Below are 55,892 nucleotides of genomic sequence, written 5' to 3' on the forward strand. Positions count from 1 at the left end.
ACCCGTCGCGGACGTTCGGGTACATCGTTCGTCCGCGAGTCCACCCACTGGTCGGAACGTTGGCGACGTGCCAACCTAGGGTTGGTCACAAGTGTGGGGACGAGCCATGGAAGAGTACGCGCACCGCCGGAACATTGAGCGGTTTGAACGTGAGTTGGCGTCCGAGGGTGACCCTGCGCGTCGCAAGTTGATCGAGGACCTCCTGGCGACCGAGCGCGAACAGTTGGCAAGGGTCATGGGCGAGAAGGCCGACACCCGCGGGAAGACCGGCTAGCCTATGGCTCTTGGGTCCGCGAGAGGTCGCTTCGGCTCGTTGAGGTAACGTCTGCTTCCCCATGGCGGCGCCTGCCGAGGTCAGCTTCGGCTTCCAGGGAGCGCGATCCCGTATCCCTCAGCTCTTCCACCTCAGCGTCGCCGGCTTGACCGGATTCGCAAACGCCCGCCCCTCCGCCCGGCTCCTCGCCCACTCGCGCTTGAGTTGCTGGTACCACTTCGCCTGCTTGTCGGCGTCGTCGATCCAGATCAGCGCCGGGTCGTAGCGCAGGCCCTCGTTCTGCAGGTTCACCATGCCGCCGTCCTGTTTCAGGAAGGCGACCACGCCCATCCGCAGGAACGGCTTGGCCAGGCCGAACACCCAGTGGTCAGACCAGAAGATCTGGGTGATCGTCGTCCGGTTCTCCGATCTCGGCGTCAGGCAGGTCAGGGCCAACACCTGTTTTTCGCCGACCAGAATGTGCTCCCAGCGGTAGCCGGGCAGCCGGAAGGTGATCTCCGTCGCGGGGGCGCCGCCGAGAATCCTGTAGGCCCGGCTGTTCGACGACGGCGCGTGCCGAACCATGGCGAAGCCGAAATCCCGCGGTTCGAAGGCCTTGGCCTTTTCGTGCATCGAATGCTCGGACCGCCACCACCACTGCTGATGCACATAGGGTCCGTGGGCGGGGTCCATCAGCCCGACCACGGCGTGGTCGATGTGGGCGTCGAAGTCCATCGACTCTACCAGCCTGGCTCCGCCGCCGACCACGCCGGGAAAGACCGGCGGCTCGTGGTCGGGTTCAGCCGGATTGCGCGGGTCGGACGAGACCCAGACGAAGACCATGCCCTGGCTCTCGCGCACCGGATAGGACCGCACCCGGATACGCTCCGGCTCATAGGCCTGGTCCTCAACCAGGGACGGGATGGCGGCGCAGACGCCGTCGGGCCGAAAGCGCCAGCCGTGGTAGCAGCACTCAATGGTCTCGCCCTCGCCCGGCTTCTCCACCAGCCGTCCAGCCGACAGCGGCGCCGCCCGGTGCGGGCAGATGTCGCGCATCGCATAGACCTGCCCGGCCCGGGTGCGGCCGATCAGAACCGGCTCGCCCGGCAGCTCGTGCCGCTTCAGCGAGGCGGGCTTCACCTCGCGCGACAGGGCCACGAAGTACCAGGTGTCGAGCACGAACCCTGTGCCGAAGGCAGGGGGCGGAACCGCCGCGGTCTTCGCGGGCGCTGCAACGGGGGCCGTATCGGGAGGCGTCATGTCTGCTATTCTAGTCGCGGGCCTGGGCTCACCGCCAGCCGCCGAATACCTGACTTTGAAAAAGCACTTTACATCGTAAAGTCTATATCATATTCAGGCTCCGAAGCTTGAGAGGAACCGCTGATGAAGTCCGCCCTTGTGACCCTTATGGCCGCCGCCGCCCTGACCACCCCCGCCTTCGCCCAGGACGCCCACGGGGCGCACGCCGCCGCCGCGGACCAGGCGCAGTCCGCCGGCCACGGTCACCATCACGCCGACTTCGAATCGGGCCGCTTCCACGTGCGCGTCGACGGCCCCGAGCATCCGGTCGGCGACGTCATCCTGATCCCCGGCCTGTCCTCCTCGCCCGAGGTGTTCGACGCCCTGACCGAGCAGCTGAAGGGCCACTACCGCGTCCATCGCATCCATATCCAGGGCTTCGCCGGGGCGCCGGCCGAGGACAACGCCACGGGCCCGGTTTCGGCGCCCGTCGCCGAGGAGCTGGCCCGCTACATCGCCGAGCAGGGGCTCGGCCAGCCCGCGGTGATCGGCCATTCGATGGGTGGAACCATCGGCATGATGCTGGCCGCCCGGCATCCCGACGTCGTCGGCAAGCTGATGGTCGTCGACATGGTGCCTTTCATGGGGGCCATGTTCGGCGGCCCTGGCGCGACCGCCGAGAGCGTGGCTCCGATGGCCGACCAGATTTACGCCGGCATGTCGCAGGGCCCGGAGGAGGCCTACCGCGCCCAGTCCGCAGCCGCCGTCACCGGCATGATCGCCACGGAATCGGCCCGCGCCGGCCCGCTGGAGGACGCCGCCAACAGCGACCGCCAGGCCTCGGCCTCGGCCTTCCGCGAACTGATCGTCACCGACCTGCGGCCCGAGCTTGCCAAGATCACGGCCCCGACGACGGTGCTCTACGTCAAGTTCAACGATCCCCGCATGACCCCCGAAATCACGGACGGAATCTACCGGGCGTCGTTCGCTACCCTGCCCTCCGCAACCCTGAAGCGGATCGACGACAGCGCCCACTTCATCATGCTGGATCAGCCCGCGATCTTCGCCGCAGAGGTGAACGCGTTTTTAGAATAGGGCGTTCAAGGGCCATGCTTTCGGCGGAAACGCCCCTCACGGTCTCGTGACGACGTGAGGGGCGTTTGCGTGCGTCCGGCGAACGGCTAAGACCGCTAGCGGACAGGATGAGGTTTCGATGGCGGGTTCCGGCTTCAGCTTTGGACGGGGCGGCGGCGGCGACGGCCAGCCGAAGCCGAAACGCACCCCGTTGCAGCGGCTGATCTACTGGGGATCGGTGTTGGCCGTCTGGGGCCTGATCTTCCTGGTCGTCTTCTTCGCCGTGTTCGCCCGCGACCTGCCCGACACCTCAACCCTGTACAATGTCGACCGCCAGCCCTCGATCACCTACCTGGACCGCAACGGCGCCCTGATTGCGGTGCGCGGCACCCAGCAGGCCCCGCCGGCGGATCTCGACGCCCTTCCGGACTACGTCCCGGCGGCCTTCATCGCCATCGAGGACCGGCGCTTCTATCACCACCCTGGTTTCGACCCCATCGGCATGACCCGCGCCATCGCGGCCAACATGCGCGCCGGACGCGTGGTCCAGGGCGGTTCGACCCTGACCCAGCAGCTGGCCAAGAACCTGTTCCTCAGCCCCGACCAGAACCTGAAGCGCAAGGTCCAGGAACTGATGCTGGCGGTGTGGCTGGAGATGAAATTCTCCAAGGAGGAGATCCTCGCCCTTTATCTGAACCGGGTCTATTTCGGCGCCGGCGCCTACGGCATCGAGGCCGCCTCGCAGCGCTATTTCGACAAGAGCGCCAAACAGCTGACCGTCGGCGAGGCGGCGCTGCTGGCCGGCCTGCTCAAGGCGCCGTCGCGCTATTCGCCGGTGTCCGAGAGCGAGCGCGCGGCCACTCGCGCCACCGTGGTCCTCAACGAGATGGTCGACGCCGGAGTGATCACGCCCGAACAGCGCGCCCAGGCCGTCACCGAACCCGTCCGGGTGTCGCGTACCCTGGCCAGCCAGCACGCCCAGTATTTCGTCGACTGGCTGGACAAGCAGATCCGCGAACTGGTCGGCGAGCCCACCGAGGACATGATCGTCGAGACCACCCTGGACCTGACCCTGCAGACCTCGGCCGAGCGCGCGGTGCGCCGCATCCTCGACCGCGACCGGTCCAAAGGCGTGCAGCAGGCGGCGCTGGTGGCGCTGGACGGCGAGGGTCGCGTCCGCGCCATGATCGGTGGCGCCTCCTACGCCGACAGCCAGTTCAACCGCGCTACTGACGCACGGCGCCAGGCGGGCTCGGCGTGGAAGCCGTTCGTCTATCTGACCGCTCTGGAGAGCGGCTACACGCCCGAGACCCTGGTCAACGACGCCCCGATCCGCATCGGCAACTGGTCGCCGCGCAACTACACGGGCGATTTCCGCGGCCAGATGACCATGGCCAACGCCGTGGCCCAATCGACCAATACCGTGGCGGCGGGGATGGCCGATCAGGTCGGACGCGACAATGTCGCGCGCACGGCGCGGCGCCTCGGCATCAGCTCGCGCATCGGTCTTGAGCCGGCCATGGCTCTGGGCGCCGTCGAGGTCTCGCCGATCGAGATGGCCCAAGCCTATGACGCCTTCGCCAACGGCGGCAAGCGCGTCCGGGCCTATGGCATCAGCCGCATCCGCACCCCGCAGGGCCGGATCATCTACCAGCGCGCCAGCCGCGAGGCGGGGCCGGTGCAGGCGATCTCGAACCCCTTCCTCTACTATATGAACCAGATGCTGCGCGGGGTCATGACCTCGGGCACCGGGCGATCGGCGGCCATCGCCGGTCGGGACGTGGCGGGCAAGACCGGCACGACCTCGGACTACAAGGACGCCTGGTTCGTCGGCTACACCGGCGGCTTCGTCACCGCCGTCTGGGTCGGCAAGGACGACAACAGCGCCATGCGCGGCGTCACCGGCGGCTCGTCGCCGGCGGCTATCTGGCGCGGCTTCATGGAGGCGGCCCTGCCGCGCCTCAACGCCCCGGCCATCCCCAACGGCCCGGCCATGCCGGAAGGCTGGCAGCCGCCCAGCCCGGTGGAAAGCCTGATCGGGCGTATCGGCGACCTGTTCGGCGACAACCCGCCGGGCGACGACCCCGTCGATCCGCTGGACGAGTCCCTGCTGGAGCCGCCGCCGCCGCAGCGCGAGCCCGCCGCCCCCCGCCGGGACCAGCCGGCGGTGATCCGGCCGACCCAGCCCCAGCCCCAGCGCGACCCGCCCGCGCCGCAGCCGCAGCCGACTTCGCCGCCCGAGAAGAAGTCAGAGCCGCTGTTCTTCTAGAAATCCCTTCTCCCGCACGGGTCGAAGGAGAGGGGCTCAGCGCCCCACCGCGTGCAGCGCCGGCCCGTTGTCTCTCAGCCATTTCCGGTGGGGGCGGTGGTCGCCGATGAGGCGCTGCACCACTGACCAGTAGGCCGGGCTGTGGTCGGCGTGGACCAGATGGGCCACCTCATGGGCGGCCAGGTAATCAATCACCTCGGGCGGCGCCATGATCACCCGCCAGCTGTAGCGGATGGTCCGGTTGTGCGGGCTGCACGAGCCCCAGCGCGATCTCGGGTCAGCGATCGACATCTTCACGGGGCGCTGGCCCAGGGCGCGAAGATGCGAGTCGGTGCGAGCCTGCAGGGTCTCGCGCGCCACCCGCTTGAACAGGTTCTCGACGCGGCGGGCGAAGGCCTCCCCCTCGCCGCCCGAGACGATCAGCGGGCCGTCTGCGTCCTCGGTCAGGCGCGCCGCCCCGGTCCCCCCGGTGGCCGCCAGCCGGGTCGGGCGGCCGAACAGGGCCACCGTTGCGCCGGGAGAGAGCGGCGATCCCTCGGGCCTCTCCGCCAGCCGCTGGCGCATCCAGTTCGCCTTCGTGCGGGCGAAGGCCACGGCCTGGGCCAGACCACGCTCCGACGGGGCCACCAGCACCGCCTCGCCGGCGCGCCCATCGATGCGGATCGACAGCCGTCGCGCCCGCGGATTGACCGACAGCCGGACCGGGACGCCGACGGCGTCAGGCGGCAGCCGCTGGCCGTTCCGGTACTGCACAGATCGCCTCGTTCTTCGCGATGAAGTCGCGCACCCGCGGATAGATGTCGTCGCGGAAGCGGCGGCCGTTGAAGACGCCATAGTGGCCGACCTCGGGGTGGACATAGAGCATCCGCCGGTCGTCGGGCAGGCTGCTGCACAGGCCATGCGCCGCCTGGGTCTGGCCGACGCCGGAGATATCGTCCTTCGCCCCCTCGACGGTCATCAGCCCGATGTCCGTGATCTTCGCCAGATCGACCCTGCGCCCGCGATGCTCCAGCAGGCCGCGCGGCAGCAGGTGCTGCTGGAACACGATGTCGATCGTCTGGAGATAGAACTCCTCGGTCAGGTCGAGCACCGACAGGTATTCGTTGTAGAATTCCTCGTGCTTCTCGACGCCGTCGCCGTCCCCGTTGACGAGGTGCTGGAAATACTCGTGGTGGGCGTCGCGGTGCCGCTCCTCGTTCATCGACATGAAGCTGTAGAGCTGGACGAAGCCCGGATAGACCCGCCGCCCGAAGCCCGGATAGGGCCACGGCACGGTGTGGATCATGTTCGATTTGAACCAGGCGAAAGGCTTCTGCTCGGCCAGTTCGTTGGTCACCGTCGGCGACAGGCGGGCGTCGATCGGCGAGCCCATGAAGGTCATGGAGGCGGGCCGGTTCGGATCCTTGTCCTCGGCCATCAGGGCGCAAGCCGCCAGCACCGGCGGCCCCGGCTGGCACACCCCGACGACATGGGCCCGCGGCCCCACGACGCCGAGCATGGTCCGGATGTGATCCACATAGTCGAAGAAGTCGAACCGCCCCTCCAGCATCGGAACCTGCCGGGCGTTGGTCCAGTCGGTGACATAGACGTCGTGGTCCTGCAGGAAGGCCTCGACCGTGCCGCGCAGCAGGGTGGCGTAGTGGCCGGACAGCGGGGCGACGATCATCACCGCCGGGGCCGCGACCGGCTTCGCGGCCCGCTTGAGGTCGCCGACGTGGCGGGCGAACCGCACCAGCCGGCACCACGGCGAGGACCAGACCACCTGCTCGGTCGTGCGGACCGGCCGATTATCGACCGTGACGACCTCGAGGCCCCAGTCCGGCTTGCCGTAGCGGCGCGTGACGCTCTCGAACAGTTCGGCCGAGGCGTAGGCCGTCCGCGCCAGGGCTGTATCGGCGGCGGGATTGAGCGGATGGGTCCAGAAGTCGCGGGCCAGCTGGGTCCCGATCCGGAAAGGAGCCGCCGAGTGATAGGCGAGCTCGTGAAGCGAATACAGCATGCGTGTCCTGAGACGGCCCCCGCCGGTATATGGCAGGGCACCATAGAACGCGCCGCACTGCAAAAGGATTATCGGCGATCAGTTTGTCGTGAACGGCTCAGGTTGGGCCGCGCGGCTCAGCCCCGCGCCATCGCCCGCTCGATCACCGCGGCCGACCGCTCCGGGCCGAGCTCCTCGGCCACGGCGGTACGGAACTTCCCGTCCGGCCCCATCAGATAGACGGTCAGCGAGTGGTTCATGGTGTAGTCCTCGCCCTCGCCGACCTTCTGGTAATAGGCCCGGTAGACGTCGGCGGCGGCCCTGACCTGGTCCGGCGTGCCGGTCAGGCCGATCACGCCTTCGGGAAAGCCGTCGGAGGACAGATAGTCCTTCAGCGCCTGCGGTGTGTCCCGCTCCGGATCGACGCTGATGAAGACGATCTGAAGGTTCTCCGCCTTGTCGCCGAGCCGCTGCCTCGTCGCCTCCAGCGCCGCCAGGGTGGTGGGGCAGAAGTCGGGGCAGTAGGTGAAGCCGAAGAAGACCAGCGACCACTTGCCCTCCAGCATCGTCTGGTCGACGGGCCGGCCGTTGTGATCGACCAGCTGGAACGGTCCGCCCACGTCGGCCTGGCCCGTGGAGACGACCTCGCCGGGCTGGGGTCCGGCCGCCGGGCGGTTGATCAGCACCACGGTCACGGCGAGCATCGCCACGGCGATCACCGCACAGGCGGCGGCGAACAGCAGGATGGAACGGCGTGGCATCGCGGACCCCGGCAAGACGCGCCATGCCGGCGCGGCTGGTCTATAGAAGACGCGTGAGCCCGACCCAAGACCCCCTGTCGTCGCAGTCTCCGCCCGAGGCTGGCGGCCACCGCTTCGCCGGCTGGCGCAACCTGCCGCGCCGCAGCCGCGGCCTGTCGCTGCGGACGCTGGTGATCCTGCGCTGGATGGCCATCGTCGGCCAGAGCGCGACCGTGGCCGTCGCCACGGCCTGGTTCCATTTCCGCCTGCCGTTGTGGGGCTGCCTCGCCGTCATCGCCGCGAGCGTGGCCATGAACCTGAACGCCACCGCCCGGCTCCGTCGCAGCGACGGCTCCGCCCCCGACGGGACGTTGACGGCGGCGCACCTCGGTTTCGACATCCTGCAGCTGTCGGCTCTGCTGGCCCTGACCGGCGGGCTGCAGAACCCTTTCTGCCTGCTGCTGGTCGCCCCGGTGACGGTGGCGGCGGCGTCCCTGCCGGGGCGGCAGGCGGCGCTGATGGGGCTGCTGGTGCTCGCGGCGACCGTGGGTCTGTTCTTCTTCTCCATGCCCCTGCCGTGGCAGGCCGGGACCGAGCTGGATCTGCCCGCACTGTACCGCTTCGGGGTCGGCCTGGCCCTGATCACCGGCGTCATCTTCACCGCCGCCTACGCATGGCGGGTGGCGGCGGACGCCGAAAAGCTGGAACTGGCTCTGGCCACGACCCAGGACGTTCTGCAGCGCGAGCAGCGGCTGGCGGCGCTGGGCGGCCTGGCGGCGGCGGCGGCGCACGAGTTGGGCACCCCGCTGGCGACCATCCAGGTGGTGGCGCGCGAGCTGCTGCGCGAATCCTCCGGCAATGCCGCCGCCGCCGAGGACGCAGCCCTGATCCTGCAGCAGGCGGAGCGCTGCCGGGACATCCTGAAGCAGCTGTCGCAACAGCCGGAGGAGGGCGAGGCCGCCTTCGCCGAGGTCGGGCTGAAGGCGCTTCTGGAAGAGGTGGTCGAGCCGCACCGTGGCTTCGACCTGGCCTTCGACGTCAAGGTGCGCACCGCGTCGGGCGAGGCCGCGCCGCGCGTGCGCCGTCTGCCCGAGGTGGTGCACGGCCTGTCGACCCTTGTCGAGAACGCCGCCGACTTCGCCAACAGCCGGGTCCGGGTCCAGGCGCTGGTCGACGCCGGTTTCATCGAGATCGAAGTTGTCGACGACGGACCGGGCATCCCGCCCGACATCCTGCCGCGGCTGGGCGAACCCTATGTGACCAGTCGGCCGCAGGGTAAGGCGCGCCGTGCGCTCGCCGCCCAGATCGCGGCCTCTGTCGCCGCCGCCGCGCCCGGCCGCAAGGGAAGGAAGGGCGCGAAGGCGGCGCCGGTGGCCGAGAAGATCGCTCCCAGTCAGGGCGGCATGGGCTTGGGCTTCTTCATCGCGCGCACCTTGCTGGAGCGCACGGGCGGGCGGGTGTCCGTCGGCGCCGGCGACGGCGGCCCGGCGCCGCAGAAGGGCCAGCCCAAAGGCGCACGGGTCGCGGTGCGCTGGCCCCGCCCGGCGCTCGAGGCGCCGCCGTCGTGATGTCGCACCTTCCTTCTGAACCTTGACCGCAGACCCGCCGTTACCGACTTGAGCCAGCAGGAGAACGCCGATGCCCGAAACTGAAGCCCGGATCGCCGCCCTGGCGGACAAGACCCTCCTGCTGCTCGACGACGACAACGCCCTGCGCACGCGGCTCGGACGGGCGCTGGAAAGCCGCGGCTTCGAGGTCACCACGGCCGCCTCGGTGGCCGAGGCCCGCGAGGCGCTGCGCACCTCCGTTCCCGCCTTCGCCGTCCTCGACATGCGGCTTGAGGATGGCAATGGGCTCAAGGTCGTCGAGGCCATCCGCGACCAGCGCGAGGACAGCCGCATCGTCATGCTCACCGGCTACGGCGCCATCGCCACCGCCGTGGCGGCGGTGAAGGCCGGCGCGGTCGACTATCTGCAGAAGCCAGCCGACGCCGACGACGTGGTCAAGGCCCTGCTGGCCACGGGGGAAGCCCCCGAGCCGCCCGACAATCCCATGAGCGCCGACCGGGTCCGCTGGGAGCATATCCAGCGCGTCTACGAACTGTGCGACCACAATGTCTCCGAGACCGCCCGGCGGCTGGGCATGCACCGGCGGACCCTGCAGCGGATCCTGGCCAAGCGGGCGCCGCGCTAGGGGCGTCCGCCGATGCCGGATTAAGCCTCCGTCAACCGTGTCGTCACATCGGACCTTAAGCATCTTCGGGTCATCTGGTCCTCTACTGGCGGAGGATGCATGGGGCCCCGGTCCGAGCGATACTGGAGCCTGATCCGCACCGCCGACTGGTTCGGCGCCGAGCGGGCCCGGGCCTATGCGCTGATCCTGGGGGCCGCCTCGGCCCTGATCGCCATGACCTATTTGGGCCTGTCGTCGGGCCTGCTCGATCCCTTGGGCAAGGCGCTCGGCACCGATTTCGCCAGCTTCTGGACGGCGTCGCAGCTGGCCCTCGCGGGCCCGGCCTCCGCGCCTTGGGACGTGGAGGCGCATCGCGCCGCCCAGGCCGCCCTGTTCGGAGAGCGGGCCGGATACGCCGCCTTCTTCTATCCCCCGCCGTATCTGTTGCTCTGCCTGCCGCTGGCCCTGGCGCCCTATCTGGTTTCGCTGGCGCTGTGGCTCGTGGCCACCGGGGCGGCCTGGGTCGCCGTGGTCCGGCGCTGGCTGGGGCCGGACGGCGGCTGGCTTCCGATCCTCGCCTTCCCGGCCGTGCTGGTGAATGCCGGTCATGGCCAGAACGGCTTCCTGACGGCCGCCCTGTTCGGCGCCGCCGCCCTGACGGCGCAGCGCCGGCCCTGGCTGGCGGGAGCGCTCTTCGGGGCCCTCGTCATCAAGCCGCATCTGGCGCTGCTGGTCCCCCTGTTCCTGATCCTGACCGCCAACTGGCGGGCCTTCTTCGCGGCCGGGCTCACCGCGGTCGGCCTGTGCCTCGTCTCCCTGCTCGCCTTCGGCCCTGACGCCTGGCGCGGCTTTCTCGACACCACCGGCCTCGCCCGGGCGGCCCTGGAGCAGGATCTGGTTGGCTACGCCCGGATGCAGAGCGCCTACGCCGGGGCCCGCCTGCTCGGGGCCGACGGCGGTCTGGCCTGGGCTGTGCAGGCGGCCGCCATGGCCGCGGCGGTCGCCGCCCTCTGGATCACGCGCCGGGCGGCGGACGCAGCCCGCGGCGCGGTGCTGGCCGGCGCGACACTGCTCGCCACACCCTTCCTGCTCGACTACGACCTCACCCTTCTGGCCATTCCGCTGGCCTGGCTGTTCCGCGAGGCGATGCGGGACGGCTTCCGTCCGTGGGAGAAGCTGGCGCTGGTCGGGGCCTTCATCCTGCCGCTCGTGGCGCGGCCGCTCGCCCTCGGCGCGGGTCTGCCCGTCGCGCCGCTGGTGATCCTCGCCCTGCTGATCCTCGTCGTGCGGCGCGCCACCGCCACCGACCCGGCGCGGGCCAATGCGTCCAACCTCTCAACCCTTTCCATGGCGAGGCCCTGATGGCTCCCGAACTGTCCCTGGTGATCTGCACGCTCGATGAGTCCGGGTCGATCGGCCCGGTGCTGCGCGAGGCGCTCGGTCACCTGGCGGGCGTCCGGGCCGAGATCATCGTGGTCGACGATTCCACGGATGAGCGCACCGCCGACGCCGTCCGCGCCTGTGCGCGCGAGGATGGCCGGATCCTCCTGCTGCGCCGGCGGGGGGAGCGCGGACTCGCCACCGCCGCGGCGGCCGGCTGGGCCATGGCGCGCGGCCGGGTGATGGGCCTGATGGACGGCGACGGTCAGCACGATCCCGCCGTCCTGCCGCGGCTGCTGGCGGGGCTGGAAGCCTCCGGCGCCGACATCGCCGTGGCCAGCCGCTACGCGCCGGGGGCGCGCACCGGGCTGACGGGCTTCCGCCACGGGCTCAGCCGCTGCGGCACCATGCTGGCGCAGGTGGTGACCGGAACGCCGACCACGGACCCGCTGGCTGGCCTGTTCCTGTTCCGCCGGGAGTGGCTGGACGAGGCCCGGCCGCGCATGTCGCCGGTCGGCTACAAGGTCCTGCTCGACCTCGCCCTGTCGGGGCGGCGGGCCCCGAAGGTGTTCGAGACTCCGACCATGCTCCGCTCGCGCCTGGCCGGGGAGTCCAAGCTCGACGCCCGGGTGATCGCGGAACTGGGCGCGCAACTCGTCGAGAAGCGCTCGCGCGGCCTGCTGTCGGCGCGCTTCGTGCTTTTCGGCGCCGTCGGCTCGACCGGGGTCGCGGTCAATGTCGCCCTGCTGGCGGGCCTCGTCGCGGCCGGCACGGACTACTGGGCCGCCCAGGCGGTTTCTGTCGGCGCTGCGATGACCAGCAATTTCGCCCTCAACAACCTGCTGACCTTCCGCGACCGGCGGCTGACGGGTCCGGCGTTCTGGCGCGGGCTGCTGGCCTTCTACGCGGCCTGCACCGGCGGGGCCCTGATCAACCAGTCCGTGGGCATGGGCCTTCACGCCCTGCACACCCCCGCCGTCCTCGCCGGCCTGTCCGGCGCCCTGCTGGCGGCCGTGTGGAACTATTCCGCCGCCTCGACCATGGCCTGGGGCGGCACGGCGACCGCCGCACCCGGGCGCAAGGGCGCTCGCCTGGCGACGGCGAGGCTGGCGATCAAGCCGGACTGAGGCGACGACGAAAAAGGCCCCGGCGTTTGCACCGGGGCCTTCTTTCATTCAGCGACGACGCGGCCTAGCGACGGCTGCGGCCGCGATCGCGGTCGCCGCCGCCTTCGCGCTTCGGACGGCCGCCGGTGTCTTCCGACATCGGGGGCTCGCCGCGCTCGGCGCGCTCGGCGTTGATCTTGTCGGTCAGGTCCTCGCCGGTCTCCTGATCGACGACCTTCATCGACAGCTTGGTCTTGCCGCGGTCGTCCATGCCGAGGAACTTCACCTTCACTTCCTGGCCTTCGGTCAGGACGTCGGCGGGGTTGGCGACGCGTTCCATCGAGATCTGCGACACGTGGACGAGGCCGTCCTTGGCGCCGAAGAAGTTCACGAAGGCGCCGAAGTCGACGACCTTCACCACCTTGCCGGTGTAGATCATGCCGGGCTCGGGCTCGGACACGATCGACGAGATCCAATTCTTGGCCGCGTCGATCTTCTCCTGCTCCGAGGCGGCGATCTTCACCGTGCCGTCGTCCTCGATGTTGATCTTGGCGCCGGTCTTTTCGACGATCTCGCGGATGATCTTGCCGCCGGTGCCGATGATGTCCCGGATCTTGTCGACCGGGACCTTGATCTGCTCGATCTTCGGAGCGAACTCGCCCAGTTCGGCGCGCGGCGCCTCCATGGCCTTGTCCATCTCGTCGAGGATGTGCAGGCGGCCGGCCGAAGCCTGGGCGATCGCCTTGCGCATGATTTCTTCGGTGATGCCCGCGACCTTGATGTCCATCTGCAGGCTGGTGATGCCTTCGCGCGTGCCGGCCACCTTGAAGTCCATGTCGCCGAGGTGATCTTCGTCACCCAGGATATCGGACAGGATGGCGAACTCGCCCGAGGGCTCGAGGATCAGGCCCATGGCGATGCCGGAGACCGGACGCTTCAGCGGCACACCGGCGTCCATCAGGGCCAGCGACGAACCGCAGACCGTGGCCATCGACGAGGAGCCGTTGGACTCGGTGATCTCCGACACCAGACGGATGGTGTAGGGGAATTCCTCCGACGACGGCAGCATCGGACGGATCGCCCGCCAGGCCAGCTTGCCGTGACCGATTTCCCGACGGCCAGCGCCGCCCATCCGCCCGGTCTCGCCGACCGAATAGGGAGGGAAGTTGTAGTGAAGCAGGAACTTCTCCTTGTACGTCCCGCTCAGGGCGTCGACGTACTGCTCGTCCTCGCCGGTGCCGAGCGTGGCGACGACGATGGCCTGGGTTTCACCGCGGGTGAACAGGGCCGAGCCGTGGGTGCGCGGGAAGACGCCCACTTCCGAGACGATCGGGCGGACCTTGTCGAGGGCGCGGCCATCGACCCGGTGACCGTTCTCGATGATGTCGCGACGCAGGACGTGGGCCTCGCATTCCTTGAACGCCGTGGCGAACTTGGAGGCGTCGACGCCGTCCGGCTTCTCGTCCGTCTTCACCAGGGCTTCGGCGGCCTTCTTCTTGGCCACGTCGACGCCCGAGCGGCGGTCGTACTTGCCCACGTGAGTGTAGGCGGCCTTGATGTCCTCGCCGACCAGCTTCTGGATCGAGGCGACCACGTCCGAGACGTCGTCAGGCTGGAAGTCGAACGGCTCCTTGGCGGCGTGCTCGGCCAGGTCGATGATCGCGTCGATCACCGGCTGCATGCCGCGATGCGCAAACATCAGGGCGTTGAGCATGATCTCTTCCGACAGCTCCTTGGCCTCGGATTCGACCATCATCAGTGCGTCCTGGGTGCCGGCGACGACGAGGTCGAGCTGGCTGTCGGGCATCTGGTCGAGGGTGGGGTTGAGCACCAGCTCGCCGTCGATGTAGCCGACGCGGGCCGAGCCGATCGGGCCCATGAAGGGCACGCCCGATATGGTCAGGGCGGCCGAGGCGGCGATCATGCCCAGCACATCGGGGTCGTTCTCCATGTCATGCTGGAGGACGGTGACGATGACCTGGGTCTCGTTCTTGAAGCCCTTGACGAACAGCGGGCGGATCGGGCGGTCGATCAGACGGGAGACCAAGGTCTCCTTCTCGGTCGGACGGCCTTCACGCTTGAAATAGCCGCCCGGAATCTTGCCGGCGGCGAAGGTCTTTTCCTGGTAGTTGACGGTCAGCGGGAAGAAATCCAGGCCCGGCTTGGGCGCGCGGCCGTAGACGACGGTGGCCAGGACCACGGTCTCGCCGTAGGTCGCCAGCACGGCGCCGTCGGCCTGACGGGCGATGCGGCCCGTCTCCAGCGTCAGCGGGCGTCCGGCCCACTCGATCGTCTTGCGTTTGATATCGAACATGTTTCGTCTTTCGTATCCCGCGGGCGGATTCCGCGCGGGGTCCCATCAGTGGGTGGAGCGTCGGGCGTTCAGTCCTTCGGTCCATGGACGTCCGCGCCATCGCGAAACGCCCGGGAGTGGTTGAGGACCGGTGTTCAGCCCTCGCGTCTGCGCCGGATAATCCCGCGGCGCACGGGTGGTTCTGGATGCGGAACGAGGCGCGGACATGGCCCGCGCCTCGAAAAACTCTTCCGCCCGTTCCCGGCGCCCCTTAGCGGCGCAGGTTCAGCTTGGTGATCAGCGCCGTGTAGCGCTCGCGATCGACCTTCGACAGGTGGTCAAGAAGGCGACGGCGCTGCGAGACCATCTTGAGCAGGCCGCGGCGCGAGTGGTTGTCCTTCTTGTGCGTCTTGAAGTGTTCGGTGAGGTTGGCGATGCGTTCCGAAAGGATCGCGACCTGGACCTCGGCCGAACCGGTGTCCGCTTCGCTGCGGGCGTTGTCGGCGATGACTTCGTGCTTGCGTTCAGCAGTAATCGACATCGGGTAGCTCCATGCTGGAGTCCCCTGCATTCAGGGGAGATTGAAAACGCGGTCGGGTTCTAGCCGGCCGGCCCGCAACTGACCGAGAGCGACGAGGGTCTGGCCCTGAAAGGCTGAAACGGTTCTCGAGCCCTCCCGAAGGCGGCTCTTGAGCGTTTCGACCTGTCTGGGGAGCAGAACGATCGGCCGTCCCTGCCGAAGCGAGAAGGCGTCCTGATCCGTCACGGCCAGCTCCGGGATGTCGTCCAGGGCGGTCGCGACGGGAAGCAAGCCTTCCGAGGCGGCGTCCCTATGCACCAGATCGGTCAGGAAATCCAGCGTGACGGCGTTTTCCGTCGAGAACGGCCCGACCCGCTCGCGGCGCAGCGCCGAAACATGCCCCTCGGCGCCCAGGGCCGCGGCCAGATCGCGGGCCAGCGAGCGCACATAGACGCCCTTGCCGGTGCGGATAGTCAGCTCGACATGATCGGCGTCCGGAGCGTCGGTGACCGCAGCCTCGTGGATGGTCACCGGGCGCGACGCCAGTTCGAACTCGGCCCCGTCTCGCGCCAGGTCGTAGGCGCGTTGGCCATCGACCTTGATCGCCGAATACTGCGGCGGGACCTGATCGATCTCGCCGACGAACGCCTCCAGCGCGGCGCGCACCGCCTCGACGGAGGGCCGCACGTCCGATCGGGCGACGATCTCGCCCTCCCGGTCGAGGCTGTCGGTCGAGATCCCCCAGTTGATGGTGAAGCGATAGACCTTCTCGGCGTCCATCATGAACGGCACGGTCTTGGTCGCCTCGCCCAGGGCGATGGGCAGTATGCCCGACGCCAGCGGATCGAGTGTCCCGGCATGGCCCGCTTTCTGGGCGTTGAACAGCCGGCGCACCTTCGACACGGCCTCGGTCGAGCCCATCTCAAGCGGCTTGTCGAGGCAGACCCAGCCGTTGATGGCGTCGCCCTTCTTGCGGCGGCCCATCAGAGGTCGTCGGCGTCGGGCTTGGCGATGTCCGCCTGCACCCGCGGATCGTCGAGCAGGCGGTTCAGTCGTTCAGCCGCAGCGAAGCTCTCGTCGTGGCGGAAGCGCAGGTCGGGCGTGAAACGCATGTCGATCCGCCGTCCCAGCACGCCACGCAGAAATTTGGCGTGGGCATTCAGCGCCTTGATGATCTCGTCGACATGACCGGCGACGGGGGCGCTGTCGACGCCGGCGCCGAGCGGCTCTACGAAGCAGGTGGCGTGTTTCAGGTCCGGCGACAGCCGCACCTCGGTGACCGTCACCGACACGTCTTTCAGGGCCGGGTCGTGGATGTCCTCCTCACGCAGGACGTCGACGAGGGCGTGGCGGATCAACTCGGCCGCGCGCAGCTGGCGCTGACTGACGGTCCCTGCCTTCTGATTGGGTTTGCGGCTGCTCATGGCTTGCTCCTGATCGCCCGCCGGGGCTCGGACCCGGCTGAGAAAAGCGAAGCCCGGCGGTCTAGGCCCGCGGGGCGGCAGTGTCCAGTTCCGCCCGGTCGATGGCGGCCATCAGCTCGGACGAGACGATCGAGCGGAACGGCCGGACCGGCAAGCCGGCTGCGTTGAGGACCCCGGCCGTCCAATGGTTGCACAGATGGGCGATCGAGAAGGTTTCGCGGCTGGCGAAGAAGCGGGCGTCGTCCCCCGCGCGGGCGGCGGCGATCCGTGGGCCGCCCGACGAGACGTCGAGCGAGGCCTCGATGTGGGCGGCCATGGCCGCGAAACCAGCCGGTGTCAGGCGGAACGTGCGGCGGCCCTCCCCGGCGAACAGCACGCGCGGATCACGCTGGGCCGGGTCGAGCATGATCACCGACGGATTGCCCGGCCGGAAGAAAGCCCGCGCCCCGTCCGGCAGCCGCCCCTCGATGGGGCTCTGGTCGACATAGAATTTCGCGTCGCCCCAGCCTATCAGGATCCAATCGCCGGCAGGCAGACTGCGCACGGCCTCGGCCAGCGGGCCGGGCCGGGCCTCCAGCGCCGCGCGCGGAACGGCCAGGTCGGTGTGGAAACCGTTGTCGAGCAGGTGCAGTTCGACTCCCGGTTCGCGGCGGGCGGCCCGCCACCGGGCCGGATCACCCGGGATGGCCCAGGTCCACAGCGCGGCGACCAGGCCGACGAGGGCCGCGCCGACGAGCAGCCCCAGCCCGGTGCGCGTCCTATGTCTCTTCGGGCGCTTCATCGGGCGGCGAAGCTCCACACCCCGCACAGGGCGGACGGCGGGGTCTCGCCGTCGATCACAAACCCGGGACGGAACAGCATCAGATCGACCCGCGAACCGCGATGCAGCAGGGCGGCCACGCCGGCCGGCCCTCCCCCGCACAGGTTGAGCGGGACGTGGCCCTGCCCCCGCCCGGATGGAACGACGGCGCGCAGTTCGATCTGGGCGTCGGCGGGGGCGTCGAGACGGGCGGCGAAGGTCTGGCGAGGCGCGAAGGACTCCCGACCAAAGGCGATGCGAAGCGGGCGGGTGCGCAGGCTGTCGCCATTTTCAAAGCGGAGTTCGGCCCCGATGACGGTCAGCGACCCGGCAGCCTCCCGCGTTGACTCATCGGCGGGACCGTATTCCCCACGCAGGATGGCGGCGGAACCGGCGACGGCGGCGAGCGGCCGGTCCTCGCCCCGGATCGCAGTCTTCAGGCCCTCGAATCCGTCACCGGCCCCGGAGGGAAGACCGGCGACCCAGGCCGCCAACCGCCTCGCGGCGGGCGCGGCCTCGTCACGAAGTGCTTCCCAGGCGGCCACCGTGTGCCTCTGCTCAATGGCTATCAGGAACAGCACCAGGCAGACGAACGACAGAGCGCCGGCGAGGCGTTTCATCGCGGTCTGGGAGCGGCGGGCCGTTGCGGCGGTCATGGCCGCGACCCTAGCGAGGGTCGGAGGCGAGGTGAACGCCTATCGCCCGACAGGGGCGCCGGAGTCGTCGACGGCCTGCGCGGGCGGCATCGACCACTCGCCGCGCCACGCATAGGAGAGCTGGACGCAGTGGCGATAGGCCCCGTCCGGCCAGCGGCCAACGGCATGCAGGGTCAGCGGCCGGCCGAGCCGGACCCGGCCGAGCACCAGCCAGGCGTCGTCCGATCCCGGGCACAGGGCGCGCGACAGTCCGCGGCCGTCGCCCTCCGGCGCGATGTGATAGATCGCGCTTTCGGTCGATCCAGCCGGCAGCGCGCGGCGCACCGCATCCGGACCACCCCGCCGGATGTCCGCCGCGCCGCGCTGCGACGTGGAGATGATCCGCCGCACGCTGATGCCGCCGAACAGGCCCCGATCCGCCTCCAGCGTCACGCCGCGCGTCAGAGCCTGCGTCACCCGGTCGGCGGCGTCATAGGCCAGGTAGCGGGTCTCTGCCACGGCCGGTCCGGCGACGGAGAGCAGGGCGAGGATGGGGATCAGGAGACGGCGCATGAAACGTTGATCCGTGACGGATGCGGCGAAACGGCGGCGGGTTCCCGCCGCCGTTCTCCTAGTCCAGCGTGCGCTTGATCTCTTCGACCGTGAAGCACTCGATGTAGTCGCCGGCCTTGATATCCTGGAAGCCCTGGAAATGCATGCCGCACTCCTGGCCCGACGGGACTTCGTTGACCTCGTCCTTGAAGCGCTTGAGCGTGGTGAGCGTGCCGAGCTCCAGCACCACCACGTCGTCGCGGATGATGCGGACCTTGGCGCCCTTGCGGACCACGCCTTCCGACACCCGGCAGCCGGCGATCTTGCCGGTCTTGGAGATGTCGAACACCTGCAGCACCTGGGCGTTGCCCAGGAAGGTTTCGCGCTGCAGCGGCGCCAGCATGCCCGAGAGCACGCCCTTCATGTCGTCGAGCAGGTCGTAGATGATCGAGTAGTAGCGGATCTCCACGCCCTCGCGCTCGGCCAGATCTCGGGCCTGTTTCGAGGCGCGGACGTTGAAGCCGAGGATCGGCGCACCGGCCGACTTGGCCAGCTGAACGTCGCTCTCGGTGATGCCGCCGGCGCCCGACATGACGGTGCGCGCGCGGACCTCCTCATTGCCCATCTTCTCGAGCGAGCCGACGATGGCTTCCGCCGAACCCTGCACGTCGGCCTTGATGACCACGGGCAGTTCCGAGACCTTCTTGGACTGCAGTTTCGACATCATGTCGACCAGCGAGACCTGGTTGACCCCGCCGGTGGCCTTCTCGCGCTTCACGCGGGCGCGATATTCGGTCAGCTCGCGGGCGCGGGCCTCGCTCTCGACCACGGCGAAAGGTTCGCCCGGAGACGGCGCCTCGTCGAGGCCGAGAATCTCGACCGGAACCGAAGGACCGGCCTCGGTGAGCTGGGCGTTGCGTTCGTCCAGAAGGGCGCGAACCTTGCCCCAGGCCGAGCCGGCCACGACGATGTCGCCGCGCTTCAGGGTGCCGCGCTTGACCAAGACGGTCGCGACCGGACCGCGGCCCTTGTCCAGCTTGGCCTCGATGACCACGCCTTCCGAGGTGCGCTCCGGATCGGCCTTCAGGTCCATGACCTCGGCCTGCAGCAGGATGGCGTCGATCAGGCCATTGAGGTTGGTCCGCTCCTTGGCCGACACCTCGATGATCTGGACGTCACCGCCCAGGCTTTCCGAGATGACCTCGTACTGCAGCAGTTCGTTGACGACCTTCTGCGGATTGGCGTCCGGCTTGTCGATCTTGTTGACCGCCACGATGATCGGGGCGTTGGCCGCCTTGGCGTGCTGGATGGCCTCGATGGTCTGGGGCATGACGCCGTCGTCGGCGGCCACGACCAGGACCACGATGTCCGTCACATTGGCGCCGCGCGCCCGCATGGCGCTGAACGCCGCGTGGCCGGGCGTATCGAGGAAGGTGACCCGCTGGCCGTCTTCCAGGCGCACCTGATAGGCGCCGATGTGCTGGGTGATGCCTCCGGCCTCGCCCGCCGCCACATCCGTGGTGCGCAGCGCGTCGAGCAGCGAGGTCTTGCCGTGGTCGACGTGGCCCATGATGGCCACCACCGGCGCGCGCGGCGTGGTCGCCTCGTCGTCGATGGCGTCGGACAGGAAGCCCGTCTCGATGTCGGATTCCGAAACGCGCTTGACGGCCATGCCGAACTCGTCGGCCACCAGTTCGGCGGTGTCGGTGTCGATAACGTCGTTGATCTTCATCATCAGGCCCTGACGCATCAGGAATTTGATGATGTCGACGCCGCGCACGGCCATCCGGTTGGACAGTTCCTGCACGGTGATGACGTCGGGAATAACCACCTCGCGCGGACGGTTCGGCGCGTCGGTCGAGCCGCCCTTGCGCTTTTCCTTCTCCCGTTCACGGGCCCGGCGGACCGAGGCGAGCGAGCGCATCCGTTCGGCGGCGTCCTCGTCGCCACCGGCCACGGCCTGGATGGTCAGGCGGCCTTCGCGGCGCTTGGGCTCGCCGCGCGTGCGGCTGACGGCCTTGCCGGGACCGGCGTCCGAGAAGCGCTTGTCGCGGTCCTCCTCGGCCTTGCTGCCCGCGGGGCGGCCGAAACCGGCGCGCACGGGACGGGCGACGTCGGGTGTCGCCGGCGGGGCGTTCGGGGCCGGACGGCCGGCAGGGCCGGTGCGCGGACCGGGACGGGCGGCGCCGGGGGCCGGGCGCGGGTTCAGGGCCGAGTAGCGAACGGGTTCGGCCGGGCGGGACGCGCCGCCCTGCGGACGGCCCGCGGCCTGCGGACGCTCGGCGTAGTTGCGTTCGCCGCCGCCCATGGCGGCTTCGCGCGCCGAGCGGCCGCCGAAGGCGGGACGTTCCGCGGCAGCGCGGCCGGGGGCCTGCGGCTTGGGCGCGCGCTGACCGAAATTGACCACCGGGCGCGCCGGCGGGGCGGGACGCGCGGGCGCGGCGGGCGGCGCGGCGGCCTCCGTCGGAGCCGGAGCGGCGGTCGGGGCCGGTTCGGACGCCTTCGTCGGGGCGGCGGGGGCCGCAGTCTTGACGGGCGCCTTGACCGGAGCCGCGGCAGCCAGCTTGGCGGCCTCGGCGCGGGCGGCCTCGGCGGCGGCGCGGGCGGCGGCGGCCTCCGCCTGGGCGGCGCTGGCGGCCTTGTCGGCGGCGGCGGCCTGCTCGCGGGCGGCGGCGTCGCGGCGGGCGCGTTCCTCGGCGGCGGCGCGCTCGCGTTCGGCCTGCTGGCGGGTGGCCAGTTCGATGGCGCGGCGGCGGGCCTCCTGCTCGGACGCGGAAAGACCGCCGGCCTCGCGGGTCGGGGCGGCCGGACGAGGGGCGGCGGGCGCCTCCGTCTTCGGACGCGCGACATCGAAGCCCTGCGGGCGCTGGTGCCCGGGGACCGCGCCGACGCGGCGCTTGGTTTCGACCACCACGGTCTTGGTGCGGCCGTGGCTGAAGCTCTGGCGCACGGTGCCGGTCGAGACCGATCCCGCCTGTCGGGGCTTCAGGCTCAGGGGCGCGCGCGGTCCCGTCTGGGACGGAGTCCCGGTCGGGGTCTGCGGGCCGTCGTTGGTCTTGTCGTTCTCGTCAGTCATCCGGTCGCTTTACTCGGGAGGGCGGGATATCCGCCCCCGTCTCGTTCAAACACAAAAAGTCGCGCGGCGCCCCGCCCCCTCATCAGGGAGCAGAACCCCGCCCGCTCAAATCCTTGTCCGGGTCCTCAGCCGGCCTCTCGCCCCACTCCGGGGGCAGAAGCGGTCGAAATCCCGCCAGTCGTTCGACCTCGAAGGTCCAGCGATCGGCCCGCCCGCCCTCAAGCAGGACGGCGTGTATCGCATTTTCCAGCCCGAGGGCCAAACTCAAATCGTCCGCCGTGAAGGCGCCGCAGACTTTCGGGGGCGGAGTCTGGTGTTTCGCGAGGGAAAGCAGCTTGCCCCGTCCGTCGGCGGACCCGTCAGCGGCCTCGACGATCCACGCGGCCTTGCCCGATCGGATCGCGGCGGCCGCCTTTTCGAAGCCAGAGATAAGCACGCCCTCGCGCCGGGCAAGCCCCAGCTGGTCCAGGCAGCGCCGGAACAGCAGGCTTTCCACCAGATCGGGCAGGTCGGCAGACGGCCTCAGCGGGGCCTTGGCCGCGCGCGAGAACAGGTTCTTCTTCACCGCCGCCTCGATCGAGGCGCGGTCGGCGGCGACCCACAGGCCACGGCCCGGCAGCTTGCGCGCCAGGTCGGGAGCGACCGAGCCGTCGGGAGCGGCGACGAAGCGGATCAGGCGAGATTCATCCATGACCTGGTGGGTGACCAGGTCCCGGCGTTCCCTATCGATCGTCGCGTCGCGCAACCCCATGAACGGCCCGGTCTCCCATCACGCGTTTTCGGGCTGTTCGGAGTCCCCGGCGGGGACCTCGTCTTCGCCGTCTTCCGGCGCCGCCTCATCCTCGCCCTCGCCGTCAGGCGCGGCGAAGACGGCCTCGGCGTCGTATTCGCCTTCGTCCTCATATTCCGGTTCAGGCTCCGGCTGCGGCAGTTCCGAGGCATCGATCCAGCCGGCCGCCACGCGCGCTTGCAGGATCAGCATCTCGGCCTCTTCCTGGGCGAGGTTGAAGCTTTCCAGAACGCCCGGAACCTTGACCCGCTCGCCATTCTTGACCTCGTAGCCGCCGCGGATTTCGTCGGTGGCCAGGTCGGCCAGGTCCTCGACGGTCTTCACGCCGCCCTCGCCCAGGGCGACGGCGATCTGAAGCGTCACGCCCGGCACGTCCAGCACGGCGTCCTCGACACCCAGTTCCTTGCGCTTCGCATCGAGAATGGCGGCCTGACGATCCAGGTAGTCACGGGCGCGGGCCTGCAGTTCTTCCGCCGTATCCTCGTCGAAGCCTTCGATGTCCGAAATTTCGTAAGGCTCGACAAAGGCGAGGTCCTCGACCGTGGCGAAACCTTCGGTGACCAGCAGCTGGGCGATGACCTCGTCCACATCCAGGGCTTCCTGGAACAGGGCGGTGCGCTCGGCGAACTCCCGCTGGCGACGCTCGGAGTCCTGCGACTCGGTGATGATGTCGATCTGCCATCCGGTCAGCTGTGAAGCGAGGCGGACGTTCTGGCCGCGGCGGCCGATGGCCAGCGACAGCTGTTCGTCGGGCACCACCACCTCGACGCGGTCGGCTTCCTCGTCCAGCACCACCTTCGACACTTCGGCCGGGGCGAGGGCGTTGACGATGAAGGTCGGCTCGTCGGCGTTCCACTGGATGATGTCGATCTTCTCGCCCTGCAGCTCGGCGACCACCGCCTGGACGCGCGAGCCGCGCATGCCGACGCAGGCCCCAACCGGGTCGATCGAGGAATCATTGGACAGTACGGCCATCTTGGCGCGCGAGCCCGGGTCGCGGGCGGCAGCGCGGATCTCGATCACGCCGTCGTAGACCTCGGGCACTTCCTGGGCGAACAGCTTGGCCATGAAGCCGGGGTGCGCGCGGCTGAGCATGACCTGCGGCCCCTTGGCCTCCGGGCGCACGTCGTAGATGTAGGTGCGGATCCGGTCGCCGATGTTGAACACCTCGCGCGGGATCGAATCGTTGCGGCGCATGATGCCTTCGCCGCGACCCAGGTCGACGACGGTGTTGCCGTATTCGACCCGCTTGACCGTGCCGTTGACGATTTCGCCGACGCGGTCCTTGAACTCCTCGTACTGGTTGGCGCGCTCGGCGTCGCGAACCTTGCCCATGACCACCTGGCGGGCCATCTGGGTCTGGACCCGGCCGAACTCGAAAGGCGGCAGGTTTTCGATGTATTCCTTGCCTACGAAGGCCTCAGGGTCGCGCTTCAGGGCGTCCTTCAGGCGCACCATGGCGCTGTCGTTGAACTCCTCCAGCTCGTCTTCCGGCTGCCAGTCGTCCTCGACCACGGTGACGTGACGGGTCAGGGCCAGCTCGCCCGACTTGATGTCGATCTTGGCGCGGATGTCATGATGGGCGCCGTAACGCGACTTGGCGCCCTTCTGGATCGCCTCCTCGATCGCCTCGACCACGATCTCCTTGTCGATGTTCTTCTCGCGCGCGACCGCGTCGGCGATCTGCAGCAGTTCGAGTCGGTTCGCGGAAACGCCGGCGACAGCCATGCTCTTAGTCCTCGGTCTCAGTGTTGTTGTCGTTGCGGGCGGCGCGCTTCTCGGCGCCCGCCTTCATCAGTTCGTCGGTCAGCACCAGCTTGGCGTCGACCAGCCAGTCGAAGGGGATCAGGGCGGTGTCTTCTTCACCCTCCAGATCGATCGCGATGTTCTCGCCCTCGGTCCCGGCGAGCGTTCCCTTGAAGCGTTTCCGCCCCTCGATCATGCGATCGGTCTCCAGCCGCGCCTCGTGACCCTCGAACAGGTCGAAGTCGCTCTGGCGGGTTAGAGGACGATCGATCCCCGGCGAAGACACTTCCAGCAGGTATTCGCCGCTGATCGGATCGGCGGCGTCCAGCACCTCGGACACGGCGCGGCTCAGGCGGGCGCATTCTTCGACCGCGATGTCGTGGTCGCTGGGCCGCTCGGCCATGATCTGCAGCCGCCGGCGCAGAGTGCCGCCCATCAGCCGCACGCGCACGACGTCGAGGCCCAGGCTTTCCGCCACGGGTTCGATCAGCTCCAGCAGAGCGCGGTCTTCGACGGTCTTGGCCTTCAAGATTGGGTCCCGGACAAAACAAAAGCGGCTGGCCTCCGGGGCCGCCGCTTCAAACGGCGCCGTTGGACGCCGGTCTAACGATGTGAGGGGGCATATAGACCCGTGAACGGGGTTTGTCAGCCCCCCGATACCCCCAGGGCGTCGCGAACATCTCCGACACATCGCCAACGCCGTCACAGCCCGCCAGAACAGTCCGCGATGAAAGTCTACTGGATTGGTCTCGACACGCCCGGCCGCCTCGGGGTGTCGCGCAAGCCCGACGGCGGCGAAGCCCTCAACGGACAGATCGAAAAGTAGGGCCACGGCATGGTCGACCATGTCGTCAGCCTGCTCGAACCCGACGAGGCGGCGAGGCTGGGCCTGGCCGAGAAAGCCGCGGTCTGCGAGCGGCGCGGCGTCGGCTTCTACAACTTCCCGGTCGTGGACCACGGTTTGCCCGTAAACATCGCACACTACCGCCGCGTCGCCCACGCCATGGATCGCCGGCTGAGGGCGGGACAGGCGCTGGTCGTGCACTGCCACGCGGGGCTCGGCCGCGCCCCGTCGCTTGCCATCAGCGCCCTGATCGCGGGAGGGATGAACGTCGACGAGGCCGTGCTGCGCGTCGGCCGCGCCCGCGGCCGCCCGGTGCCCGAGACCGACGAACAGCTCGCCTTCCTGCGCGCGTTTGCGGCCGGCGAGGTCTAGCGGCGAACGAAATCGAGGAAGACTGGCGCGGTGTCCCCCAGCTTCTTCTCTTCGTAGCGGGTGACCACATGGTCGGCCGGCGCCTCACGCCAGTCGTCGGCACGGTCCGCCGTCCATTCCAGCCCCGGCGTGCGCTCGAACCGCTCCAGCGCCCAGTCCGCATAGTCCTTCCAGTCGGTGACGAAGCGCAGCCGGCCGCCGGCCTTGAGCAGACGCACGATCTCCACGGCCAGTTCGTCCTGCACCAGCCGCCTCTTGTTGTGCCGCGCCTTGTGCCAGGGGTCGGGGAACAGGATCATGATCCGGTCCAGAGAGGCGTCCGGGAGGGCGGCCATCACCGCGCGCGCGTCGTCGGCGTGCAGGCGGACGTTCTTCAGGCCGCGCTCGTCGATGTGACGCAGGGCCGAGCCGACCCCGTTCAGGAAGGGCTCGCAGCCGATCATCAGCGCCTCGGGATGGCGCGCCGCCTGCTCGGCCAGATGCTCGCCGCCGCCGAAGCCGATCTCCAGCCACACCGCCTTCGCACCGGGCATCAGCGCCGCCGGATCGATCGGCCCCGCCGCCGGATCGGGCACTGCGATCTCGGGCAGAAGGGTGTCGAACAGCGCCGCCTGCCGCGGCTTCAGCGCGCGTGACTTGATGCGGCCGAACGAACGGAGCGGGCCCCGGGTCGGGGTGGTGGAGGCGGACATGCGCGGGCCTATAGCCGTCCGCGCGGCCGATGTCGCCAGCGACAGGCGGATCAGTTCGGGGCGGCAGCGGGAGCCGGGGCGGCGGACGCGGCGGCGGCTTCCGTCTCGCAGGCCCGGTTGATCCCCGCCAGCAGCCGCTGGTCGTTGGCGCGCCTCGCCAGCGCGCGGGCGCCGTCGCAGTCGCCGTTGTTGATCAGCGCCGCCGCCTCCTCGGCGCGGCGCACGACGCGCGGATTGCGGCTCTCCCGCCAGGCGTCCTGCTGCTGCTCCAGGCCCTGCAGCCGGATGTTGTCGCCCAGGCGCTCGAAGGTGTTGTGGTTCTGCATCCGGTCGGCGGGGCTCTGCGCCCAGGCGCCAGACGGCAGGGCGACAGCCGTCAGGGCCAGAATCAGTAGCGGGGTCTTCACGTCCGATCTCCCTGAGACGAGCCCCGATCAGGCCGCCAAACGAAGTTCGACGTCAAGGTCAAATCAGCGGGCAGGTCAGACGAGCGCCTTCAGCCGGTCGACCAGATCGGTCCGCTCCCACGAGAAGCCGCCGTCGGCGTCCGGCGCGCGGCCGAAATGGCCGTAGGCGGCGGTGCGCGCGTAGATCGGCCGGTTCAGCCCCAGATGCTCGCGGATCGCTCGCGGCGTGGCCCCGCCGATCATCTTCGGCAGCTCGGTCTCGAGGATCGCCGGGTCGATCTTGCCGGTGCCGTGCAGGTCGACGTGCACCGACAGCGGGTGCGACACGCCGATGGCGTAGCTCAGCTGGATGGTGCAGCGGTCGGCGAGGCCGGCGGCCACCACGTTCTTGGCCAGATAGCGGGCGGCGTAGGCGGCCGAGCGGTCGACCTTGGTCGGATCCTTGCCCGAGAAGGCGCCGCCGCCGTGCGGGGCCGCGCCGCCGTAGGTATCGACAATGATCTTGCGCCCCGTCACCCCGGCGTCGCCGTCGGGCCCGCCGATCTCGAACGATCCGGTCGGGTTGATGTGCCACTCGGTCTCGTTGGTGATGAAGCCCTCGGGCAGCACCTCGCGGATGTAGGGCTTCACGATCGCCGCCACATCGTCGGACGACAGGCCCGGCGCGTGCTGGGTCGACAGCACGATCGAGGTCGCCCGCACCGGCTTGCCGTTCTCGTAATAGAGGGTGACCTGGCTCTTGGCGTCAGGCTCCAGTTTCGGCTCCTTGCCGGAGTGCCGGGCCTCGGCCAGCTTCCTGAGGATGTTGTGGCTGTACTGCAGCGTGGCCGGCATCAGCTCGGGGGTCTCGTTCGAGGCGTAGCCGAACATGATGCCCTGGTCGCCGGCGCCCTCGTCCTTGTCTCCGGACGCGTCGACGCCCTGGGCGATGTGGACGGACTGGGGATGCAGGTGGTTCTCGAACGTCAGCCTCTCCCAGTGGAAGCCGTCCTGCTCGTAGCCGATGTCGCGCACCACCTTGCGCACCGTGGCCTCGATCTCGTCCTTGACGCCCGGGGCCCAGTTGCCCTCGACGTCCATGATGCCCTTGCCCCGGATCTCTCCGGCGAGGACGACCAGGTTGGTCGTGGTCAGGGTCTCGCACGCCACCCGCGCCTCGGGATCCTTGGACAGGAACAGGTCGACGATGGCGTCGGAAATCTGGTCGGCGACCTTGTCGGGATGTCCTTCGGACACGCTTTCGGAGGTGAACAGGAAGGACGAACGGGCCAAGGCGGACTCCTGGAGCGCGGGAACGGCCGCCAGACATATAAAGATATGTTTATATGTTCAAGACGCACTGCGCCGGCGCCGCCACGCGGCCGCGCGGCTGACCGCCTGCTCCCCTGCCATCCAGCGCTCCGCGACCCCGGCGAGGAGGCTCAGATAGATGAAGAACCACAGGCCGAGCCGCGCGGAGATGCCGGCGTCCCTGGGCAGCTCCAGGGTCGTCCATTCCAGGACGAACACCAGAACGCACAGCATCAGGGCCGCCGAGGCGGCGAGCGTCCACCACCGTTCGGACCTGAACGCCAGCCAGGCGAATATCAGGGCGACGACGATTTCCGAAACCGCCACCATGTCGTGCGCTCCCGCCATTCCGGCGGTGGAGCGGGTGACGGCGTGATCCCAGAACAGCACCGCCACCGCCCGGCGTTCGGTGTGGCCGCCGCGCAGCCAGCCGACGGCGAACGCCAGCCAGGTCATCAACTGCAGGGCCATAAGGAAGGGCGTGATGACGCAGACCCGCTATTGCCCGTTACGGGGTGTGAGCCCGCCGGACGGCAGGCGGCGACTCCACGCCCGACCACGGCTGACCGCCGGCTCCCCGGCCAGCCAGCGCTCGGCTGTCCCGGCCAGCAAGGCCGTGTTGACGACCATCCACAAGCCCACCCGGGCCGAGACAGCGGCCGGGTGCGTTATCGAAGCCACCATCGTCAGGGCGTGGACCAGAACGATCAGGACCAGCGCCGCCGCCGCGACGATCGGCCACCACCGGTCGGACCTCAGGGCCAGGCGGACGAAGATCGCCATCACCACGACGGCCTGCGTGGCCAGCCCCCAGGAAACACCGTCGGCATACCAGCGGAAGGTGACGCTCGATAAGGCCCAGTCCGACAGCAGCACCGCGGCCGCGAAGCGCTCGATATGGCCGCCGCGCAGCCAGCCGGCGCCGTAGGCCGCCCAGCCCAGCACATGACCGGCCAGCATGAAGGGCGGGATTTCTATGCGCGTCTCTCCGATGCTCACCAGCCGTCGCCGCGCGGACCGCCGGACCGTCAGCGCTGGCGGCCGCTCGCCACGATCTGGGGGCTGGTCACGTGCCCGATCTCCTGGGCCTGCCCCGCATAGGCGAGGATCAGGTCTGCCACAGCCTTGAGCATCACCGCCGTCACCACGACGATGACGAGCAGGATCAGGAGGCGGACGACCCAGCTGCGTGGCGGGGGGCGATAGCCGAGGCGCCGCCCATCGAGCCGCTCTGGGCTCCCACCTGGGCCATCACCCAACCCGCGCTCAGCACCTGCTGCAACAGCTCCCTCGGCTCCGCCCTTTGGGCGTCGTCCGCGAGTCCCCTCAGCAGATGGCTGCGCACGGGATCGTTCCGTCCCATCGGGCTGAACCTGTCCAGCGCGGCCTCCAGATCGTCCCACGTCCAGTGGGGAAGCGGCGGGCTGTTCGATGCCATGGTCTGACTCCCTGTCGAAGGAGGCATCAACAGGCGAACGGGGGTCGTCGCCAATGGGGTCTTTCGGCCCTGGTACGTTTCGTTCCAGCAGGGCCAGCGCCGCCTTGCGCCGGTTGACTCCCATCCGGCGGCAGGCCTCGTGCACATGCTTCTTGACGGTGGCTTCCGACAGGCCGATCCGGGCGGCGATCTCCTTGTCGGTCAGAAAGGCCGTAAGCCTCAGACATTCTTCCTGGCGGGCGCTGAGGCGCTGCGACATTCTACGCTCCCGGTACGAGCGAAATAGCTACGGCGTGCGAACGGCGTCGTCCAGTGTCGTTACGTCAAGTTTGGCGCGGGTCCCCGGCGGACCGCCCCGGCCGATTCGAATGTCTGGAAAGGTGGTGCCGCTTAGGTGACTCGAACACCTGACCCCCGCATTACGAATGCGATGCTCTACCAGCTGAGCTAAAGCGGCCTTGGACGCTGCGGGGGATGTCCGCCCGCGCGAGAGGCGCTCTTTATACGCGGGGCGCGGGCTTGCCAAGCGCCTCGAGCAGCGCCGCTTCATCCGGACGCGCGGCGATGCGGATATCCAGGCCGGAGTCTCCGCCCAGCGGCGCGGCGGCCGCTGCCGAAATCGCCACCGCGGCCTGCCCGGCGAACGGCCCCAGCGCCGCCAGGGCGCGGCCGCCGCGGGGGGAGTGGACCAGCACGGCGTCGAAGTCGTCGGGCGCGCCGGCCCCCGTTCCGACCGCCTCGTAGACCGGCAGGGCGCGCACCTCGAGCCGTCCGGCCAGCAGCGCCGCCAGGTCGCCGGCCGGCTCGAGCGCTCCCGGGGCCAGCACCGGACCGGGAGCCTCAGCCGCCAGCAGACGCGCGAGGTCGTCCAGCGCACCCGCCGCAGATCGCACCGCGGCGAACCCCGCGGCACGCGCGGCCTCCGCCGTGGCGTCCCCGACCGTGAACACCGGAAGGTCGCGCGCCGCGGACAGCGCCGTGAAGGCCGCGACCCCGTTGCGGCTGGTGAAGGCCAGCGCCCCGATCCCGGTCAGGTCGGGCGCCGCCTGCGAAATCGGCCGGATGGCCAGCAGGGGCGCGACGACGGACTCGAAACCGAACCCCTCCAGCCGGGCGGCGGTGCGGGCGGCGCCCGGCTCGGCGCGGGTGATCCATACGCGGCGGATCGGGCTCAGGGGTGGACTCGCTGGTCGCCCGCCGCCGCCTGCACCTCGACGCCCAGACGCAGGCCAAGGGCGCTGGCCTGCGCCATCGCGTCCGGCGCATCGATGTCGATCTCGCCCGCCCGCCGCCAGCGCGCAGAGCCGTCGGGGGCCAGCATCTCCGTTGTCAGCCGCAGCCGCCCGGCGGCGATCCCGGCATGGGCGCCGATGGCCGTGCGGCACGACCCCTCCAGCGCCGTCATGGCCCCCCGCTCGGCCGCCACGGCCAGCGCCGTCGCCGGATCGTCCAGGGCCGCGGCCCAGGCCGCCTCGCGGTCGCCAACCCGGGTCTGCAACGCCAGCGCGCCCTGCCCGGGCGCCGGCAGGAACTCGTCGAGCGCCAGCCGCTCGCGGATCACCGCCTCGAATCCCAGCCGGTTGAGGCCAGAAACGGCCAGCAGGATGGCGTCGAACTCGCCCTCGGCCAGCTTGCGAAGCCGGGTGTCGACATTGCCGCGCAGCATCTCGATCTGCAGATCCGGCCGCAGGGCCAGCGCCTGGGCCTGCCGCCGCAGCGACGCCGTGCCCAGCCGGGCGCCCGCCGGCAGTTCGCCGAACGTCCCGAAGGCCTCGCTGACGAAGGCGTCGCGCGGATCCTCGCGCGGCGGAACGGCGGCGATGCACAGCCCGTCCGGCTGCTCGGCCGGCACGTCCTTCATCGAATGCACGGCGACGTCGACGCGGCCCGCCAGCAGCGCCTCCTCGATCTCCTTCGTGAACAGCGCCTTGCCGCCGATCTCCATCAGGCGGCGGTCCTGCACCCGGTCGCCGGTGGTGACGATCTCCACCAGCGGCACCGCCTCAGCCAGATCGGCGTCGGCGACGCCCAGCGCCCTGCCGATGGCGCGCTGCATCATGCCCGACTGGGTCAGGGCCAGTTTGGAGCGGCGCGTGCCGATGCGGACGAGAGGAGCCATGAGACAGCCGTTGCGCCGGGGGGTCGGGGTCGTTACCTCGACCCGATGGACAGGTCCGCCGACTATAGCAGCGAGACGAGCCGGGCAACCGCGACTCCTGACCGCGTGGTGACGGTGCTGGGCCTCGAAACCAGCTGCGACGAGACCGCCGCCTCGGTAGTGCGCCTGACACCCGAGGGCGCGGCGACCGTCCTCTCCTCCGTGGTGCACAGCCAGATCGACGACCACGCCGCCTATGGCGGCGTCGTGCCTGAAATCGCCGCCCGCAGCCATGTCGAGATGATCGATGGCGTCGTCCGCCACGCCATGGACGAGGCCGGTCTCGGCTACGACGCCCTCGACGGAATCGCCGCCACCGCCGGTCCCGGACTGGTCGGGGGCGTCATGGTGGGCCTGAGCTTCGGCAAGGCCGTGGCCTTGGCGCGCGACCTGCCGCTGATCGCGGTCAATCACCTGGAGGGGCACGCGGTCTCGGCCCGACTGGGCGCGCGGGTCGACTATCCGTTCCTGCTGCTGCTGGTCTCCGGCGGTCATTGCCAGCTGCTGGAGGTGCGCGGCATCGGCGACATGACCCGGCTGGGCACCACCATCGACGACGCCGCCGGCGAGGCCTTCGACAAGATCGCCAAGGCGCTGGGCCTCGGCTACCCCGGCGGGCCGGCGCTTGAAAAACTTGCGCAGGGCGGCGACGGGGCCCGTTTCGACCTGCCGCGCGCGCTGCTCGGCCGCAAGGACTGCGATTTCTCCTTTTCGGGCCTGAAGACCGCCGCCTCCCGCCTGGCCCACGCCTGCGAAACGGAACAGGATCGCGCTGACCTCGCCGAGGGCGTCCAGACCGCCATCGCGCGCCAGCTCAGCGACCGCTCCGACCGCGCCATGAAGGCCTATGCGGAGCGTCACGACCACCGGCTGTTCGTCGTGGCCGGTGGCGTGGCCGCCAACCGGACCGTCCGCGCCACCCTTGAAGCGACGTCAGAGAAGAACGGATTCGCCTTCCTCGCCCCGCCCATGGCCTATTGCACCGACAATGCGGCGATGATCGCCCTGGCGGGAGCGGAACGGTTGCAAAAGGGTTGGGTCTCCGACATCGACGCCGTGGCCCGCCCGCGGTGGCCTCTCGATGAAAAGAGGGCGCTCGCCGACCCGGCCCACAAGCCGGGCCGCAAGGGCGCCAAGGCCTAGGGGCGCGACAGGCAAAAGCGGACACCGGTTTTGCCGCCCGTCGCGCGCCGACTTATAGAATCCGAAGGACCACCCGGGTGGTCCTTCCAGGGGACGCGTATGGAATTTCGCACGGCGGGAGTTATCGGCGCGGGCGCCTGGGGCACGGCCCTGGCCCAGGTCGCCGGCTGGGCGGGTCTCGACGTCCTGCTCCAGGCGCGTGAGCCGGAGGTGCTCGACAGCATCCGGGCCCGCCGCGTCAACGAGGCCTTCCTGCCCGACGTGGTCCTCGACAGCCGCGTCGCCGTCACCGGCGAACTGGCCGATCTGGCCGGCTGCGACCTGATCCTCGCCGTGGCCCCGGCCCAGCACATGCGCTCGACCCTGGCCGCCTTCGCCCCCTTCCACCGCGCCGGCGTGCCGGTGGTGCTGTGCTCCAAGGGCATCGAGCGCGGCTCGCTCAAGCTGATGACCGACGTTCTGGCCGAGACCATTCCCTCCGCCCCGGCCGCCGTCCTGTCCGGCCCCAGCTTCGCCGGCGAGGTGGCCCGCGGCCTGCCCAGTGCAGTCACCCTGGCCTGCGCCGACACCTCCCTGGGCGAGGCCCTGATGGAAACCCTCTCGGCCCCGACCTTCCGCCCCTATCTGGCCCACGATCTGATCGGGGCCGAGGTCGGAGGGGCGATCAAGAACGTGCTCGCCATCGCCTGCGGCATCAGCGAGGGCCGCGGTCTGGGGCGTAGCGCCCACGCAGCCCTGATCACCCGCGGCTTCGCCGAAATGACCCGCATGGGGGTCGCCCTCGGCGGCGAGGCCGAGACCGTGGCCGGCCTGTGCGGCCTCGGCGACCTGGTCCTGACCTGCTCCAGCCCCCAGTCGCGGAACATGAGTCTCGGCCTCGCCCTCGGTCAGGGCCAGTCGGTGCAGCAGGCCCTGGCCGGCAAGCGCTCGGTCGCCGAGGGCTATGAATCGGCGCCCGCCGTGCGCGAACTGGCCGAAAGGACGGGCGTCGACATGCCGATCTCGATGGCCGTCGCGGCCCTGTTGGCCGGCGAGACGACGGTGCAGGGCATGATCGACGCCCTGCTGTCCCGCCCGCTCAAGGTCGAGCGGCATTGAGCGAACCGGCTCCAGCGGAGCGCAAGCGCGTCTGGGCCACCCCGCCGAACGTGCCTCTGTGCCCCGAAAGCGCGATCGCCGATCCGGGCGCGCGCAGCTTCGTCTTGCAGATCGGCGAGGCGTTCTTTCACGGCTTCGTGGTCCGCAAGAACGGACAGGTCGCAGGCTATGTCGACCGGTGCCCGCACCAGGGCTTTCCACTGGCGCTCGAGCTGGACCGCTACCTGACGCCCGACGGCTCGCTGATCCTGTGCGGCTGGCATGGGGCGGTGTTCGAACCGCTGACCGGTGAATGCACCGGCGGGCCCTGCGCCGGGGGGCGGCTGACGCCATGGCCCGTCGTGGTGTCCGACGGGCTGATCCGGACGGCCTGACCGAACCCTATTCCGCGGCCGGGGCGTCCGCCGCGAAGAAGCCTACGGTCGTGCCGAAGGCGTTGACCAGCTCCAGCCACAGGGCGGTGTGATCGGTCAGCTGTTCGACGCTGCCCTCCTGGATCAGCACGTCGTACTGGACCACGGCCGTATTGTCCCCGCCCGCCTCGCCCGGCGTGAAGAAGGCCTTGAGGAAGCGCCGGTCACGGTTCCAGTCGTTGATCATCGCCTGGGTGATGGTCGGGTTGGAGAAGCTGGCGGCGTACTGGATGTCGCCACACACGTCGGCCTGGCAGCTATAGAAGAAGATCACCCAGGTCAGCGGACCGTCCGAGATGCTGATCCAGGTTTCTCCGTCGCGGCGGTTGACGGCGCTGACCGTGCCGCCCTTCTCCGTCAGCCAGGCGCGGACCGCCTCGATCTGGACGCCGGGGCCGGTCGCAGTCTGGACGGGAGCCGGCGGGGCGGCCGCGGCGACAGGGGCGGCCGCGGCCATCAGGGCGGCGGCGGCGAGGGTGGCCAGACGGATCATCGTGTTCTCCTGCGACCCCTCACCTACCGACGGATGGCTGTCGAAATCAAGGCGGCCTCCCGTTGCTCCCGGCCGTCAGTCCCGCTCGCGCGCCAGCCATTCGGCGCCGGCCATCTCGTTCAGACGCGACACGGTGCGCTCGAACTCGAACGCCCCGACGCCCTTGCGATACAACGCCTCTGGCGGCGCCTCGGCCAGCGCCACCAGTCGCGTCCCCGCCTCGTAGAGGGCGTCGATCAAGGTCACGAAGCGCCGGGCCTCGTGGTGATTGGCGGGGCCTAGCACCGGCACATCCTCGACGAACAGGGTGTGGAACCGCTCCGCCACCGCCAGATAGTCCTGCGGCCCCAGCGGGCGTCCGCACAGTTCCTCGAACGTCGCCCGCGCCAGCCCGCCGTCGGTCCGTTCCATGACCACGTCGCGGCCCAGCACCGACAGGTGGGTCGGTGCCTCCGCCTGCTCGCCCTTGAGGTCTTCCCACAGCGCCTCGAAGCCGGCCCGCGCCCCTTCGTCGGGGGGCGTGAACCAGACCCGGTCGCCCAGCAGCCGGTCCCGCCGCCAGTCCCGCGCCCCGGCCACCGAGACCACCTCGCAGCGCGCCTCGATCAGGTCGATGAAGGGGAGGAAGAGCTCCCGGTTGATCCCGTTCAGATACAGCTGGTCCGGCGCCCGGTTCGAGGTCACGGCCAGCACCACCTTCTGCTCGAACAACGCCTCGAACAGCCGCCCAAGGATCAGGGCGTCGGCGATATCGGTGACCTGCAACTCGTCGAAACAGAGCAGCCGCGCCTCCGAGGCGATCAGCTCGGCGACCGGGCGGATCGGATCGTCGCCTTTCCATTGGCCGAACACCGACTTGCGCTGGCCCGCATCACCCTCGCGCCACTGCCGGATCAGCCCGTGCACCCGGGCCATGAAGGCGTGGAAATGCGCCCGCCTTTTCCGCTTCTCCGGCGCGCAGGCGAAGAACAGGTCCATGAGGATGGATTTTCCCCGCCCCGGCGGTCCCCACAGATAGACGCCGCGCACCTCCGGCGACCGTCCCAGGAGACCGCCCAGCCGGCCCTTTCGGCCAAGGTCGACCTCCAGCCGGGCCAGCGCCTCGACCACCGGAACCTGCGACGGGTCGGGGGCCAGCCGACCGTCGGCCAGCCGCTTCTCATAAGCAGCGCGAATGCGTGATCCCATCGATCTCGGGCTTGGCACAGGCGGCCGCCGCTGAAAAGCGATTGCTTCGCGCCCGCGATGGCCCACATAGGGCCTCACAGTCCGGGTAGCTGGGCCCCGACACATTCCGCCCTCGAACAGCGAACGACCGGGTCGTGAGCGCAGGGCGTCCGAAGGACAAACCAATATGGGCTACAAAGTCGCCATCGTGGGCGCCACCGGCAACGTCGGCCGGGAAATGCTGAACATCCTCGAGGAACTCGAATTCCCCGTCGACGAAATGCACGCCGTCGCCTCGCGCAAGTCGAAGGGCGTCGAGGTCTCCTGGGGCGATCGCACCGTCAAATGCCAGGACATCGACGGCTTCGACTTCTCGAAGGTCGACATCGTGCTGATGAGCGCCGGCGGCGACGTCTCGCGTCAGTGGTCCGAGAAGATCGGCAAGGCCGGGCCCATCGTGATCGACAACTCCTCGGCCTTCCGCAAGGACCCGGACGTGCCCCTGATCGTGCCGGAAGTGAACCCCGACGCCATCAAGCTGGCCCGCAAGAAGAACATCATCGCCAATCCGAACTGCTCGACCGCCCAGCTGGTCGTGGCGCTCAAGCCGCTGCACGACGCCGCGAAGATCACCCGCGCCGTGGTCTCGACCTACCAGTCGGTATCGGGCGCCGGGAAGGAGGGCATGGACGAGTTGTGGAACCAGACCAAGGCCATCTATGGCCTCGGCGACGCCAGCCCGAAGAAATTCCCCAAGCAGATCGCCTTCAACGTCATCCCCTACATCGGCGCCTTCCGCGACGACGGCTACACCGACGAGGAAGCCAAGATGTGGGACGAGACCCACAAGATCCTCGACCCGGCCATCAAACTGACCGTCACCTGCGTCCGCGTCCCCGTCTTCGTCGGCCATTCCGAGTCGGTCACCCTCGAGTTCGACCGGCCGATCAGCCCCGACGAGGCCCGCTCGATCCTGCGCGAGGCCCCCGGCGTCATGGTCATCGATAAGCAGGAGCACGACGGCTACATCACGCCCGTGGACGCGGCCGGCGAGCACGCCGTCTACGTCTCGCGGATCCGCAAGGATCCCACGGTCGAGAACGGTCTGTCGCTGTGGGTCGTCTCCGACAACCTGCGCAAGGGCGCCGCCCTCAACGCCGTCCAGATCGCCCAGCTGCTGGACGAGACCGGGACCATCAAACCCTCGTCCGGATACCGCACTCTCACCGTCTGACCTTCCGCTCGCCCTCCCCCGGCGAAGGAGATGACCATGACCACCGCCCCCGGCTCTGATCAGGGTCGCGCCGCCCTGCTGTCCGCCTTCGCCTGCTACGGCCTGTGGGGGCTGATGCCCCTGCTGTTCATGGGCCAGGCGGCGGTCGGCTTCGACTCGCTGGAGATTCTGGCCCACCGCGCCCTGTGGGCCGTGGCGGTGGCAGGCCTGCTGGTCTGGCTGGCCAGACAGGGGGGTCAGGTCGCCAGCGTGTTGCGCACACCGAAGACGCTGGCCTGGCTGGGCCTCTCGACCGTGCTGATCGGCCTGAACTGGGGCATCTACGTCTGGGCGACCACTCACGAGGCCACCCTCGAGGCCAGCCTCGGCTATTACATCAACCCGCTGCTCAACATGGTCGTCGGCCTGTGGCTGTTCCGCGAGAAGATCGACCGCTGGGGCTGGATCGCCATTGGCCTCGCCGCCATCGGAGTGCTGTTCCAGGCGCTGGCCCTGGGCCGGCCGCCGTGGATATCCATCGTCCTCGCCATTAGCTTCGCCACCTATGGCGTGATCCGCAAGCGCGTGCCCATCGACGCCCAGGCCGGACTGCTGGTCGAGTGCCTGCTGCTGGTCCCGTTCGGCCTGGCCTGGGTGCTGTGGTTACAGCACACCGGCGCCGGCGTGGCCTTCGACAGCCCGGCCAACACCCTCTGGGCCTTGGCCAACGGCCCCGCCACGGTCCTGCCGCTGGCCCTGTTCGCATGGTCGGCCCGGCGCCTGCCGCTGTCGACCATCGGCTTCATCCAGTTCCTCGCCCCGACGCTGCAGTTCATGGTCGGCGTCTGGGCCGGCGAGGCGCTGACGCCGCTGCGCATCCTCTCCTTCGTCTTCATCTGGGGCGGCGCCGCCGTCTTCGCCGCCGCGGCCTTCTTCCGCGTCCGCGCCGCCCGCCAGGCCTTGAAGGACGCCGCGGAACCGGCCTAGCTTCCGCTCCGGTCGGAGCGCGCCATGGCTGATCAATCGTTGTCGCCCTCCCGCAAGCGCTGGATTCTCGTCGCCACCGTCCTCGGCTCCAGCCTGACCTTCATCGACGGGTCGGCGCTGGGCGTGGCCCTGCCGGCGATCCAGAACGACCTCGGCGCCGGCCCGGCGGCAGTCCAGTGGGTCTCCAACGCCTATCTCCTCACCCTCGGCGCCCTCGTCCTGATCGGCGGAGCAGCGGGGGACCGCTTCGGCCGGCGCAAGGTCTTCCTGATCGGGGTCGCCGTCTTCGCCCTCGCCTCCATCGCCTGCGGCCTCGCCCCGACGGTCGAGCTGCTCATCGCCGGTCGGGCGGTGCAGGGGGTCGGCGCGGCCCTGCTCACCCCCGGCGCGCTCGCCGTCATCGGCTCGGCCTTCCCTCAGGACGAGCGCGGCAAGGCCTTCGGGACCTGGGCCGGCGCGGGCGCCCTGTTCGGCATGATCGGACCCCTCGTCGGGGGCTGGCTGGCCGACGCCGCCGACTGGCGCTTCATCTTCTGGATCAATCCACCGCTGGCCCTGCTCACCGTCCTGGTCACCCTGCGCGCGGTGCCGGAAAGCCGCGACGAGCAGGCGAGAGGCCTCGACTGGCTCGGCGCCCTGCTCGCCGTGACCGGTCTCGGCGGCCTCACCTGGGGCCTGACCGCCGCCCCCGACCTCGGCTGGGGCGACCCGTTGGTTATCGCCGGCCTCGTCGGCGGCGGCGCGCTGCTGGCCGCCTTCCTGTGGGCCGAGGCGCGCGAACGTCACCCGATGATGCCCCTCGGCCTGTTCCGGTCGCCGGTGTTCAGCGGGATCAACGTGCTGACGCTGCTGCTGTATTTCGCCCTCGGCGGGGCGATGTTCTTCCTGCCTTTCGACCTGATCCGGGTGCACGGCTGGAGCGCCACCCTCGCCGGCGCCGCCATGCTGCCCTTTGCGGTCATCATGAGCCTGTTCTCGGGTTTCGCCGGCAAGCTGGCGGACCGCTTCGGCGCGAGACTGTCGCTCAGCCTGGGGCCCATCCTCGCCGGCGTCGGCCTCGCCCTGCTCGCCCTGCCCGCGCCTGGAGCCAGCTACGTCGACGGCCCCCTGGCCGGCATGACGGTGATGGCCGTCGGCATGACCCTCGCTGTCGGCCCCCTGACCGCCGCCGTCATGGGCGCGGTTCCCGAGGGCCACACCGGTGTCGCCTCGGGGATCAACAACGCCGTCGCCCGTATCGCCGCCCTGCTCGCCATCGCCCTGCTGGGGGTCATCCTCTCGGCGGTGTTCGCAGCCGTCGCCGACGGTCCCCACGCCCGCGCCCTGCTGGGCGAGGTCATGGCCGGCGCGGATCTGGAGCCCGCCGCCCGCGACGCCTTCCACGCCGCCTTCCGCGCCATCATCCTGACCTGCGCGGGCCTGGCGGTCCTGTCGGGCGTCATCGGCGGCCTGACGGCTCCGAAGCGTCAGAAGGCCGAATAGAGCGCCTCCTGCAGCCTGACCGCTCGCGGATCGCCGATCAGGTGCGGCGACTGGCGGGTCATCACATAGGCCGCCGACAGCCTGGCATCCGGATCGGCCAACACGCAGCTGCCCCCCCAGCCGTAGTGTCCCACGGCGGCGGGATTGGGCCCGAAGATCTCCAACCCGCGATTGGCCGTCCAGCCGGCCGCCCAGCCCATGACGAACGGCAGCACCCGGTCCTGCCCGTGCACCCGCTCGCGCAGCGCGGCGTCCAGCGTCGCCTGCGACAGAACGTTGCGCCCCTCGAACGACCCCGTCGCGACCACCGCCATGATCCGCGCCAGGTCGAGCGCCGTGCCGTGCAGATTGGCCGACGGGATTTCCGCCGTTCGCCACTCGGCCGCCTCGCGCGGGCCCGGCGACGAGCCCTTGTCGAAGAAGGCCGAACGCTTGATCGGGTCCAGCGCGCCAAGGCTCGGCGGGGCCGACGGCTTTCGCATCTGCGCCACGCGGCCGTGCTCGGCCTCCGGCAGGCCGATCCACAGGTCCAGCCCCGGAAAATCCTGGCGCAGCGCCGTCCCCATGCTGCGCCCGTCGACCCGCCGGAACAGCTCGCCGGCCAGATAGCCGATGGTGATCGGATGATAGCCCGACGCTGTCCCCGGCTCCCACATCGGCGCCTGGGCGCAGAGTTTCGCCAGCACACGGTCGCGGTCGAACCAGTCCTCGGGCGCGATGCCTTCGGCGAACCCCGGCAGCCCCGCCTGATGGCTCATGAGCTGTCCGACCGTGATCTCTTCCTTGCCGGCCTGGCCGAAGTCGGGCCAGTAGCGCGCCACCGGCCGTTCATAGTCCAGCAGACCGCGCTCGACGCAGGTGGCGATCATCAGCGCCATCACCGCCTTGCCGGCCGAGAACACCGGCGTCAGCGTACCGGGCCCGTAGGGAACCGTCTGCGCTGAGTCGGCCCAGCCGCCCCACAGATCGATGACCGCCTCCCCCTCTATACAGACGCTGAACCGCGCCCCTCGCTCGTTCAGCCCTTCGGGCGCTTCGGTGAAATTGGCGGCGAAGGCGTCCTTCACGGCGGCGAAATGCAGCGGACAGACGCCGTGGATGTCGGGGAGGTCGGTCATCGCTCCCTCCTAACGGCCCGGAACGCCGGCGTCACCGTCGCTTGCCGGGAACCGCGGGCGGTGTCACACAGGAAGCTTAACCGGGGGCACGACATGAGCGACCAATTCTTCCGTCCGTCATCCGACGTCCAGGTGATGATGGCGTACGATGCCGGCAAGAAATCCACCGGCACGGCCTTCCTGCTCTGGTTCTTCCTCGGGGGACTTGGGGGGCATCGCTTTTACTTGGGCCAGACGGGCCCAGCGATCGGCATGATCGTCCTCAACGTGCTGGGCTGGCTGACCCTGATCTTCATTGTTGGCTTTTTCCTGCTCGGCGCTCTGGGCATCTGGCTGCTGGTCGACGCCTTCCTGATCTCCGGCTGGGTTCAGAAGCACAACAGCGATCTGGCGATCCGCCTGGGCATGGCGGCCGGCGCTCCCGCCGCCGCTCCGGTTCCGCCGGTGGTTCCGGCAGCCGCGCCGGGTGAGGTCTGACCTCAGCCGAGCCAGTCCAGCACCCCGTCCGCCGCGACCGCGCCCGAGGCCATCGAAGCCTGCAGCAAATAGCCGCCGGTCGGCGCCTCCCAGTCCAGCATCTCGCCGGCGACGAACACCCCCGGCAGGGCTTTCAGCATCAGCCGATCGTCCACCGCATCCAGCCGCACGCCCCCCGCCGATGAAATCGCGCGCGCCAGCCCCTGCACCCCGGTCAGCGTCAGCCGCACCGCCTTGATCCGCCGCGCCAGCTTGTCGGCTCCCTCCGGCAAGGCCCGCGGTATCTCGCGCAACAATCCCGCCCCGACCGGCGACAGCCCCGCCGCCTTGCGCAGCCAGTTCGACACGCTGTCCTTGCCGCGCCCCTTGGCCAGCCGCCCGGCCAGCACCTCGATCGACAGGTCGGGCCGCAGGTCCACAGTCAGCGTCGCCGACCCGTCGCGCTCGACCGCGTCGCGCAGCGCCGCGGACAAGGCATAGACCGCCCCGCCCTCAAGTCCGTAGCGAGTCACCATCGCCTCGCCGCGAACGGTCGTCCCGCCGAAACTCAGCGCCAAGGGCTTGAGCGGCTGTCCCGCGAACCGGTCGGCGAACACCTCCGACCACGCCACGTCGAAGCCGACATTGGTCGGACGAAATGGCGCCACCTCGACGCCTTCCGCTTCCAGCCAGGGTCGCCAGCCGCCGTCCGAACCCAGCCGCGGCCAACTCGCCCCGCCCAGCGCCAGCACCACCGCGTCCGGCCGCTCGACCCGCTCGCCTTGGGGCGTCCCGAACACCCAGCCGCCTTCGCGGCGGCCAATCCACCGTGAGCGCGTCCGCACCTCGACGCCCAGTTCCGCCAGCCGCGCCAGCCAGGCCCGAAGCAGCGGCGACGCCTTCATCGCCCGCGGGAACACCCGCCCCGACGACCCGGTGAACACCGGCTGCCCCAGCCCCTCGGCCCAGCCGATCAGATGCGTCGGCGAGAACCGCTCCAGCCACGCCGTCACGGCCCCGCTCGCCTCGCCATACCGGCTCGTGAACGCATCCACCGGCTCCGAATGGGTCAGGTTCAGCCCGCCCCGGCCGGCCATCAGGAATTTGCGCGCCACGGACGGCATGGCCTCGTGCACCACCACCGCCGCGCCGCCCTGCGCCAGCCGTTCGGCCGCCATCAACCCGGCCGGCCCGGCGCCGATGACATGGACGGTCTTCTTGTCTGGAGAACTCATGCGGCCTTCTAGACCGGAACGCCCGCCATCGGCATACGCTTCCTGCCCATGAGCGTCGCCTTCACCCGCGAGGAAGATCTGGAGGCCACCGCCGCCGACCTTCCCGACCGCCCGGTCTCGCCCCACCCGAACCTCGTCACCCGCGAAGGGCTGGCGCGGATCGAGGCCGCCCTGGCCGAAGCGCGCGCCGCCTACAATGCGGCGCAGTCGAAGGGCTCGATAGAGGCCGACCGCACCGCCATGGCCCGGGCCACCCGCGACCTGCGCTACTGGTCCGCCCGCCGCGCCACCGCCCAGCTGGTCGAGGCCCCGCCCGACGGCCGCGTCCGCTTCGGCGGCTCGGTGACCATCGAGCGCGAGGATGGCCGCACCCAGACCTGGCGCATCACCGGCGAGGACGAGGCCGACCCTGCCAGGGGCTCGGTCAGCCATGTCTCGCCGCTCGCCGTCGCCCTGATCGGCAGGCGGGTCGGCGACGAGGCGACGGTCGCCGGACAGACGGTCGAGATCGTCGCCGTCGATTGAGCGCCCCTCCATTCAACGGTTGTCGCCGGGGCCGGGGCGCCCCACCTTACAGGCATCCCGCGCCGCTCTCCGGCGTTCTCCCGGCGCCTCTCGCGTCAGGCGCAGCCGCGCCGGAAAGGAAGCCACGCCGATGGCCCGCAAACCGAACTACAGCTTTGAACGGATGGAGCGCGAGCGCGCCGAAGCGAAGAAGGCCGCCGAAAAGGCCGCCGCCAAGGCCGAAAAGCGCGCCGCGGCGCGCGGCGAGGCGCCGCCCTCCGACCCGCAGGACTGAGCTGAGCCAAATCGGGGGCGGTGCGTTGATCGTCCGTGACCCATCGGTCAGGGACGGGAGACGCGGGTGCGCGGCGAACTGGAAACCTATCAGGCCAAGCGGAAATTCGGCGACACGCCCGAGCCGAAGGGCCGAAAGGGCAAGGCGCACAAGTCCGCCCTCAGATATCTGATCCAGCGCCACGCCGCGACGCGTCTGCACTACGACTTCCGCATCGAACTGGACGGCGTGCTCAAGTCCTGGGCCGTCACCAAGGCCCCGTCGCGCGACCCGGCCGTCAAGCGGCTGGCCGTCGAGGTCGAGGACCACCCGCTCGACTACGGGAATTTCGAGGGAACCATCCCCGCCGGCAACTACGGCGCCGGCACGGTTCAGATGTGGGACCGCGGCACATGGGAGCCGCAGGAGGACGACCTCGACGCCGCTTTCGCCAAGGGCAACGTCAAGATGGTGCTCCATGGCGAGCGCCTGTCCGGCAAATGGGCCCTGATCCGGATGAAGAGCGACCGCGGCAGGCCATCGAAGCGCAACAACTGGCTCCTCATCAAGGAGAAGGACGAATTCGCCATCCCCGGCGAAGGCGACGCCAATATGGAGATCGACGCCTCCGTCACGACCGGGCGCAGCCTCGCCGAGATCGCCGGAGGCAAGAAGCGCTGGCTCTCGCCGGCGAAGACGACGAAGGCGGCGCCGCCCAGGCCCGAGGCTCGCCCCGCCGTCACCAGTCACGCTTCGAAGCCACACCCCTTCGTGCCGATCCAGCTGTGCAAGATCGCCGACTATCCGCCGCAGGGGACCGGCTGGGCGCATGAGATCAAGTTCGACGGCTATCGGCTGCAGGTCGCCTCGGGCGGCGGCAAGGCCGCCGTGCGCACCCGCAAGGGTCTCGACTGGTCGGCCAAATTCCCGGAGCTGGCCGCCGACGCCGCTGACTGGCCCGACGCCGTCGTCGACGGCGAACTCTGCGCGCTGGCCGAGAACCACATGCCCGACTTCTCTGCCCTGCAGGCGGCCATCTCCAGCGGGGACACCGGCGGCTTGGTCTATTTCGCCTTCGACCTGCTGTTCGAGGGCCCGGAGGATCTGCGCCAGCTGCCGCTGTCCCACCGCAAGGCCCGCCTTCAGGCGTACATTGACCGCATCCCGAAGGCCGCCCGCACCCGCATCCGCTACGTCGACCATTTCGCCACCACGGGCCAGGCCATCCTTGAGAGCGCCTGCCGCATGGATCTGGAAGGCGTCATCTCAAAGAAATTGGATGCTCCGTACACGGAGGGCCGCTCCACGACCTGGCTGAAGTCCAAATGCCGCGGCGGCGACGAGGTCGTCATTGGCGGCTGGACCTCCGAAGGGGACCGCTTCCGCTCCCTGATCGTCGGAGTGCACGACAAGGATGGCCTGCGCCACCTCGGCCGGGTCGGCACAGGCTACAACCAGACCCTGCTCAAGACACTGTTGCCGGCTCTCAAGAAGGTGGAAACCGACAGGAGCCCCTTCGTCGGCAAGGGCGCGCCGAAGAAGTCGCGCGCCGCCGGCCTGACCATCCACTGGACGAAACCGGCGCTCGTCGCCGAGGTCGAGCACGGCGGCTACACCGACACCGGCTCCCTGCGCCAGGCCGCCTTCAAGGGCCTGCGCGAGGACAAGCCCCCGGCCGAGGTCACCGAACGTCCATACACGCCTCCCGATCTCGCCAGTGAGCCGGGCAAACACTCCGGCACGACGGCGCTGGCCATGCCCGGCGAGCGCCCCGGCAAGATGGCGGGCAAGGGAAGGCTGATCGTCGCCGGCGTCACCATCTCCAACCCGGACAAGGTGCTGTGGCCGGCGGTGGACGGGAAGCCCGCCATCACCAAGGCCGAGCTGGTGCGCTACTACGAAATAGCCGCCGAACGCATCCTGCCCCACGTCGCCGACCGCCCCGTCTCCATCATCCGCGCGCCCGAGGGCATCGGCGGCGAGCGCTTCTTCCAGCGCCACGCCATGCCTGGCTCCAACCCCCGCCTGAAGCTGATCGACGTGAGGGAGCGCAAGCCCTATGTCGGCGTCGTCGACGTCGGCGGCCTCGTCGCCATCGGCCAGTCCGGCGGGCTGGAACTCCACCCTTGGGGCTGCAAGCCCGGCGATCCGGAGACCCCCGACCAGATCACCTTCGACCTCGACCCCGACGAGGGCCTCGACTTCGCCGACGTCATCGCCGCCGCCCGGACCATGAAGAAGGAACTGGAGGGCCTCGGCCTCAACCCCTTCGTCAAGACCACCGGCGGCAAGGGGCTGCACGTCGTAGCGCCCATTCTCGCCGACGCCCGCAGCCGCATCGACTGGGACCAGTGCAAGGCCTTCGCGAAAGAGGTGTCCGAGATCGTCCGCCGCCGCGATCCCGACCATTTCACCACCACCATCGCCAAGAAGGCGCGGGGCGGGAAGATCTTCCTCGACTATCTTCGCAACGGCCGCATGGCCACCGCCGTCGCCCCGTGGTCGCCCCGGGCCCGCCCCGGCGCCGGCATCGCCTTTCCCCTGTCATGGGGCCAGGTGAAGTCCGGCCTCGACCCGAAGGCGTACACCCTCCACGAGGCCGCCGCCCTGCTGAAGAAGCCCGACCCGTGGAAGGATTTCCGCGCCGGCGCGGTCAATCTCCGGCCGGTGCTGAAGAAGGTGCTCTAGGCCGCCTTCTTTCTCGCCGCCGTCTTCTTCGCCGCCGGCTTTTTCGCGGGGGCCTTCTTCGCCGGCGCCTTGCCGCCCGCCGAGCCCTTCAGGCTGGCCCTGAGCGCCGCCATCAGGTCCACCACGTTTGTGTCGTCGGGCTCGGGCGCCTCCACCAGTCCCTTGCCGCCCTTCTGCTTGGCCTTTATCATCTCCTTCAGCGCCTCGTCGTAGCGGTCCCTGAACTCCGACGGATCGAACTCCGCCTCCTTCTGGGCGATGATCCGCGTGGCGATGTCGACCATGTCCTTGTCAGCCTTCACGCTCGGAATGTCGTCGAAGAAGTCGGCCGCGTCGCGCACCTCCTCGTGCGGCCGCAGAGTGTAGGCGACAAGCCCCTTGCCGCGCACCTCCAGGGCGATCTGCCGCTCGCGGTTGCGCAGCACCAGGCAGCCAATGGCGATCTTGCCCGCCGCCTTCATGGCGTCGCGGATCACCGCGAAGGCCTCGGCGCCGACGCCCTTCTCGGGCACCACATAAAAGGGCGAATCCCAGTACAGGCGGTCGATCTCGTCCTCGTCGACGAATTGGCCGATGTCGATTGTCCGCGTCGACTCCAGCTTGACCTTGTCGAAGTCCTCGTCGTCGAACAGCACGTATTCGTCCTTCGAAACCTCGTAGCCCTTGACCAGGTCAGAGCGCTCGACGGGCCCCGTGTCGGGGTCGGTCGCCACCATGCGGATGCGGTTGTTGGTCTCGGGATTGATCAGGTGAAAGCTGACGTGTCCCGACGACGACGTCGCCGTATAGAGCGCCACCGGGCACGTCACCAGGCTGAGTTTCAGATGCCCCTGCCAGGTCGGTCTCGCGGCCATGGTCGCCTCCTCGTCGCACAATCCGCGACTCGAACGCGGTGGGACGGCGATTCGTTCAGGGAGCGCCTTCGGACAGGGTCGCGTTCAGGGCTTCGGACAGGCTTTCGATGCCATAAGGCTTGGGCAGCAGGCGGAAGGCCTCGCCCGTCGCCGCCGAGGCCGCCTCGCTGAATCCGGTGGTCAGCAGCACCGGCGTCTCGGGCAGCCGCCGCCGCACTTCCTGCGCCAGGCCCAACCCGTCCATCTCGCCCGGCATGACCATGTCCGAAAAGACCAGGTCGAAGCCCGGATCCTTCTCCAGCACCGCCAGCGCCTCCGCGGCATTGGCGACCCGAACGTGGCTGTAGCCGAGGTCGCCCAGCATGTGGCCGACGCCGGCGGCGACGGCGTCGTCGTCCTCCACCAGCAGCAGACGTCCGCTGGACGCCCGCGCCCCCGGGCCCCGGACCGGCGCAGGCCGGGCCGCCTCGGGTTCGGGCGGCGCTTTCTCGGTAGGCGGCAGGCACAGGGTGAAGGTGGTGCCCGCGCCCTCCCGCGAGTCCACGCTGACGTCTCCGCCGGACGAGCGCACGAAGCCATAGACCTGCGACAGGCCCAGACCGGTGCCGCGACCCACCTCCTTGGTGGTGAAGAACGGTTCGAACACCCGCGACGCCACCGCCTCCGACATGCCGACGCCGGTATCGGTGATCCTGAGGAAGACGCGGTCCGGCCCGCCGCCCTCCCCCGGCTGGTTGCGGCCGACCACCGACAGCCGCCCGCCCTGGGGCATGGCGTCCCGGGCGTTGACCGCCAGGTTCAGCAGGGCCAACTCCAGCTCGCCGCGGTCCGCCTCGATCCGCCACAGGTCCTCGGGCAGGTCCAGCACCACCTCGATATCCTCGCGCAGCGACCGTTCCAGCAGGAACCGCAGCCCCTCGATATGGCCGCGCAGGTCCAGCACCTCGGCCCGCAGCGGTGACCGGCGCGCGAACGCCAGCAGCTGCCGCGTCAGGGCCGCGCCACGCTCGACCGCCTGCCGGACCCCGGCGCTCAGCGCCCGGCGGCGCTTCGGATCATCGGTCCGGTCCAGCAGATCGATGCCGCTCGACGCCACCATCAGCAGATTGTTGAAGTCGTGGGCGATGCCGCCGGTCAGCCGGCCGATGGCCTCCATCTTCTGGCTCTGGCGCAGCGCCTCCTCTGCCTTTTCCCTTTCCAGCATCTGCTGCTGCAGCAGGCTGTTGGCGCGGACCAGCTCGGCTGCCCGGTCGGCGAGCTGGCGATTGGCTCGCCTCAGGGCGCCCTGAGCCACCGCCAGCACCAGCACCACCAGCGCCGCCAGGGCGAGGACGACCAGCAGACCGGCGTAGCGGCCGAAGCGCTGCGCCCGCGGTGTCTCCAGCAGCTTCAGATGAACCACGCCCAGCCTCTGCCCGGCCTCCTCGACCGGCCGGGCGACCAGCAGGCGTCCATTGTCGAACAGGGTTGCGCGGTCGTCGGGCGCCGCCTCGTGGAATATGGTCTCCCCGTCGCGGATGAAACTGGCCAGCAGTCGGCCATTCTCGTCGTAGACCGCGGCGGTCAGGACGCTGGGATTGACCTGAACGGCGTCGACATAGTCCTGGGCCGCCTCGGCGTCGTCGAAGGCCAGGGCGCCGCTGACGGCCGAGGCCAGCAGGTCAGCCTGGGCGCCCGCCTCGCGCGCCGTCTGCTCCTTCAGCGACCGTTCGTTCAGCACCGCAATGGTGACGCCGGCCACCAGAAGGACCAGCAGCGACACCAGCGCCACGATGGGGAACCGGCTGTAACGGAGGCGGGCCAGCCAGGGCATGTGCTCAGCCTCCCCGCACGCTCAGGGCCAGGTTGAGCAGGCGCGAACTGATCGACAGGCCGGCGCGCGACGCCTGCTGCAGGTCGATGTGGAACCGCACGCGGTTCTCGCTGATGGCGAAGTGGATCATGCCTCGCTCGGCGGGGGGCGCGGCCGAGTCCGTGACCAGCAGGGTCGCCCGCTGTCCCTCGGGAACCAGGCCCCCGCCGCCCTGGCCGACGTACAGGATGTGGCAGCCCGCGGCAGCCTCCCTGGTGCCCGGCCGCCTTACCGCCAGTGGGCGACCGTGCGCGGTCTGGGCCTGGACCGCGCGGTCCAGCGCCCCCCGGAAGGGATCGCGGCCGGCGACGCAGATCACGACCGGCGACTGGTTGCTGGCGAACGCCCGCGGCGGCCAGTCCGCGAAGGCGGCGAACCGCACCAGGTAGTTGGCCTTGACCGAATATTCGAGGCTCGTCTGCCGGGTCAGAACCTGGGGCGTCTCCATGGCGAGACACGGAAGCGGGACGCTCCAGAGCAGGGCGGCCATCAACCGCAATGCGCCCCGCCCCGGGACCATTTCAGAAACTCGCTCGCAAGGCGGCGAAGACGCTGCGGCCGAACGACCGGCCGCGGACGGGATCGCCGGTTTCGACGCGACGGTCGCCGATCAGATTCTGCCCCGTCACGGACAGCTCGAGCCGGTCCGTCATCTGCCAGCCCAGCCGCGCGTCGGCCTCGACATAGCCATCGACGGCGGCCAGCTCGTCGACCGCCCGCAACCGCAGGTCCAGCTCCACGGACTCGGTCAGGTCATGCTGCGACCGCAGCTGAACCTGGTAGTCCGGATCGTCGCCGATTGAGATGAGCCCGCTGATGTCCTCCGGCCTCAGGATCGAGTCGTAATCCTTGGTCAGGGTGCTCAGCCCGGCGCTCAGCCGCCAGGACGGGGACACGTCATAGCTGCCCCAGGCCTCGACGCCCCAGGTCGTCGCCTCGCCGTTGTTTGTCAGGGTCAGCGGCAGGAAGGTGACGGGGGTGATGGAGACCGTCCGCAGGTGGTCGTAGACATTGTAGAAGGCGTTGATCGAGAACGACATCTTCGGCGACGGATTGGCGCGGTAGCCCAGTTCGTAGGCCGTCGCCGTCTCGGACTGGAAATCGGCCCCCACCAGGAAGCCCGGGAAGGTCAGGTCGCGTTCGATGCGGTTCGGCGTTCGGCTGGCCCGGCTGACCGCCGCCCAGACCAGGTCACCGCCCGACCGCTGCCAGGCCAGCCGGACGTTCGGCAGGAATTCCTGCCCCGAGAAGCTGTTGTCCTCGAGCTTGGCGCCCAGGGTCAGGGTCACGCCGCCGCCCAGGGTGATCTGGTCCTGGGCGAACACATTGGTCAGCGTCAGAGTTCGGTCGGGCGGATCGAGGAAGGCCGCGCCCGGAGCGATCGCGAAGTGCGACTCGACCACCCGGTGGCCGGCGCCCACCACAACCCGGTGCCGCCCGTACTCCACGGCGTGCTGCACGGCCAGATCCCAGGTATCGGACACTTCGAGCGCGGCGGGCTCCTCCCGTTCGAACCGGTCGTAATAGGCCTGGACCTGCAGCTCGCCGCCGGCCAGCGGCCGGATCCAGCGGCCGAGCAGATTCGCCCCGCGGACATAGCTCTGGGTTCCCAGGGTGTCCTCGTTGATGGCCACTTCGTTCTCGAAGGCGTCCCCCTGAAGCGTCAGCCGGTTCTCGCCGACCGTCCAGTCCAGGTGCCCGCCGCCGCGCAGGCCGTCGGCGTCGTCGTTCGCTCCGTTTCCGGCTGCGTCAAAGCTTTCGTCGCGGGCGAAAGCCATCAGATAGGCGCGCCATGCGCCGCTGTCGCCGAGGGCGCCCCCGTGCCGGATCGAGATGCGGGCGTCCTCGTCGCCAGCGCCCGCGCTGATCAGGGTTCCCGGCGTGTCGCCGGCCTCGCGGGTGATGATGTTGATCACCCCGTTCATAGCGTTGGAGCCGTAAAGCGCCCCGCCGGGCCCGCTGATCACCTCGATCCGCGCGATGTCCTCCAGCATGAGCTCCCGCGCGTCCCAGAAAACGCCCGAACTCAGGGTCGAATAGACGCTCCGGCCGTCGATCAGCACCAGAAGCTTGTTCGAGGTTTCGTAGCCGTTGAAGCCCCGCGCGCTGATCGCATAGTCGACCGCGTTGACCCGCTGCACATTGAGGTTCGGCGCCAGCCGCAGGACCTCCGGCAGGCTGGTCGCGCCCGAACGCCGGATGTCGTCGGCGCTGATCACAAAGATCGCCGCCGCCGCGTCGGCCAGCGCCTCGGGTCGGCGAGACACCGAGGTCACCTCGACCATCGACAGCTCTTCCAGCGACAGACGGGCGAGGTCCTGATCGTCAGGACCGGCCGCGATCAGCTGCGGCGCCGCCGCCCGGACGTCGGCAGGGCCAGCCTCCCCGGCCTGGGCGACAGCCGGCATGGCGAGAAAAATGGCTGCGGCGGCCCCCCGCCGGAGATGACGCATCCTGTCTGACCCCCCTCGCAATCCCGCGATCGGGCACAACGCGCGGGCCGTCAATCGGTTGCCGGACATTGTCGGTCCGTTTTCGTTACGGTTTGCCGAACACGGAGGCCGGGCCTTGGGCCGCCACGAAACTGCGCGACAATTTCCGCGCCAGCTCGGCCTGGACGAACGGCTTGTGCACGATCTGGTGGTCGCCGACTCCGGTCAGGGCCTTGGCGTCGGCGTAGCCCGTGGCGAACAGGATCGGCACCCTCGGCCGCCGGGCCCTCAGCTCCCGCGCAAGGTCCGCGCCGTTCATGCCGGGCATGGCGAAGTCCAGCACCACCGCGCTGATCCCGTCGTGCCGCTCGATGATGTCCAGCGCGGCGCCGCCGCTTCCTGCCTCGACGACGTTATAGCCGAGGTCGGTCAGCAGTCCCGCCGTGACCTCGCGGACAGCATCGTCGTCGTCGACGACCAGCACGACCAGATGATCGTTGTGCGCCGAGGGCGCCGCCCCGGCGTCGGCGCTGTGGGCTACCGGCGCGCTGCTGGCCTTCGGCAGGAAGACCTTGATGGTGGTGCCCCGCCCGACCTCCGTCTCGATGCCGAGACCGCCGCCCGACTGCTTCGCCAGGCCAAACACCTGGCTGAGCCCCAGGCCGGATCCCTTGCCCACGTCCTTGGTGGTGAAGAAGGGCTCGAAGGCGCGCGCCCGCACCTCGTCGGTCATGCCCGAGCCGGTGTCGCTCACGGCCACCATGACATACTCCCCCGGCGGCGGCGCCTCGGGCGCGTCGGGTTCGCCCAGCACCACATTCGCCGTGCGGATGGCCAGCGACCCGCCGACCTCCATGGCGTCGCGCGCGTTGATGGCGAGGTTCAGGATGACCAGCTCGATCTGGGTCGGATCGATCATCGCCGGCCACAGATCGTCGGCCAGTTGCGGCGCGGCTATGTGCACGCTGCCGCCGATCGTGCTCTGCAGCAGGTCCCGCATGCTCAGAACGGTGTCGTTCAGATCGACCGGCCGCGGCTCCAGCGTCTGTTGCCGCGAGAAGGCCAGCATCTGCGCCGTCAGGCGGGCCCCCCTCTGCGAGGCCTCGCTCATCATCGCCAGCCGGCGGATCAGGACCGGATCCTGCGCCTGTTTCCGCATCTGTTCGACATTGCCCAGGATCACGGTCAGCAGATTGTTGAAGTCGTGAGCCACGCCCGAGGTCAGCTGGCCCACCGCCTCCAGCCGCTGCGCCTGGCGCAGGGCCGACTCCACCTTCTCCCGCTCCCCGATCTGCGAGGCGAGCTGCCGGTTGGCCGCTTCCAGTTCGGCGGTCCGTTCCGCCACCCGGCGCTCCAGCATGGCCTCGGCGCGCCGGATCTCCTCGATCCGCTCGCGCGCCTCGTACTGGCGCCTGCGTCCCCGCAGCGCCGTCCGCACGGCGCTGACCAGGGTCGTCGGGTGGAACGGCCGCTCGAGGAAGCTGACATTGCCCAGGGTGACCGACAGCCGTTGCGCCATCGGATTGCGCTCGACGCTGCCGCCGCGCTGGGTCAGCACGACGAACGGAAAGTCCGACCACGACGGCTGGGCCTCGATCCAGGCCGACAGCCCGGTGAGGTCGCAGTCGCGCAGCGCCTCCTCGACCACGACCGCCAGCCCGGCCCCCTGCTCAAGCCGCTCGCGCAGGGCGTCCAGCGTGTCGCAGACCTGGGCCGGGACGCCCGCCTCCTTCAGGATCGCGGCGGCGATGGCGGCGTCGCGCCCCGTCGGCGCCAGCACCAGCGCCCGTTCCGAAAGCTCCCCACCGAGGCTCATGCGGCCGGGTCGCCCATCAGGCCCGAGCCCTGGCCGACGAAGTTGGGCACCCCGCGCAGCACGCCCTGGAAGCCCTGCAGCGGCTCGCCCATCACCAGGCCGCGGTCATCGATGTCGAATTCCCGGATGGTCTTCTCATGCCCGCCGGCGCGCTTCTTGATCACCGAGACGGCCCGGCGAACATGCCCCACCGCCTCGAAATAGCGCAGCAGGATCACCGTGTCGGCCAGATAGGTGACGTCCACCGGCGCCTTCATGTCGCCGACCAGGCCGTGCTGGGCGACGGTCAGGAAGGTCGAAGCCCCCTGGCGGTTCAGATACTGCAGCAGCTCGTGGATGTGCAGCACCAGGAACTGCTCCTGCGGCATCGCCGCCTGGTAGCCGTTCAGGCTGTCGATCACCACCGTCTTGATGTTCTTCTCCGACACGCAGCGCCGCACCCGCGAGGCGAACTCGCCGGGCGAGAGCTCGGCCGCGTCGACCTGTTCGATGATCAGCGAGCCGTCGTCCCGCATCGCCTCCAGATCGATGCCCAGGCCGCGCATGCGGGCGAACAGCAGCCCCAGCTCCTCGTCGAAGATGAACAGAGCCGCCTTCTCGCCCCGCTTCACCGCCGACACGGCGAAGTTCAGCGCGAACAGCGACTTGCCGGTCCCCGCCGGCCCGAGGATCAGGGCGCTCGAGCCGCGCTCGACCCCGCCGCCCAGCAGATTGTCGAGCCCCGCCACGCCGCTCGACACCGGGTTGCGCTCGAAGGCCGTGCGGTGCTCCGAGGCCACGATGCGCGGATAGACCTCCAGCCCGCCGGTCTTGATGGTGAAGTCGTGATAGCCGCCGCGGAAGCGCCGCCCGCGGTATTTGATCACCCGCACCCGGCGCCGCTCGGCCCCGTATTCGGGGGCCAGCTCCTGCAGCTGGACCACCCCGTGGGCCACCGAATGCACCGTCTTGTCGTTGACGTCGGTGGTCAGGTCGTCGAGCAGCAGCACGGTGGCCCCGCGCCTGGCGAAATAGTGCTTCAGGGCCAGCACCTGGCGCCGGTAGCGCAGCGAGCCCTGGGCCAGCAGCCGGATCTCCGACAGGCTGTCGACCACGATCCGGGTCGGCTGCACCTTTTCCACGGCGTCGAAGATCATCCGCGTGGTCTCGCCCAGCTCGAGGTCCGAGGAATACAGCAGGCTCTGCTGCTGCTGCTCGTCCAGCAGGCTCTCGGGCGGGACCAGTTCGAAGATCTCCACCCCCTCCAGCGACCAGCCGTGCGACCGCGCCGTGCCGCGCAGCTCCTCCTCGGTCTCGGACAGGGTGATGTACAGGCAGGGCTCGCCCTTCTCCGCCCCCTCGATCAGGAAGCTCATCGCCGCCGTGGTCTTGCCCGTCCCCGGCGCCCCTTCCAGCAGATAGATGCGCTCCCGCTCCAGCCCGCCGGCGAGGATGTCGTCCAGTCCGGGCACTCCGAAAGCCGCGTCCTTCCCGTCGCTGTGTCCGTCCTTCGCCATGGGTCCTCTCATGTTCCAGCTGAGCCGTAACGCACGGATATCGAGAAGGTTACACGGCGCCGATCCGCCTCATTCGCGGCCGACCCCGGCCAGGCGGCCCTCGACGGGAGGGCGGACGAAAGGATTTTACCCGGGTGAAACCCAGGACTTCGCTGTGGCGGCGTCGGCAGAGTCGGCGCCGGCGGACGGAAATTCGCTATGGCGGAGTCGGCAGAGTCGGCATCGGGGTCCTGAAGGGGTCGCGCCTCGGGCGGCGGGACGGGGATTCGATTGTCAAAGACCGGCGGGCGAACAACAGCAGTCTACCCCGGCCCGGTTCTCCGGATGGAAGATCGGTTTTAGATTCAGCCAACCCGCTGTTTTCGCGCGCCTTCGTCCGCACAACCCGACTATAGATTCCGGAATAGCCGGCACAGCGTCACGGGGGCGGGCCAATCTATTCCGCTCATCCCGGCGAAAGCCGGGACCCAGTCCTGCCCAGCCTGACGCCGGCGTTTCAGGACGACCCGTCAGCCTCACGCCCGGACGCTCCATCACCCAAGGCACTGGGTTCCGGCGTTCGCCGGGATGAGCGGTTTAAAGCGAGGCCCCCTCCAGCACCCCCAGCACCTCGCCGAACAGCGCCTGCGCCTCGCGGTCGCCCAGGGCCTCGAAGTCCACCCCGGCCGTCATCCGCTCCAGCCGCCGCACCACGTCGCCGCAGTCCGCCCGCGCCCCCGGCGCCTCGTCCAGCACCCATTCGGCGATGGCGGCGATGCTCCCCAGCGCCTCCTGGTCGGTCATCTGGCTGTCCTCCAGCCCCGCCACCGCCGCGATCTCCCCGATCTCGCGCAGGGCGCGGCGGCAGGTCTGGGGATCGCGCAAACGGTTCATCGCCGCCCAACGCCCCGCAACGCCGGCGGTTCACCCCGCGGCGTCTCCTCCCCCTTCATGGGGGAGGGGGACCGCGAAGCGGTGGAGGGGGCCTGACCCAAGCACAGCCCTCACCTCTTCAACCTCCCCCCGGCGCGCCCCGCGCGCCCGCCTTGCCCAGCCCCGGCCGCCCGACCCGGCGCGGGTCAAGGACAGGCCGTCCCGGCCTGCCGCGCGAGCGGCGCGCAGCGTCCTTGAGGCGTGCCGGGGCGGGTGGTCTGAACTGTTTGAAGTCGGAAGCTCACGCGCTCTACTGTGCGGCCGAACGGGGTGGGTCAGATGAATGGCGCGGGCACCACTGGTGCGTTGGCAATACTGGGGGCCGTCGGCGGCTTCTTGGCTCTTCAGTTCGCGTGGCACTGCTTCTTCAAGGCCGCGGAGAGTCCGGCTGGACAGGCGACCATTCGCGGTCTCTTTAAAATCGCGGTTGGCCTAGGCCTGCTAATGCTCGTGGGAATGTGCGCGTCGCTCGGCAGCCGAAACAGTGACCCGCACGGCTTGGGCGCTGAACGGCAAGCGCAATTCAATCGATGGTAGCTAGCGACGGGTCCGGCGAGCGACCACGGTCTGTTTGAGAATGCGGCGGTTAGCCTTCAGCTTCCAAGCTTGCTGAGCGTCGGAAAGATTTCGCTTGCGCACTATCTGGAGCAGAAATCCGTACTCCTTTTCATCGTACAAAAACCCATTCTTCCAAGCGTACTCAACGACAGCGGCGTTAGGGTTTGTGGTGGGGTCATTTGACAGCCGCCGCAGCCCGTCAAACAGGGTGCCTGTGTCGATCCCGATAAACCGCTTTATGCAGACGTTGCCGACATAGGTCTGCGCACCGGTAATGCCGTTGCGGATGAAGCAATGCTCTTTGATGTCCTGACCACAGGGGCAGTTGTCCCATTCCTCGCTTAGCTCGACCGCCACCAGGGACCATTCACGGCGAGCGAGATCGAAGTTTTGAGCCTGCGACAGAGGCAGGATGTGGGCCTTAAGTGGTTCGTAGTTGTGTCCATCCATTCGA

At 69.6% G+C, this 55,892-nt stretch carries 53 protein-coding genes, 1 tRNA gene and 1 pseudogene; 18 read left to right on the forward strand and 37 right to left on the reverse strand.

What is annotated here, in order from left to right:
• Nucleotides 1-106: 106 nt before the first annotated feature.
• Nucleotides 107-274 (forward strand): hypothetical protein, encoded by a 168-nt coding sequence (locus tag VEA62_RS13320; RefSeq protein WP_324822633.1) that lies wholly within the window; start codon nt 107-109, stop codon nt 272-274.
• A gap of 117 nt (nt 275-391) precedes the next feature.
• Here the strand turns inward: VEA62_RS13320 and VEA62_RS13325 are convergent, their stop codons facing one another.
• Entirely contained in the window at nt 392-1,513 is a 1,122-nt protein-coding gene (locus tag VEA62_RS13325; RefSeq protein ID WP_324822635.1) for an aromatic ring-hydroxylating dioxygenase subunit alpha, read from the reverse strand.
• Nucleotides 1,514-1,636: 123 nt separating this feature from the next.
• Here VEA62_RS13325 and VEA62_RS13330 point away from each other — a divergent pair, with 123 nt between their 5' ends.
• On the forward strand, nt 1,637-2,587 hold the full coding sequence (locus VEA62_RS13330) for an alpha/beta hydrolase (RefSeq protein WP_324822637.1): 951 nt from the start codon (nt 1,637-1,639) through the stop codon (nt 2,585-2,587).
• A gap of 118 nt (nt 2,588-2,705) precedes the next feature.
• A complete protein-coding gene (locus VEA62_RS13335) occupies nt 2,706-4,835 on the forward strand; it encodes a PBP1A family penicillin-binding protein (protein WP_324822639.1) in 2,130 nt (709 codons plus the stop codon).
• Nucleotides 4,836-4,871: 36 nt separating this feature from the next.
• Here VEA62_RS13335 and VEA62_RS13340 read toward each other — a convergent pair whose 3' ends face one another.
• The 3 genes from VEA62_RS13340 to VEA62_RS13350 form a co-directional block, all read right to left on the reverse strand.
• On the reverse strand, nt 4,872-5,588 hold the full coding sequence (locus VEA62_RS13340) for a SprT family zinc-dependent metalloprotease (RefSeq protein ID WP_324822641.1): 717 nt from the start codon (nt 5,586-5,588) through the stop codon (nt 4,872-4,874).
• On the reverse strand, nt 5,554-6,834 hold the full coding sequence (locus tag VEA62_RS13345; RefSeq protein WP_324822643.1) for a polyhydroxyalkanoate depolymerase: 1,281 nt from the start codon (nt 6,832-6,834) through the stop codon (nt 5,554-5,556). The genes VEA62_RS13340 and VEA62_RS13345 overlap by 35 nt, the downstream gene beginning before the upstream one ends.
• Before the next feature lie 116 nt (nt 6,835-6,950).
• Nucleotides 6,951-7,574, reverse strand: a complete 624-nt coding sequence (locus tag VEA62_RS13350; RefSeq protein ID WP_324822645.1) for an SCO family protein — start codon at nt 7,572-7,574, stop codon at nt 6,951-6,953.
• A gap of 53 nt (nt 7,575-7,627) precedes the next feature.
• Here VEA62_RS13350 and VEA62_RS13355 point away from each other — a divergent pair, with 53 nt between their 5' ends.
• The 4 genes from VEA62_RS13355 to VEA62_RS13370 all read left to right on the forward strand — a co-directional run bounded on the left by VEA62_RS13355 (nt 7,628) and on the right by VEA62_RS13370 (nt 12,232).
• The gene (locus tag VEA62_RS13355) at nt 7,628-9,121 is read left to right on the forward strand and encodes an ActS/PrrB/RegB family redox-sensitive histidine kinase (RefSeq protein WP_324822647.1); all 1,494 of its coding nucleotides are present in this window, start codon (nt 7,628-7,630) and stop codon (nt 9,119-9,121) included.
• A 70-nt stretch (nt 9,122-9,191) separates the two neighbouring features.
• A complete protein-coding gene (locus VEA62_RS13360; RefSeq protein ID WP_324822649.1) occupies nt 9,192-9,746 on the forward strand; it encodes an ActR/PrrA/RegA family redox response regulator transcription factor in 555 nt (184 codons plus the stop codon).
• Nucleotides 9,747-9,845: 99 nt separating this feature from the next.
• Entirely contained in the window at nt 9,846-11,087 is a 1,242-nt protein-coding gene (locus VEA62_RS13365; protein WP_324822651.1) for a glycosyltransferase family 87 protein, read from the forward strand.
• Complete coding sequence (locus tag VEA62_RS13370) at nt 11,087-12,232, forward strand: glycosyltransferase (protein WP_324822653.1); 1,146 nt, start codon at nt 11,087-11,089, stop codon at nt 12,230-12,232. Before VEA62_RS13365 ends, VEA62_RS13370 begins: the two co-directional genes overlap by 1 nt.
• Before the next feature lie 64 nt (nt 12,233-12,296).
• On the opposite strand, the gene pnp is transcribed toward VEA62_RS13370, so the two are convergent.
• The 11 genes from pnp to rimP form a co-directional block, all read right to left on the reverse strand.
• Nucleotides 12,297-14,525: a polyribonucleotide nucleotidyltransferase gene (pnp, locus tag VEA62_RS13375; RefSeq protein ID WP_324822654.1), complete on the reverse strand. Its 2,229-nt coding sequence runs from the start codon at nt 14,523-14,525 to the stop codon at nt 12,297-12,299.
• 250 nt (nt 14,526-14,775) lie between these two features.
• A complete protein-coding gene (gene rpsO / locus VEA62_RS13380) occupies nt 14,776-15,045 on the reverse strand; it encodes a 30S ribosomal protein S15 (protein ID WP_168045395.1) in 270 nt (89 codons plus the stop codon).
• A 30-nt stretch (nt 15,046-15,075) separates the two neighbouring features.
• Nucleotides 15,076-16,008: a tRNA pseudouridine(55) synthase TruB gene (gene truB / locus VEA62_RS13385; protein WP_324822657.1), complete on the reverse strand. Its 933-nt coding sequence runs from the start codon at nt 16,006-16,008 to the stop codon at nt 15,076-15,078.
• Nucleotides 16,008-16,448: a 30S ribosome-binding factor RbfA gene (rbfA, locus tag VEA62_RS13390; RefSeq protein WP_324822659.1), complete on the reverse strand. Its 441-nt coding sequence runs from the start codon at nt 16,446-16,448 to the stop codon at nt 16,008-16,010. The genes truB and rbfA overlap by 1 nt, the downstream gene beginning before the upstream one ends.
• Before the next feature lie 61 nt (nt 16,449-16,509).
• A complete protein-coding gene (locus tag VEA62_RS13395; protein ID WP_324822661.1) occupies nt 16,510-17,229 on the reverse strand; it encodes a DUF2459 domain-containing protein in 720 nt (239 codons plus the stop codon).
• Nucleotides 17,226-17,903 carry a hypothetical protein gene (locus tag VEA62_RS13400; RefSeq protein ID WP_324822663.1) on the reverse strand — a complete coding sequence of 226 codons (678 nt, stop codon included), beginning with the start codon at nt 17,901-17,903 and terminating at the stop codon, nt 17,226-17,228. Before VEA62_RS13400 ends, VEA62_RS13395 begins: the two co-directional genes overlap by 4 nt.
• Nucleotides 17,904-17,942: 39 nt before the next feature.
• A complete protein-coding gene (locus VEA62_RS13405; RefSeq protein ID WP_324822665.1) occupies nt 17,943-18,455 on the reverse strand; it encodes a hypothetical protein in 513 nt (170 codons plus the stop codon).
• A 58-nt stretch (nt 18,456-18,513) separates the two neighbouring features.
• Entirely contained in the window at nt 18,514-21,510 is a 2,997-nt protein-coding gene (gene infB / locus VEA62_RS13410) for a translation initiation factor IF-2 (protein WP_324822666.1), read from the reverse strand.
• An 82-nt stretch (nt 21,511-21,592) separates the two neighbouring features.
• Nucleotides 21,593-22,261, reverse strand: a complete 669-nt coding sequence (locus tag VEA62_RS13415) for an RNA-binding protein (protein ID WP_324822669.1) — start codon at nt 22,259-22,261, stop codon at nt 21,593-21,595.
• Nucleotides 22,262-22,279: 18 nt separating this feature from the next.
• On the reverse strand, nt 22,280-24,028 hold the full coding sequence (nusA, locus tag VEA62_RS13420; RefSeq protein WP_324822671.1) for a transcription termination factor NusA: 1,749 nt from the start codon (nt 24,026-24,028) through the stop codon (nt 22,280-22,282).
• 4 nt (nt 24,029-24,032) lie between these two features.
• Nucleotides 24,033-24,575, reverse strand: coding sequence for a ribosome maturation factor RimP (rimP, locus tag VEA62_RS13425; RefSeq protein ID WP_324822673.1), 543 nt, complete (start codon nt 24,573-24,575; stop codon nt 24,033-24,035).
• 306 nt (nt 24,576-24,881) lie between these two features.
• On the opposite strand from rimP, the gene VEA62_RS13430 reads away from it, so the two are divergent.
• A complete protein-coding gene (locus VEA62_RS13430; protein ID WP_324822675.1) occupies nt 24,882-25,262 on the forward strand; it encodes a hypothetical protein in 381 nt (126 codons plus the stop codon).
• On the opposite strand, the gene trmB is transcribed toward VEA62_RS13430, so the two are convergent.
• The 10 genes and pseudogenes from trmB to hemC form a co-directional block, all read right to left on the reverse strand.
• Nucleotides 25,259-25,954, reverse strand: coding sequence for a tRNA (guanosine(46)-N7)-methyltransferase TrmB (gene trmB / locus VEA62_RS13435; RefSeq protein WP_324822677.1), 696 nt, complete (start codon nt 25,952-25,954; stop codon nt 25,259-25,261). The two genes, VEA62_RS13430 and trmB, sit on opposite strands and share 4 nt — an antisense overlap.
• Before the next feature lie 50 nt (nt 25,955-26,004).
• The gene (locus VEA62_RS13440; protein ID WP_324822679.1) at nt 26,005-26,361 is read right to left on the reverse strand and encodes a hypothetical protein; all 357 of its coding nucleotides are present in this window, start codon (nt 26,359-26,361) and stop codon (nt 26,005-26,007) included.
• Between the two features lie 75 nt (nt 26,362-26,436).
• Nucleotides 26,437-27,633 (reverse strand): methionine adenosyltransferase, encoded by a 1,197-nt coding sequence (gene metK, locus VEA62_RS13445; RefSeq protein ID WP_324822681.1) that lies wholly within the window; start codon nt 27,631-27,633, stop codon nt 26,437-26,439.
• A gap of 57 nt (nt 27,634-27,690) precedes the next feature.
• Complete coding sequence (locus VEA62_RS13450) at nt 27,691-28,122, reverse strand: hypothetical protein (RefSeq protein ID WP_324822683.1); 432 nt, start codon at nt 28,120-28,122, stop codon at nt 27,691-27,693.
• A gap of 27 nt (nt 28,123-28,149) precedes the next feature.
• Complete coding sequence (locus tag VEA62_RS13455) at nt 28,150-28,650, reverse strand: hypothetical protein (protein ID WP_324822685.1); 501 nt, start codon at nt 28,648-28,650, stop codon at nt 28,150-28,152.
• Between the two features lie 166 nt (nt 28,651-28,816).
• The gene (locus VEA62_RS13460) at nt 28,817-29,089 is read right to left on the reverse strand and encodes a hypothetical protein (protein WP_324822687.1); all 273 of its coding nucleotides are present in this window, start codon (nt 29,087-29,089) and stop codon (nt 28,817-28,819) included.
• 109 nt (nt 29,090-29,198) lie between these two features.
• A pseudogene (locus VEA62_RS16200) lies at nt 29,199-29,348 on the reverse strand (LuxR C-terminal-related transcriptional regulator); the annotation flags it as partial.
• Between the two features lie 122 nt (nt 29,349-29,470).
• A tRNA-Thr gene (locus VEA62_RS13465) sits at nt 29,471-29,546 on the reverse strand.
• 43 nt (nt 29,547-29,589) lie between these two features.
• Entirely contained in the window at nt 29,590-30,264 is a 675-nt protein-coding gene (locus tag VEA62_RS13470) for a uroporphyrinogen-III synthase (RefSeq protein ID WP_324822756.1), read from the reverse strand.
• Nucleotides 30,261-31,208: a hydroxymethylbilane synthase gene (gene hemC / locus VEA62_RS13475; protein ID WP_324822689.1), complete on the reverse strand. Its 948-nt coding sequence runs from the start codon at nt 31,206-31,208 to the stop codon at nt 30,261-30,263. The genes VEA62_RS13470 and hemC overlap by 4 nt, the downstream gene beginning before the upstream one ends.
• Before the next feature lie 45 nt (nt 31,209-31,253).
• Here hemC and tsaD point away from each other — a divergent pair, with 45 nt between their 5' ends.
• The 3 genes from tsaD (at nt 31,254) to VEA62_RS13490 (ending at nt 33,862) form a co-directional block, all read left to right on the forward strand.
• Nucleotides 31,254-32,390 carry a tRNA (adenosine(37)-N6)-threonylcarbamoyltransferase complex transferase subunit TsaD gene (gene tsaD / locus VEA62_RS13480; RefSeq protein ID WP_324822691.1) on the forward strand — a complete coding sequence of 379 codons (1,137 nt, stop codon included), beginning with the start codon at nt 31,254-31,256 and terminating at the stop codon, nt 32,388-32,390.
• Between the two features lie 99 nt (nt 32,391-32,489).
• On the forward strand, nt 32,490-33,488 hold the full coding sequence (locus tag VEA62_RS13485) for an NAD(P)H-dependent glycerol-3-phosphate dehydrogenase (RefSeq protein ID WP_324822693.1): 999 nt from the start codon (nt 32,490-32,492) through the stop codon (nt 33,486-33,488).
• Entirely contained in the window at nt 33,485-33,862 is a 378-nt protein-coding gene (locus tag VEA62_RS13490) for a Rieske (2Fe-2S) protein (protein WP_324822695.1), read from the forward strand. The genes VEA62_RS13485 and VEA62_RS13490 overlap by 4 nt, the downstream gene beginning before the upstream one ends.
• Before the next feature lie 7 nt (nt 33,863-33,869).
• On the opposite strand, the gene VEA62_RS13495 is transcribed toward VEA62_RS13490, so the two are convergent.
• Both VEA62_RS13495 and zapE read right to left on the reverse strand, forming a co-directional pair.
• A complete protein-coding gene (locus tag VEA62_RS13495; protein ID WP_324822697.1) occupies nt 33,870-34,394 on the reverse strand; it encodes a YbjN domain-containing protein in 525 nt (174 codons plus the stop codon).
• A gap of 75 nt (nt 34,395-34,469) precedes the next feature.
• Nucleotides 34,470-35,582, reverse strand: a complete 1,113-nt coding sequence (gene zapE / locus VEA62_RS13500; RefSeq protein ID WP_324822699.1) for a cell division protein ZapE — start codon at nt 35,580-35,582, stop codon at nt 34,470-34,472.
• Between the two features lie 166 nt (nt 35,583-35,748).
• On the opposite strand from zapE, the gene VEA62_RS13505 reads away from it, so the two are divergent.
• The 3 genes from VEA62_RS13505 to VEA62_RS13515 are packed head-to-tail and all read left to right on the forward strand — an operon-like array spanning nt 35,749 to nt 39,243.
• Nucleotides 35,749-36,795 (forward strand): aspartate-semialdehyde dehydrogenase, encoded by a 1,047-nt coding sequence (locus tag VEA62_RS13505; protein ID WP_324822702.1) that lies wholly within the window; start codon nt 35,749-35,751, stop codon nt 36,793-36,795.
• Between the two features lie 36 nt (nt 36,796-36,831).
• The gene (gene rarD / locus VEA62_RS13510; protein WP_324822704.1) at nt 36,832-37,761 is read left to right on the forward strand and encodes an EamA family transporter RarD; all 930 of its coding nucleotides are present in this window, start codon (nt 36,832-36,834) and stop codon (nt 37,759-37,761) included.
• A gap of 24 nt (nt 37,762-37,785) precedes the next feature.
• On the forward strand, nt 37,786-39,243 hold the full coding sequence (locus VEA62_RS13515; RefSeq protein WP_324822706.1) for an MFS transporter: 1,458 nt from the start codon (nt 37,786-37,788) through the stop codon (nt 39,241-39,243).
• Here VEA62_RS13515 and VEA62_RS13520 read toward each other — a convergent pair.
• Nucleotides 39,228-40,361: a serine hydrolase domain-containing protein gene (locus VEA62_RS13520; protein WP_324822708.1), complete on the reverse strand. Its 1,134-nt coding sequence runs from the start codon at nt 40,359-40,361 to the stop codon at nt 39,228-39,230. The genes VEA62_RS13515 and VEA62_RS13520 overlap by 16 nt on opposite strands.
• A gap of 93 nt (nt 40,362-40,454) precedes the next feature.
• Between VEA62_RS13520 and VEA62_RS13525 the strand changes: the two genes are divergently transcribed.
• Nucleotides 40,455-40,838 (forward strand): TM2 domain-containing protein, encoded by a 384-nt coding sequence (locus tag VEA62_RS13525; RefSeq protein ID WP_324822710.1) that lies wholly within the window; start codon nt 40,455-40,457, stop codon nt 40,836-40,838.
• 2 nt (nt 40,839-40,840) lie between these two features.
• Here the strand turns inward: VEA62_RS13525 and VEA62_RS13530 are convergent, their stop codons facing one another.
• Complete coding sequence (locus VEA62_RS13530) at nt 40,841-42,052, reverse strand: TIGR03862 family flavoprotein (RefSeq protein WP_324822714.1); 1,212 nt, start codon at nt 42,050-42,052, stop codon at nt 40,841-40,843.
• Nucleotides 42,053-42,100: 48 nt separating this feature from the next.
• Here VEA62_RS13530 and greA point away from each other — a divergent pair, with 48 nt between their 5' ends.
• From greA to ligD, 3 genes are all read left to right on the forward strand, one after another.
• The gene (greA, locus tag VEA62_RS13535; protein WP_324822717.1) at nt 42,101-42,577 is read left to right on the forward strand and encodes a transcription elongation factor GreA; all 477 of its coding nucleotides are present in this window, start codon (nt 42,101-42,103) and stop codon (nt 42,575-42,577) included.
• A gap of 130 nt (nt 42,578-42,707) precedes the next feature.
• The gene (locus tag VEA62_RS13540; protein ID WP_324822719.1) at nt 42,708-42,851 is read left to right on the forward strand and encodes a hypothetical protein; all 144 of its coding nucleotides are present in this window, start codon (nt 42,708-42,710) and stop codon (nt 42,849-42,851) included.
• A gap of 66 nt (nt 42,852-42,917) precedes the next feature.
• Nucleotides 42,918-45,518 carry a DNA ligase D gene (gene ligD / locus VEA62_RS13545; RefSeq protein WP_324822722.1) on the forward strand — a complete coding sequence of 867 codons (2,601 nt, stop codon included), beginning with the start codon at nt 42,918-42,920 and terminating at the stop codon, nt 45,516-45,518.
• Here ligD and VEA62_RS13550 read toward each other — a convergent pair.
• The 8 genes from VEA62_RS13550 to VEA62_RS13585 form a co-directional block, all read right to left on the reverse strand.
• Nucleotides 45,515-46,372 carry a Ku protein gene (locus VEA62_RS13550; RefSeq protein WP_324822724.1) on the reverse strand — a complete coding sequence of 286 codons (858 nt, stop codon included), beginning with the start codon at nt 46,370-46,372 and terminating at the stop codon, nt 45,515-45,517. The genes ligD and VEA62_RS13550 overlap by 4 nt on opposite strands.
• A gap of 55 nt (nt 46,373-46,427) precedes the next feature.
• Nucleotides 46,428-48,185: an ATP-binding protein gene (locus tag VEA62_RS13555; RefSeq protein ID WP_324822726.1), complete on the reverse strand. Its 1,758-nt coding sequence runs from the start codon at nt 48,183-48,185 to the stop codon at nt 46,428-46,430.
• A 4-nt stretch (nt 48,186-48,189) separates the two neighbouring features.
• Entirely contained in the window at nt 48,190-48,714 is a 525-nt protein-coding gene (locus tag VEA62_RS13560; protein ID WP_324822728.1) for a YfiR family protein, read from the reverse strand.
• A gap of 31 nt (nt 48,715-48,745) precedes the next feature.
• A complete protein-coding gene (locus VEA62_RS13565) occupies nt 48,746-50,632 on the reverse strand; it encodes a TonB-dependent receptor plug domain-containing protein (protein ID WP_324822730.1) in 1,887 nt (628 codons plus the stop codon).
• Nucleotides 50,633-50,762: 130 nt separating this feature from the next.
• Complete coding sequence (locus tag VEA62_RS13570) at nt 50,763-52,472, reverse strand: response regulator (RefSeq protein WP_324822732.1); 1,710 nt, start codon at nt 52,470-52,472, stop codon at nt 50,763-50,765.
• A complete protein-coding gene (locus tag VEA62_RS13575) occupies nt 52,469-53,968 on the reverse strand; it encodes an ATPase domain-containing protein (RefSeq protein ID WP_324822733.1) in 1,500 nt (499 codons plus the stop codon). The genes VEA62_RS13570 and VEA62_RS13575 overlap by 4 nt, the downstream gene beginning before the upstream one ends.
• A 576-nt stretch (nt 53,969-54,544) precedes the next feature.
• Nucleotides 54,545-54,841: a hypothetical protein gene (locus VEA62_RS13580; RefSeq protein WP_324822736.1), complete on the reverse strand. Its 297-nt coding sequence runs from the start codon at nt 54,839-54,841 to the stop codon at nt 54,545-54,547.
• Nucleotides 54,842-55,417: 576 nt separating this feature from the next.
• On the reverse strand, nt 55,418-55,888 hold the full coding sequence (locus tag VEA62_RS13585) for a hypothetical protein (RefSeq protein ID WP_324822737.1): 471 nt from the start codon (nt 55,886-55,888) through the stop codon (nt 55,418-55,420).
• Nucleotides 55,889-55,892 lie beyond the last annotated feature (4 nt).

It is taken from the genome of Brevundimonas sp., assembly GCF_035627475.1.
Lineage (GTDB): Bacteria > Pseudomonadota > Alphaproteobacteria > Caulobacterales > Caulobacteraceae > Brevundimonas.

Excerpts from the sequence above, each read along its gene's own strand:
- VEA62_RS13335 (WP_324822639.1), top strand. The coding sequence starts at position 2,706 with ATGGCGGGTTCCGGCTTCAGCTTTGGACGGGGCGGCGGCGGCGACGGC.
- VEA62_RS13360 (WP_324822649.1), top strand. The coding sequence starts at position 9,192 with ATGCCCGAAACTGAAGCCCGGATCGCCGCCCTGGCGGACAAGACCCTC.
- VEA62_RS13415 (WP_324822669.1), bottom strand. The coding sequence starts at position 22,261 with ATGGGGTTGCGCGACGCGACGATCGATAGGGAACGCCGGGACCTGGTC.
- VEA62_RS13430 (WP_324822675.1), top strand. The coding sequence starts at position 24,882 with ATGGTCGACCATGTCGTCAGCCTGCTCGAACCCGACGAGGCGGCGAGG.
- VEA62_RS13540 (WP_324822719.1), top strand. The coding sequence starts at position 42,708 with ATGGCCCGCAAACCGAACTACAGCTTTGAACGGATGGAGCGCGAGCGC.
- VEA62_RS13345 (WP_324822643.1), bottom strand. The coding sequence starts at position 6,834 with ATGCTGTATTCGCTTCACGAGCTCGCCTATCACTCGGCGGCTCCTTTC.
- VEA62_RS13370 (WP_324822653.1), top strand. The coding sequence starts at position 11,087 with ATGGCTCCCGAACTGTCCCTGGTGATCTGCACGCTCGATGAGTCCGGG.
- hemC (WP_324822689.1), bottom strand. The coding sequence starts at position 31,208 with ATGGCTCCTCTCGTCCGCATCGGCACGCGCCGCTCCAAACTGGCCCTG.
- pnp (WP_324822654.1), bottom strand. The coding sequence starts at position 14,525 with ATGTTCGATATCAAACGCAAGACGATCGAGTGGGCCGGACGCCCGCTG.
- VEA62_RS13550 (WP_324822724.1), bottom strand. The coding sequence starts at position 46,372 with ATGGCCGCGAGACCGACCTGGCAGGGGCATCTGAAACTCAGCCTGGTG.
- VEA62_RS13460 (WP_324822687.1), bottom strand. The coding sequence starts at position 29,089 with ATGGCATCGAACAGCCCGCCGCTTCCCCACTGGACGTGGGACGATCTG.
- VEA62_RS13395 (WP_324822661.1), bottom strand. The coding sequence starts at position 17,229 with ATGAAGCGCCCGAAGAGACATAGGACGCGCACCGGGCTGGGGCTGCTC.
- VEA62_RS13520 (WP_324822708.1), bottom strand. The coding sequence starts at position 40,361 with ATGACCGACCTCCCCGACATCCACGGCGTCTGTCCGCTGCATTTCGCC.
- truB (WP_324822657.1), bottom strand. The coding sequence starts at position 16,008 with ATGGGCCGCCGCAAGAAGGGCGACGCCATCAACGGCTGGGTCTGCCTC.
- greA (WP_324822717.1), top strand. The coding sequence starts at position 42,101 with ATGAGCGTCGCCTTCACCCGCGAGGAAGATCTGGAGGCCACCGCCGCC.
- VEA62_RS13585 (WP_324822737.1), bottom strand. The coding sequence starts at position 55,888 with ATGGATGGACACAACTACGAACCACTTAAGGCCCACATCCTGCCTCTG.
- VEA62_RS13325 (WP_324822635.1), bottom strand. The coding sequence starts at position 1,513 with ATGACGCCTCCCGATACGGCCCCCGTTGCAGCGCCCGCGAAGACCGCG.
- VEA62_RS13405 (WP_324822665.1), bottom strand. The coding sequence starts at position 18,455 with ATGCGCCGTCTCCTGATCCCCATCCTCGCCCTGCTCTCCGTCGCCGGA.
- rpsO (WP_168045395.1), bottom strand. The coding sequence starts at position 15,045 with ATGTCGATTACTGCTGAACGCAAGCACGAAGTCATCGCCGACAACGCC.
- VEA62_RS13485 (WP_324822693.1), top strand. The coding sequence starts at position 32,490 with ATGGAATTTCGCACGGCGGGAGTTATCGGCGCGGGCGCCTGGGGCACG.
- VEA62_RS13350 (WP_324822645.1), bottom strand. The coding sequence starts at position 7,574 with ATGCCACGCCGTTCCATCCTGCTGTTCGCCGCCGCCTGTGCGGTGATC.
- VEA62_RS13575 (WP_324822733.1), bottom strand. The coding sequence starts at position 53,968 with ATGGCGAAGGACGGACACAGCGACGGGAAGGACGCGGCTTTCGGAGTG.
- tsaD (WP_324822691.1), top strand. The coding sequence starts at position 31,254 with ATGGACAGGTCCGCCGACTATAGCAGCGAGACGAGCCGGGCAACCGCG.
- VEA62_RS13515 (WP_324822706.1), top strand. The coding sequence starts at position 37,786 with ATGGCTGATCAATCGTTGTCGCCCTCCCGCAAGCGCTGGATTCTCGTC.
- VEA62_RS13320 (WP_324822633.1), top strand. The coding sequence starts at position 107 with ATGGAAGAGTACGCGCACCGCCGGAACATTGAGCGGTTTGAACGTGAG.
- zapE (WP_324822699.1), bottom strand. The coding sequence starts at position 35,582 with ATGGGATCACGCATTCGCGCTGCTTATGAGAAGCGGCTGGCCGACGGT.
- VEA62_RS13560 (WP_324822728.1), bottom strand. The coding sequence starts at position 48,714 with ATGGCCGCCCTGCTCTGGAGCGTCCCGCTTCCGTGTCTCGCCATGGAG.
- VEA62_RS13525 (WP_324822710.1), top strand. The coding sequence starts at position 40,455 with ATGAGCGACCAATTCTTCCGTCCGTCATCCGACGTCCAGGTGATGATG.
- VEA62_RS13530 (WP_324822714.1), bottom strand. The coding sequence starts at position 42,052 with ATGAGTTCTCCAGACAAGAAGACCGTCCATGTCATCGGCGCCGGGCCG.
- trmB (WP_324822677.1), bottom strand. The coding sequence starts at position 25,954 with ATGTCCGCCTCCACCACCCCGACCCGGGGCCCGCTCCGTTCGTTCGGC.
- VEA62_RS13505 (WP_324822702.1), top strand. The coding sequence starts at position 35,749 with ATGGGCTACAAAGTCGCCATCGTGGGCGCCACCGGCAACGTCGGCCGG.
- VEA62_RS13400 (WP_324822663.1), bottom strand. The coding sequence starts at position 17,903 with ATGACCGCCGCAACGGCCCGCCGCTCCCAGACCGCGATGAAACGCCTC.
- rarD (WP_324822704.1), top strand. The coding sequence starts at position 36,832 with ATGACCACCGCCCCCGGCTCTGATCAGGGTCGCGCCGCCCTGCTGTCC.
- rbfA (WP_324822659.1), bottom strand. The coding sequence starts at position 16,448 with ATGAGCAGCCGCAAACCCAATCAGAAGGCAGGGACCGTCAGTCAGCGC.
- VEA62_RS13580 (WP_324822736.1), bottom strand. The coding sequence starts at position 54,841 with ATGAACCGTTTGCGCGATCCCCAGACCTGCCGCCGCGCCCTGCGCGAG.
- VEA62_RS13330 (WP_324822637.1), top strand. The coding sequence starts at position 1,637 with ATGAAGTCCGCCCTTGTGACCCTTATGGCCGCCGCCGCCCTGACCACC.
- VEA62_RS13365 (WP_324822651.1), top strand. The coding sequence starts at position 9,846 with ATGGGGCCCCGGTCCGAGCGATACTGGAGCCTGATCCGCACCGCCGAC.
- VEA62_RS13565 (WP_324822730.1), bottom strand. The coding sequence starts at position 50,632 with ATGCCGGCTGTCGCCCAGGCCGGGGAGGCTGGCCCTGCCGACGTCCGG.
- VEA62_RS13570 (WP_324822732.1), bottom strand. The coding sequence starts at position 52,472 with ATGAGCCTCGGTGGGGAGCTTTCGGAACGGGCGCTGGTGCTGGCGCCG.
- infB (WP_324822666.1), bottom strand. The coding sequence starts at position 21,510 with ATGACTGACGAGAACGACAAGACCAACGACGGCCCGCAGACCCCGACC.
- VEA62_RS13555 (WP_324822726.1), bottom strand. The coding sequence starts at position 48,185 with ATGCCCTGGCTGGCCCGCCTCCGTTACAGCCGGTTCCCCATCGTGGCG.
- nusA (WP_324822671.1), bottom strand. The coding sequence starts at position 24,028 with ATGGCTGTCGCCGGCGTTTCCGCGAACCGACTCGAACTGCTGCAGATC.
- VEA62_RS13495 (WP_324822697.1), bottom strand. The coding sequence starts at position 34,394 with ATGATCCGTCTGGCCACCCTCGCCGCCGCCGCCCTGATGGCCGCGGCC.
- VEA62_RS13450 (WP_324822683.1), bottom strand. The coding sequence starts at position 28,122 with ATGGCCCTGCAGTTGATGACCTGGCTGGCGTTCGCCGTCGGCTGGCTG.